This is a genomic window from Olivibacter sp. CPCC 100613, assembly GCF_036959255.1.
Taxonomy (GTDB): domain Bacteria; phylum Bacteroidota; class Bacteroidia; order Sphingobacteriales; family Sphingobacteriaceae; genus Olivibacter.
Genome location: NZ_JAWMTI010000006.1, coordinates 230,685 through 288,355 on the forward strand (window position 1 = coordinate 230,685; position 57,671 = coordinate 288,355).

The window sequence follows — 57,671 nt, forward strand, 5'->3', positions numbered from 1 at the left end:
ATATCTTGGTCATCGTCTAAAATTAGAATACGTTTTGCCATCGTGTTATTAAAAGAATAATTTAAAGATATCTATTGCCCGGACCGAATCAAGCACTTGTATCACCAAATCGTAACAAGGCTATGTCTATCCTATCACAAGTTCAGAAAGACATATTGACAAAAGAGGTCTTATTTTTTATAAGACCTCCTTTGAATACATGAACAGCTAGATTTATAGGCTATTCAAATACTTAACCACTTCCTCTCTCGTCTGGCCGGTTTTTTTCTGCAATTTTCCTACCAACTCATCTTCCTTTCCCTCCGTGTAAGTTAAATCATCATCCGTCAATTCGCCCCACTTTTGTTTAACCTTACCTTTAATCTCGTTCCACGAGCCTTTCCATTTCAAATCATCCATAATATTCCTCCTTGTTTAATTATTTTACTAGAACAACACATTATATCCAATAATGTTTCCAAAGATGTCAAACAAATCCAACAAGGAGCTGTTGATTTCGTAAGGAAAATCATCAGGTATATGATCTTCCGAACATCTACTAAAAATCAAAAAACGGGTTCCTCTACCCTTTTCATTAATTTTCTCACTTTTTACCATCTGGAAGTTTCAGTTATACAATCGACCGATCACCAAATCTTTGATTTAAGCTTCATCGTATATAAGCTTAATGTTGTTCAGCAGAAATTATCGGCGCGAATGGGCTATTTTAAAGGAAAGTATAGTCGAGTGCTGCTCGCCTCATAGGGGTTGGCCAGCCCTCTCCTTCTGCGTTTTTCTGTCCTTTCTGGTTTTATCGATGTGGATAAAAACACCGGAACGGAAAGCGTTGACGGAAGAAAGTATGGAGGGAAATATTTCCGGTATAGAGAAGCTTGAAGATCGTTTGACCACCGAGAATGCAATCATCGAAAAATTCGATAACCAAATAAACATTTTATTGGACAGTATAGAGATTACCCAAACCCAGGCCAAGCGCGAGCACATCGAAAAGCCAACTAGCTTATTACAAAAGAAACTTAAAACCATTAAGAAGTACGCGCAAGCGCCTCTATCCCAATTCAATCAAATTCCCACATTTCTAACCAATACCCCACCCCTTGATCACTTGATTGCTTCTTACAATCAACTACAAATTGACCGGGCGAAGTCCGGATCATCAACTATAAAAACTGATCTACCGTTAAGTTCAACCCTTACCCAAGTTCAATCGGCAATCTTAAAGTCGTTGGATTCCATGCTAAAAAAAGATCTTGCAACGCTTGAACACCCCATACCGCACGATTTAACAAGGAAATTAAATCGTTTATTTGCATTGCGGGAAGAAGCGACAAAACAATACGAACAGCTATTGAACAGGTATCGATCTTCTTTTGATCTATTGCCTCAACAAATTGCATCAACCGATATTACAGAAAACAAGCAACTGATCGCGTTAAAAAAAAGAGGCTTTTCATCACATCTTTGGTTTGCTTTTATTCCATCTATGATTACCTTGGTGATTGGGATCGCTATTATCTATTGCAAGAAACATCGCTTTGCACGCGTAATACGGCTAGAAGATATGGCAAACAATAACAAGACCCATCTTCACGTCTGGACGGATGCCTATTCGAAAAAATCATTATTAGTGTTGCTAAAAGCAGGTACTTCTTCTGTTGGGACGACAATCAGCATTACGACATTGGATCATTCGACCTACCGACAAGAATTACACGAAAACTTAATTGACCCCTTACTGGAGGTCGGCACCAAACTTCTGCTCATCGATCTTTCTCCTACCGAGCAAGATCTAAGTACTTATAAAGAGCATAAATTTCTACAAGACTATATACAGAATCCTTCCATACATATTGAAGAAATAATACACCGAGATAAACATTTACCGCTTGATCGCATTTTCTTCAGTCCCCTATTATCAAAAGCGGCTTACGACAATTCACCTTCTGCTTGGGATGACGCATACTGGTTATTACAACGGAGCCTGATCAGCGATCGATTTAAAATCCTTTTGAATGTGCTGAAATCCGAGCAATATTGTGTGTTGATCTTGCAACCATCCCCTATTGATCCACTATATTTTCCACTGTACTTATCATGCAATGATGTATACTTAAATATTTTCAAATACAAGATCAGCGATAGACAGTTTGCGAAAAAGATAGTCGGCCAAACTACAAGTGCCGAAAAAAAAACCATCAACATACTTGATAAATCCGCTATTTACGAACAAATAAATAACAGCAAGCATGAAAAAAACAATTAATTTAGGTCTGATTGTCTTATTATCCATCGCGACGACCTTGACTTACTCATTTACAACAAATAAGTCTATAGCGCATAATAGGTCTCTAAACAGGACGGCAAGAAAATCCTTCAACAACATTGAGTTTCGTTTTGACAGAGCAACCATTCCAACGGCCTTTGAAGTAGAGCTGAACGAATTGGTAAGCGAAGCGAAAGAAAAAGGCTACGCCATTAAACTCAGTGGACACGCTGATTCAATAGGCGAATATGTCTATAATTGGAAATTATCCAAATCGCGTGCAGATCGAGTTAAACGCTATTTGGTAAACAAAGGGGTCGATGCATCAAAAATTGCGGCCACTGAATTCGGTGATACCAAACCCATTGCGTCTAACACAACAGCTGAAGGTAGACAAAAAAATCGTCGAGTCGAGATAGAAATAGTCGATTAACCGCTTTCCGATGAAAGGCAGGTTACAGCTGAAGTGACCTGCCTTTTTATTAAATTTTGCCTGCAACCACCATCTGGTCTAAGGTAGGTGCATCTACTCCTCCTTCTTTCTCAACTGTGATGGCGAACATCTCTGCCCGCTGGATTGTTTTCATTTGCTGTACAGCATCTAGACGATCTTGGTTGAAAACCCCGGCACTCACCGGTTTTCCATCGACAATAGCCCATAACTGATATTGCTTCCCTTTCGGCAGTACCGCAAGTCTGTTCGGCAATAGGAACACTTCTTTTGTACCGGCATCCCAATAAAGAGCCGCAGCACGTTCCTCATGGCCCGGCACCCCTTGTAAATCCAATTTTCGCATACCAGGTTTCGCCACGATGGCTATACGTTGACGAAGCGTGTCTGTCTGTCCACGATACTGTGTAAGTTCAGCATTTAATGATCGCTGTTGGGTAGCCATTAATAAGAGTTCATTCTTAAGTTTATTAACTGTATAAAGATGATAAATAGCTCCTAGTATCAGCAATACAATAGCTGCTGCAGCAACGAAAACAGCACCGGAGGTTTTACGTTGAGCAGGAGCCTTCATATTTACGACCTTCGTATCCGATCCCTCGGCGGCCTGCGGCTCATTAATTCGCCCATTAATCAAACCCTCCTTTTCCAAGGCCAGCAATATACGGTCTTTGCTATCAGCCGGGGGCGCAGAAGCATTGGTCTGAGCAAACTGCTCCATGCTTTCCTGCGCTTCCAACAAAGCTTGCTTTATTTCCGGATATTGGGTGCAAAGATTCTCCAGCTCGCGCGCTTCCACCTCGCTGGCTATACCTAGCACGTACATTTCTATAATTCCGGACGATATGTAAGCCTTCGTATCCAATTTAACTTAAAATTTGTCTTAATTGCGCAAGCGCTAATCGGGCACGTGTCTTCACGGTACCCAATGGAATTGCTAATTCTTCTGCGATTTCCTCTTGCGTATATCCTTTAAAATAAGATAGCTCGATAATCACTTTATGTTCCTCTTTCAATTGCCCCAATACATTGCGCAGCCCCAGGTGATCTACGCGAACTTGCGTCTCATTTCCTGCCACATGCGTACCGGGCTCCAAACTATCGGTGCTTTGCGCTTTCTTTCTAATTCCTGATCGGAGATAATCAATTGCCGCATGACGCATGATATTAAGCATCCAGGTAAATAACCTGCCTTTGCTAACATCGTATTGATCGATATTCCGCCATATTTTAACGAATCCCTCCTGCAGCACATCAGTAGCCTCTACCCCCTCTCCGATTATCCGTTGGATAATACCAAAAAAGGCCGCTGCATAATGATCATACAGGTAACTATAAGCCTGCTGATCCTTACGTTTTAAGAGGACAATCAACTCTTCTTCTGTATAGATGGATTTCGTCGACAATGATCAATTAGGTAATAACCGTAAATATAGTTTATTTTTCCATCTTTACAACAAGTTCCATCAGCAATTGTTTTTCGTTAAAAAATCTTCAAATAATCATGAATGCCGTAGCAAATTTATTGAATTTAGTGAAGAAATGATTTTTTCGGTGTATTCTCTACGATGGTTATGAGAACATAAGGAATGTAGCCGGATAGGTGATCTGGAAAACATTTACAAATACATTTGAAATAGTACAGGCTATGAAAAATCGTTCAGAAAGAACATTTATTCATTTGAATGAGAGGTGCCACAAGGCACCTCTGCATCTACACAAACATCTCTCTCACGTTATTTATGAAGTTAAAGGTTGATCAACTTACAATAAAAAGACTAGCAATCTGTAAAACCGCTTCTTTTGAAAGTGCTTCGTCAAAGGCCTCCGTAGCCGCATTGACACTAATTTTCCCATTCACACCATTCAATGAAGTAATGTCTGCCCCCGCCTGTACTTTATTGTCCTCACCGGCATAAACCGGATCCACTTGGCTTACCCCTGTGTCATTTGCACCGGTTATCCAAGGTTTTAAATTGCTTGCTCCCCCGCCCCTTGCTCTACGCATCTGCCTGATATGTGATGCATGGCGGGCCTCTACAGAATGTATATTCAAGGCATAACGTAGGATGTCATCGTTTTCCATTAAATCACCTGCTTGACCTTTATAAGCCCTTACCCCCGTATCTTCAAAAGCGTTAGCGACGGCTAAAAAGGTGTCATAATTTGAAAACACATCCGAAAAAGTACCGCCGGCCGTAAAGTCAAATGTTGGCTTCCCAACCGCGGCCGACCCCAATGCAGTTTTAAGAAAGGCCACGTGCTGATCTTCATGTTCTTTAATAACGGTTATTGCCCCAACAGCCGTCGCATTCGGAATTAATCCGCCTGCGGCTAAACCCTTTGTGTAAAATTCGGCTTCCAGGTATTCCAGCGTTAATGCAAAATTTAGTACATCGATTATTTTCTGGGGAATCGTCTGTCCATATGCTTTTTTAAACATGCTGCCGATTGCTAGGGGTAAACTGGCGAGTGCTACTTTCGCCCCAAATGTACTTAATCCCTTAACAGCCGCCCTGCGCGGATTCAGTCTGTCATGGATATCCGCATCCACGTTTTCGATATTTTTAATTATTTCAAAAAGATTCATAATGATTGAATTAATAGGTGGGTAAATCGCGTGCGTTGATCTTCGTTTTGATAAATGGTGCAGCAGCCGTTAACACTTTCGTTGGGCTCAATGATTTTTCGAGTCCGTTCATGTCGACTACATCACTTCCTGCAAAGCTTCCATTTTGAATCAAATCGCGAATCAAGGCAGCATGTCTGGCCTCCACTGAAACGATTTTACCAGCGAGTAAAAGATATTCCCCTTTCTCAATCAACTGCCCTGCACCATTGTAAGCCGAAACGCCTAGATCTTCAAACACCTTAGCGGTAGCCAGCACTTGCTCTCTGCTTCCGAAGTTGACGGAAGAAAAATCTACTTCCAGATCGGAAATGGCATTTGCTTGCAAGGCAGCTTTGAAGAATTCACGGTGTGCTACTTCATGATCGCGAATATCCGTTAATAAGCTTTTTTCTAAGTCGGAAATTCCACTGTAGGGTGCTTCTGCAACCTTGGTATAAAATGCAGCTTCTAATTGTTCCAGTGCATAAGCATAATTCAGAATGGCGATATCTCCTTTCCCCAGATACACGCCCTCATCCATTCCCGGAGAATTGTCGTCATCTTTATTACAACCTGCCATCGCAATTGCACCAATTGCCATACTTGCGCCTGCATATTTCAAAAAGGAACGCCGCTTTAACGATGTTTGTAAGTTTTCTGTACTGTACAGACCTTCTTTTTCCTTTAAATAATGATCATTCATAAATAATTGATTTAGTATTTCCAATTGTTTAGATAGACATACGACAAGCATTCGTACTTGGATTTACGGAAGGACATTTTTTTTTGCCGGGTGATTGCTTGAATGGCAATCACCGGTTGGGATCAGAAGGTTTTCAGAGGAGAAGAACAAGGATGTGCTTCATTCGGACGCACACCTTGTATTACAAAAGTTCAGGCAACTACGTCGAACCAATCGTAAGTTGCGAGCAAAAGACGGTCAGGGAAGTCTATTTTATCAACGGTTTAATGTATCCGGGTAAAAGGCAACGATCCCGGTTGTTATATCATGGATGCCCCCCACGATTCCAATCTGGCCAGCTTCTATCATTTCTTTGAGAATTGGGCTACGCTCCATGATGGATTTAACCGACCGATTAACATTTATAGCAGCTACCTTTTCAACAAATTCGCTGTTGGTTGCATTGCGGTTTTCTTTTATCGTCTGTTCGTCGTCAACAGCCGGCCTGATTTTGGAAAGTAAAGCCGTCAGGTTTCCCATTTCCACGTGATCGCATGCTCCCTTGATCGCGCCGCATCTCGTATGCCCCAGCACAACAATTATCTTTGCCCCCGCCACTTTACATCCAAATTCCATGCTTCCTAAAATATCCTCGTTGACAACGTTACCGGCAATCCGAACACTGAAAATATCGCCTAAACCTTGGTCAAAAATCAGTTCGGCAGATGTACGACTGTCGATGCAACTTAAAATAACCGCAAAGGGGTGCTGACCATCTGATGTCTCATTTGCCTGTTGTAAAAGATTTCGATTGATTTTTAGGTTATTAACAAACCGTTTGTTTCCTTCACTCAATAAATTCAGGGCCATTTGTGGCGTTATCGACTGTTGATCTTCTTTTGTTAGCGTTCTCATTTTGAAATAGTATATTACAATCTATAAAAAAGTTAAAAAATTAAAGCACAGCATTCCCTGTAAAGGATAAAAATCATATTCTCAGCAAGGATAACCAAGGCTGTTAATGAAAATATCGGGCCAAATTTTTTTTAAAAAATGCCGCGCTTTCGGCAATACTTTGCATGGAGTTGTGTCGGAAATTCCCGCCCTGTTCCAGGTAATAATATTCCATACCCGCCAATTCCATGTCGGGTAAAATTTTGGTATAATCGATTGAACCATTGCCCAGCTCTGTATAATCTTGGGTAAGCTTATCCATGTCTTTGATGTGCCACATCACAAAACGCCCGGGTTGCATCCGAAACAATTCGCCCGGACTTAGTTTCGAAGCACGCATTACCCAATAAAGATCAATTTGCAACTTCACCAACGCAGGGTCTGTTTCGTGCATAATAATCTGATAACCATTTTCTCCTTGATGGTCGATAAACTCAAAGTTATGGTTGTGATAAGCAAAGCCTAAACCTGCTTTCTTAATCCTTTCGCCTATTCTATTGAGTTTCGGGGCCAGTTGTTTAAACTTCTCAATCGTTCGATCATTTGGATCCAACCAGGGCCAGGTAATATAAGGCTGCTTCAGTATATCCGCTCCGATAATACATTGATCCACATAAGCCATGAGTTCCGAATCCGATGCATTAAAATAGCGCGGAAAATCGTAATGGCCACTGGTGGACGTCAATCCATGGTCGTTCAGCAGACCAACAAATTCTTTTGCTTTTAGGCCGTAATAGGATACGGCTTTCGGGTCAAAACCATAGGTCTCCGTATCTTCATAACCCAAAGCAGCTACCTTTTCGATCGTCGTAAAGGGATCTTTGGCCATCGCATCGCGAATGGTGAAAAGCTGGAGGCCCATTTTATAGGCAGGTTTTGCCCGATTGGCAAAAACCTGCCCATTAAGCATAAGCGCCGAAGTAGCCATACAACTACGCGAAATGAATTGTCTTCTTGTGATCATGGCCTCACAATATCGGGATTTTCCGGCAAATCCCCTAAAGAGGATCTTCTCCCCTAGTAAAAATATTGAAAACAGTATAAGGTACGCTTTGTTAATATCGATACGAGCGAAGTCGCAATTCGCCTCCTAATTTGACGCTTACACAACTTATATCGCCTTCAATTTTTCGATAGTTTTGTTATGATCAAAGAGACACTAAATAAAAATCAATATGAAAACATTGGAATTCACGAAAGAGATTAAGGCATCGACCCAAAAAGTTTGGGATGTGCTTTGGAACAAAGACACCTATTCACAATGGACCAGCGCCTTTAATCCAGAAGGCAGTTCCACGATGCAAAGCGATTGGCAAGTGGGTGGGAAAACATTTTTTCTCGATGACAAAGGTAATGGCATGGTGAGTACAATTAAAACGAAAAACGAGCCCTATGACATCGTATTCGAACACTTGGGAGAGGTGATGGATGGCAAGGAAGATACAAGCAGTGAACGCGTAAAAAGCTGGGCCGGATCCTTAGAAGCGTACCACCTTTCTGAAAACAACGGTATTACCACACTAAAGGCCTCCGTACAGGTAGACGAAGAGTGGGCAGAGATGATGAACAATGGCTTTAAGGTGGGTCTGGAAACCGTTCGGACACTAGCAGAACAATAAATTTCCATTCACCCTTATCGACAACGGTCTTAGGTCTGATAAAAAAACCGGTTTCATTGGAAACCGGTTTTTTTATCAGACCACTCCGTTTAACCACTGCACTATTTCCCTACTTAACAACTAAACGTTTCGCTAAATATGCAACAAAGATCAATGAGATATTGCCCTTGCAGGCATTGTATATCCGTGTAAAGTTACCTAGATTTGTATTGATAGCCTTTGCAATACGATCTACCTATGATACACGCTTTCAGTGCACCGAACTTGCAACATCTTTTTTCTAAGATCATTGGTAATCCAACGCAATTTTCGTTACAACATCGTCTGTTTAATGCTTTCACTTCCATCGGTTTTGTACTGGTAGTAGGCACCTTGCTATTTAACAGCCTATCCGGCCTCTATTACTCGGCATTGATCTCCTTGGCAAGTGCCATACTTTTTGCTGCCGCTTATTATTGGTCAACTGTCAAGAACCGCTACCTACAGAGCTTTGTGATCATGGTTATTTGTCTTGATCTATTTCTGGCAATCAATTATTTCTATAATGCCGGTATGGCCGGCCCAACGCTATTTCTTTTACTGGGTGTATACCTGGCCACGATGATGCTATCTCCTAAAAATCAATATGTCTTTTGGACTATTTTTAACAATATCTTAATCATTCTTTTACTGGCAACGGAATTTAATTTTCCTGAGAGCATAAAAAGCACGTACGATAGTCGTTCCATATACTTTTTGGATAACCTGATCACGTATCTCATCGTATCACTTTTGATCGCAGCCGGTGTCATTACTTTTGTTTATCATTACACGGTTGAACGGAAAACGGTCGAAAAACAATCCAAACTACTCGGCTTGCTCAATGATGAAAAAATCCGGTTAATATCGATTCTTTCGCATGATCTTCGCGCGCCGATTTCAGGTATACAAGCCTATCTTGATCGTCTTTTTTATGAGAGCTTAACCATTGAAGAAAAAGAAACAGTAGAGCAAAACCTGTTGGATCTAACGCACCGAACACAGCAATTACTAAACAATGTATTGAATTGGTCGAAAGACTATTACCATGTAGAACAAGTGCAATTAGCCACTGTTGATCTGACCAAAAGCCTACAACTTAGTTTAGAACTCTATACGCACATTGCTCAGCTTAAGCAAATAAAATTACGTATAAACGCCACAGCTTCGTTGCCCATTATAGGTAATGAGGCCATCACACAGTTGATCTTTCGAAACCTAATTGATAACGCCATCAAATTCACCAAAGAGGGTGGAGAAATTCAATTGGAAACGCGTAGGGAAGGCAAAACGGCCCTGATTTCAGTAGCCGATAGCGGCTCCGGCGATTCGCAATGGATTGCCAAGAAGTTATCCAAGGCGCTGAGCAGCCCTTTAGACAGTGATCATATCAACAACGGCCTAGGACTCATTATGTGCAAACAATATACGGAAGCTTTGGGAGGCGCTATCAGCTGCGTTAACAATCCATTGGGTGGCGTTACCTTTTCAATCCGGTTTCCATTGGCTTAACCTTGATTAAGGCTATTAGCTTTTATAGAAAAGCCCGGTCGAGGTAACTGATCAACACACACTCCAGCAAATCATGAACGTTCCCCTTGGTCACCACCTCCTCAGCACCCTTGTTTTTCATACGGGATATCGCCTGAAGATCATCACTGGACGTGTAGCCAATGATCTTAATTCTTTCATTGTATCGCTTTATACAGGCACAGGTTTCTACCCCATCCATACGGGGCATTTTCAGATCAATGATACAAACATTCGGTAGCCTGGTACATAATTTCAATTTCGCCATGAAGTCCTGTCCATCGCATGCGTCGAACAAAAGCTTCAATCTCCTATCCTTTCGAATGAGCGTGTGTAATAGAAACCGCTGAAATTTGTCATCATCGGCAATGGCTATATAAATAGGATCGTTGACGTTAGCTTTCATGCTTATGTAATAGCTTTCAGTTATGCTCAAATACACATATTTTCATAACTCCATATAAAGTAAACTAAAAGCAAAATGAAAATTTCACAAAGTTTCCCACATATTAACATCATGTCTTGCTCATTCTTGCCATTTTGCCCGCCAATAGCCTGTAGAATCGCTGGTTGTTCCGTTTATTGAAAAATTACATATGTTTTAAATTTATTACTTATTTTGACATCAATTTCTTATTACTTGATTTATTTACTACATTCGTAAACACGAACATTTACCCATGACCAACATCAAAATATTATTGCTGATCAGAAAATACCAACGTCTTGTAGACCATGAATCCAATGCTGTGAAGGTGGCCGTTTACCGGTCTGTCCTGGAAGATCTATTGGATCTGTTGGAATGAATAGCTTGCCGCTTGTTTTTGAAGTCCCTTTTATCTTTAAATGGAAAAAATGATTTCTTCCAATTGTAAGCGTGATTTTGGGTTCATAGACGGTTGGTTGGTATCTTCGGGATTTCGATAACCGATAGCGACAGCAAACAGCACTTTGTAACCATTCAGTTGAAGTATGTTGGCATATTCCGCATTTTGAATGCCTTCCATCGGCGTACTGTCAATAGCTAAGCTTGCGCAGGCCGAAAGGAAAAATCCAAGGGACAGGTAAACCTGATGTTGCAGCCAGGATTTAATTTCCGATTCAGGTAAGGGTTTCAGAAAATTATTGTAATAATCTATATTGCCTTGGGGTAAGGTTCTGTTAATCTGTTCTTCAAACTTTTCGATGTCATCTATCGCACTGAATACAACTAAATGGCTCGCTTCGTTGATTTTCTGCTCATTGAAATAAGATACACTGGCCAATTTACGTTTCACGTCTTCATCGGAAATAAACGTAAACTTCCACGGTTGACTGTTAATCGATGAGGGGCTTAATCGCAAGATATCTTTCAGTTGTTTGATTGTCTCGTCTGAAATTTTCCCGTTCAGATTATACTTCTTTACCGTGTACCTGCTCGCTGCTAATGCTAAAAAATTCATTTTTATCTGTTTAAGTTTTATACTATACTTTTTATTGTTGCAAACATAAATATAGTATACTATATTTGCAATAACGGTCAAAATAGATAGTAACAGATGTATTGTATAGATGACAAACAATATCCTTGCAGCACAAGCCTGACAATGAGATATATAGGCGGAAAATGGAAAGCCGTCATCCTGATCCATTTAATAGAAAAAAAACGCTATAATGAATTAAGGAAAGAACTTCCAATGGTAACAGAACGAACCATCAGTCTTCAATTGAAGGAGCTGGAAGATGATGGTTTGATCGTGCGTACGGTCCATACCCGTAAACCTCCTCTAAAAGTCGAGTACGAGTTAACCGAATTCGGGAAGACACTCATTCCGCTACTCACCACGATTGCGCAGTGGGGAAAAGAAACGGCGGAAAACAATAAACGAATCCGTATCGTTCAATAAAGAAGGTCTAAATCTGAACAAAGACTAGCTGAACGCCAATTCAAACACCCATTTATTCATTCTTGCAGCTAAGAAAAACGACCTTCGACTCGATCGTTTATTCCAAAAAATCGAGAAAATATTCGTATCATTATCCTATAGGAATAGGTGTTAACGGTATTTAATTTATAAACCCTTTCTTAAATTTCCGGTATGAAACATATATGCTTTTGGTTGCTATTTTTTCTTTGCTTCCCATTCGTAAAGGCCCAATATATTCCCCTTGACAGGAAGCGCCACGCCGATAGCCTGGAACATGCCCTGAAAACCGACCCTTCCGATAGTTTAAAAGCACGGGCCGCCTACTTACTGAGTGAATATTGGGCTAAGCAGGATACCGCTAAAGCGAAACCCTATCTGGCAAAAGGGAAAGTGTTGGCCGGGAATTCTCCTTACGCGCGCGCGCTTTACCATTACTATATTGGCCAACTATATTTCAAAACGCAAGCTTTAAGAAGTGAAGAAGCCTACCTGACAGCAGATTCAATCATTGTAGCCAATAACCTGCATTACCAAAGTGCTTATGCGCTGTTAGCCGCCATTTGGTATAACTATTGTGTTTTACTGCAGCTAAAGGATGATACCGAAGGGATGGTCAATACCTTGCTCGATAAGGTCGTTGTATATACGCGAAATGCGGGGCGTTATGAGCAATTACCTGATTTGTACGCCACCATAGGTGTTATTTTTGATAATGAACAGGAATTTGAACAAGCAGCCCCTCACTTCAAGCAAGCCTTATCCATGTTAGATACCATCCCGTTGAATAAACCACAAAAAGCCTATATATTTTCTTCCGCCGTACACAACTTTCTAGCGCGTAACAAATTAACGGAAGCCAACGTATATCAAGAACGCGTAAAAGAGCTGCTGCAGCATTTCCATCATTCAGAGTACTATATGGAATACCTGCTCAATGAGGCAAACTACTTATGCAAAACCAAGCAATATAATGCCGCATTGCAGTATGTCAAGAATGGAATTGCATTGGCCAAACGTATCGCAGCCTCTCCTTACGAAACGGAACGTTTTCAGGAAATTCAGGCCGAAATACTTGCCAAACAGGGAAAGCATACCGAGGCAAAAAATCTGTTATTGACCATGAGCCAACATCCTACCACGCCCTTTGCTACAACCAGGATGTATTATTATCAACAGCTCGCTGAGCAATTTGCCAAGTTAGGTGATTTTAAACAGGCCTATTACTGGAACCAAAGGTTCACGAGCGTCAATGACAGCCTGAACAGCGCAAAGCTTAAAGAAAGAATCTTTCACCTGGAAACCAAATTCAGAACAGCAGAATCTAAGTTAGAGATCAATGCGTTAAAAGCACAACAAGCCGAGGCCGCATTACAGGCAAAGAATAGCAAACTTTTTATCTGGATATTGGGCTTAGCCTGTTTGGTGTTCATCTTATTGACCACAATATCACGCATATACTATCAATCAAAGCAACGTTTAGCAGCCCAAGAAGCATTAAAACAGCAAGAGAAATTAATCGCCTTAGAGCAGCAGCGTGAAATAGGCATTACCAAAGCCGTCTTGGAAGGTGAAGAGCGAGAGCGCACCCGTATTGCACGTGAACTACATGACGGCTTGGGAGGAACGCTGGCAAGTGTAAAAATCAATCTTTCCGCATGGGCTACCAACATGACTTTAATTCCGGAAGAAGATGCTTTTGGGCATGTTGTTAAACAGCTGGATCGCTCCATAGGAGAATTAAGACGCATTGCCCGTAATTTGATGCCCGAAGTATTATTAAAGCTCGGCTTTGAGGCAGCTTTAAATGATCTCTGTTTATTTTTCACCAATAAGGAAACACAGGTCCGTTTTCAGCCCTATGGATTGCAGGAAGACAACACGTTACAACTTCAAACTGCAATATATCGTATCGTTCAGGAGTTGTTAACCAATGCCATACGGCACGGGCATGCAAAACAGGTGCTCGTTCAATGCAGCCAGCTTGCCCACCACTTCGTCATTACGGTAGAAGACAACGGTATTGGTTTCAACCAAACCATGGCGAACGGAAAAGAGGGAATGGGCCTAACAAACATTAAAAACCGGGTTGCCTACTTTAAAGGAAAATTGGAATTGATCAGTTCTCCGGGCCAGGGAACCTCGGTACACATTGAGATGCAAGAACAGGAAAATTTAGCTGGTATACACGAAGCGAATAAATAGGCGTAAGTGATGATGATTCCAGCAATGTTGAAAAACAGTTTTCGCAAAGATTAAAGCTGAGAAAATGAAAAAGAATCAATCCAGCAAAACAGCCGAAGGAGTTGCCATTATTCGGGCCATTGAAAGTGCCAAACCCGCGGATATTCGCATTTGCTATGATCCCTTCGCCCGTATGATGGTTCCAACCCTCTCCTATTACCTGAGTAAATGGGTTATCAAGTCAGGATTATATGGGAAGTATGCACAAGGCCTGATTGAGCTTCTGGTGGTCCGTGAGCGGTATATCGATGATTTCATAAAAAAAACCTTGCAAGGGAAAACGGGTCAAGTAGTAATCCTCGGTGCAGGCTTTGATACCCGCGCTTATCGCATGCCTGAAATGGCAGGCAAACGGGTCTTCGATGTGGACCATCCTGATACCCAAAAGGTCAAACTGAAAAGACTAGCACGCCTAACAAATATCGTCCGCAAACCTGTTACTTACGTACCGATCGATTTTAACAGCCAATCGCTTGCCGACGCCTTATTTAAAAAAGGTTACGACCCGGAGACCGAAACGCTGTTCATCTGGCAGGGAGTAACCGTTTACCTGAATGAAGAATCAGTCGATCAGACCCTCGCCTTTATTTCCCGGAATGCTGCCTCCGGCAGCGCCGTCGTTTTTGATTACTTTGATAAAAAGGCCTTGCAAGACACTTCGCGTCCCGAAATTAAGATGATGCATCGCTCAGCGAAACTCACGCAGGAGAACTTTCTGTTTGGCATTGACAGCAAGCACATTGAAAATTTTATGGATGAACGTGGTTTCATCAAAATAGTAGATAGCTCGGCAGAAGCACTCTCACGCATTTATTTTACCGGAAAAAATAGCGGAAGAATCGTACTCAACGGCTTTCACATTGTTTCTGCAAAGGTGAAAGGGAGTTAGTACAAGCTAACACGGCACCGACAGTAATGCTCAGATGTATGATACTTAAAACAATACCCATCACGCCAAGTATCAATGCAACAATAGCTGCTGTTCGGCCTTTACCCTTATTGTTAGTAGCGATATTTTTTGCCCGCCATCCCGCGCCCAGACTGAGGAGAGACATCACCGCTCCCACGAGCGCTCGTGCCCGCCCTGTGGTAATTCCCTGTACGGCAGAATAATGTTCACCGGTTTCGTCCTTCACCGTGGTCATCTCCGATTGATTGTCGATTGTACCTTCTTGTGAATATACCGCTGTTATTGCTAAAAATGAAAACCCAACGATCCACCCAATCATTAGAAGGTATGAAGTAACTGTTTTCATGGTCATTTAATTGGGACCAAGGTATAATCCTTATAAATTTTTAGATTGTAAAAAAACGACATTTTTACTTTTCCTTATCCCACGGTACCCCGATCATGTGTACCCTGCGTAGCACTGCCCTCTGCAAACCAGAAGAACCGAATGTAATCGGCAAGTGTTGGAGAAGGAGGTATGACCTGACCGTTCATATCACATTTTTTAAAATTTTCTCTTCTTAACTATAGAAAACGACTTTTCAGAAATTTACTCGGATTACCAGATTGGAGATTGTCTATTATCCCAGAAACAGATAATAACTATTTCTTCTTTATAGACTTTGTAAAACATAGAACACTGCTTATGTAAGACACATTTCCGAACCTCAGTACGCTTGTCAACTATTGGAAAACTTAAGGGAGAATTGGATATGCTATTCAGAACCTTTTCTATTTAATAAAATGTTTACTTTTAAAAACATCAAACGAAATAGTCTCTCCTTTATCGAGCTGATCAAGTCCTTTTTCTATACTCTCCTGAACATGTGTTGGTAAATTAACACCTTGCTGTTGAAAAGGAACCTTCATGGCTTTCAAGAACGCTTTTACCGCCCTTAACTGTTCTTTATTTTCGGGATGAATTAACAGTGCTTCCATACACAAATTTAAATAAATTATTTTAAATACCTCCCCCTTTACTTTTCTGAAAAAATCGTAAAAAGAAATAGTAGCTAGATTCTTTTCCATAGGGCTACTGTATTTGTAAATCAAACAATTGCTATTATTTACTATCTTTGTAAAAATACTTATCCAAAATGGCTACACTGAATTCGACATTAGAAGATATCATGAAGCTTGATTACACTTCGAGAGAGATGATATTAGAGATTTTGCAAAAAAGACAAATCGAATCTAGACGTGAGTCAATGGCCAATAATGCGAAAAAGTCATTAAAAGAGTACCGCTCCGGTAAAACTCAACCCATGTCGTTGGAAGAAACTTTAAACTACCTGCGTTCTTTGTAATAATCTACATAGCTTATCTGAATCAGTATTATATTCAACAGCCATCATTTAAAAAAATATTAACGCGCTTGCTATCGGCTTTTACAAAACCGTGTTGAGAATTCTTCAGTATTTCATTTCCTGTTTTTTCATACACCAACCTTGCTTTTTGTGTATTTTTTTTGTACATCAAGCCACTGCGTTTATAAAATATTAAAAATTCACCTTTAGCATAACTTACAATTATAAACTAAAACCAACATATTATGAAACATTATCTTATACTTGGTTTTTGCCTTTTGGTTTCAAGGAATGACGAGCTTCCCGAACAGAAACAGTTCGGGAAGCTCGTTTCAGCGCCTTTTAAGCGATTATTGAGATGACTTCCACCCCTTATCGGCAGCAGTAGCCCGCTCTCCATATATACCTGTTTCTCCCATGTAATCCTTGCCCCCAAAGGTATATGTTTCCAAGCCAACCAATTCCAATTGAACCTGCGGAACCGGAAATTGAGTGGGTGTACCTCCTTGGAGTAGATCATGTCTACGCATAAAGGTAAATGGCACAAACGTACCCCCTGCCCCATCGATCTCAATGGCATATTCATAATGCAAAGCCGCCCTTAGCTGATCAGGCGACGTACTTACATCGGATAGAAATCCTTTGGCTTTTCTTGCCGCATCAACGGCATTGAGCTCTCCGGCAGCACCGTCATAATCCTTCAGCCAGAATTTGGCCTCCGAACGCAGCAAGCGCACTTCCTCAGCAAGAAAATAGGGATTTACCGCTCCGGCCACGTTAAGCGTAGACAATCTAGGGTACATCCAGCGCGATCGCATATAGTTGCTGAATAAACCCCGGCCCCGCGCTTCTAAAAGGATACCAAAATTGGTGGTATAAGTAAAATATTGATAAAATCGTTTGTCATCACTTTCAATTGGTGGCAGAATAATGCTGTTATCAACCGGATAATAATTAGGTGTACGCTGGTTTTTATCAGCCAGATAAGGAACCTTTATATCCACAGGTACATAAGAGGCCGTGCCGTAAGGTCGTTCCAACACATCTACCAACGCATTGTAGTACCCGCCAACGGTGGTTGTGATCGTAAAATCTTTCAAAAAACCGCTATCAGCGTAATTTAATACGCTATTCCAATGCTCGGCACCTAAAGATTCTGCCTCTGCCTGATCTCTGGCAACCGACGATAGTATGCGGGCGGCCATCGAATTGACCAATAAGGTAAGGTCTTCTCGAGAGATAGTAACACCCGTAAGAAAATCGAACTTCAGATTCGGCGTCTGCGCTATTAGTTGCAAGGTTTTATCGAGATGTCCTATCCCATTCGCAATCAAATCTTTGTACGAGTGTGAAAATTCCCTCACATTGAGCGACACTTCATCGACTATTAGCCCCCGATCAAAAATCACTCCGAGGTATCCCTGTGCAACCCCTTTAGCATAATATGCACCGATCAGGCAATCCGCCGTTCGATCTGCTCCCGCATCATCGTAAATGGTAATCTGTTGGTTTTCTATCAAATCGACAACCTTCGTTGCATCTAAATTGGCCTGGTAGAAGTTGGAATAAATATCCCGAACAGCGGCATTTCCACGATATGCGGCGTTATTATTCAGTCTTAACCTGGGTTCATTAGCAAAATCCCACCAAGATTGGCTCCCGTTCGTGTTGGTAGATTGATCGGCCCATATACTGAAATGGGATCCCCCTGCATTACTGGTCGATGTCTCGAATACGGTTTGCACGCTGCTTGTGGTCAGTACATAACCCAGACTTTTTATTTTTTGAACAGCTTCTTCATTCGTCAATGTCGACGGATCATCAAAGTCGATCGACTCACAAGCGGTCAACGTCAAAAAAAGGCTCACATAGTAGAATATCTTTTTCATTAGAATAATTATTTTTAATGGCAATGAAGCTTGCCTGCCTACTGCAGGCCGGCATAAATAACCGATGGTTCTTTTCTTTACAGCAATTTATGCAGGTTTCATCTTCAGATCTTTAAAAGTTCAAGGTTAATTTTCCGGAAACAACCCGATATGAAGGGTAATTAAATCCATCTTGACCAATACCATCCACATTTACCCCTTCATAATTTGTCCAAATAAATAAGTTGCGCCCTACCAGTGAGAAACTTGCATTTTGCAGAATTTTGGAGAGTCCCAGTTGTTTCGTTGGGATTTTATACGACAGCGATAGTTCTCTCAATGCCACATAAGTTGTACTTTCAATCCAATAGTCGGTTACTTGTGAAGCATTGAATACCTGCGTTGTGAAATTCAAAGGCTTACCCGCTTGTGCTGACAGTTCCGAGAATCGTGACCGATATACATAAGTTAAATATTGTGCCGTTTCATTAAACTTCTCTCCACCCTGTTGCCAATCCAGAACAGCGTACAAAGAAAATGGCCCATACGTAAACACATTACTGAATCCGACAAGAAAGTCGGGATTCGCTTCTCCTATAATCTTTGCATTGCCTGTAGCCGCGTTCACATAAAACACGGGTGATTCATTGGCCGTTCCATAAGCAGCCTTTTCTACTACGACTCCAAACTCGTTAACCATATAATCACTTATTCTTTTTGATCCGTCACCTGCGTTGGTTACAAAACCTTCACTATTCGTTTCCAATTGACCAAGGTCTGAATGGATACTATAGCCATAAATGGCGGTCGTGCTTGCCCCTACAGATTTTCTGTATCCATTCTGTGTAAACTCGGGCACATCGCCCAGGGAAGTTATCTTGCTCCTTACCCGGCTGAATGTCAATCCCGGAGTCCAGCTGAATTTCGGCCTATCCACCACTTTTCCATTCAATTCAAGTTCTATAGAATTGGATTTAACAGCGCCCAAATTATCATAAATATTAGCCGATCCGGAGATCGGAGCGAAAGCAGGAACGGAAATAAAATCATTCATACTGTTCGAAAAAGCATAATTGAACTGTACATTCAACCTGTTCCATAAAACACCATCAAATCCGATCTCCGTCTCTTCGGTAATGGCGCGTTTCAGATCGGTATTATCATTCTGTGTATACGACACGCCTCCGGCATTTGAAATAGTCACCCGACTATCTTTCGCGCCAAAAGGCGGTAGACTTCCCGCTTTACCATAGGCTATTCGTAATTTCAACTCGGTCAACGGACGCAAGGATAAATCCTCGGTCAGTCTGTACGCAGCAGAAATACGCGGGAAAAAAGCGGTCCCCACATCCCTACCGAATCGTGAACTTTGATCAAGACGACCAAGTGCATCCACAAAAAATTTATCTGCCCATCCGAATTTAGCATTGAGGAAATAACCATGATTTACGGTTTTCTCCCAAGAAGAAGAAAGGACACGTGTGCTAGGTTCCGTAACACCTAGATTTTTCACAGGTGCCGTTAAGTTACGTCCCGACCCATTAAATCCCGTTTCGGACGAAGCCTCATATACATATTTGGCCGTTAGCCCCCAATCTATCCGCCCAATGCTTCTATTATAGTTGAGTTGCACTTGCCCATTTTGCGTCCGACCTCGTAAGGTAGACAAGGCGTAGTTTCCATTATTCAACTCCACATCCGGTGTAATCGTTTGGTATCCTATTGGATAATACTCTTCCGTGTTATACTGTTTTGTTTGTAAAGACACAGCGCCCTCAGCACTGAAATATTCGTTAATGGCGTATTTCAGCTTAGCCCCCAGCAACAAATTTTCGGTGATATAATTATACTCCTGATTACTAAGCCGATAGAAAGGATTTGTCCACTGCTGTCCTGATAGTTCGCTACCCTTTGGAAGATACACATATTTTCCCTCACTATCCTTCTCCGAGAGGTTGATGTGCGGCTCCACCAGCAGCGTAGAATAAAGCAAGCCCGCTGAACGGGTAGACACGGCCTCTGAAGGCGTATCGAAATAGCCATATTGAGCCGTCAACTCTGTGCTGATTTTCGAAGAAGGGCGATAACCAACATTTAGCAACAGGTTCTGCCTTTTATCGGCGCCTACAACTGGAGATACACCCCCTCGATGTTGATTTTGTGCCGACACATACAGATTATATTTCTCGCCACTTGTTGCCAGCGATGCAGAATTGGTGTAGTAAGTCGTTTTGCCCAGCAAATTTTCAGTGTTATCGTAAAAATCTTTATAAGGATGTAAATTTACCGAATATCCATTATCCTGATAGTCAATAACACGAGCGCCGTCCACTAACAAAAACGAACCATCCGGGTTGACCTTGAAATGATGTTTGTTCGTTGTTGGAGGCAATAGCAACATATCGGAGAACCCTACTTCATTATCTACCCTGATAGTAAGCCTGCTTTTATCCCGGCCATTTTTGGTCAGCACCTGAATGATCCCTCCTTCTCCTCTTGTTCCATACAGGGCAGAAGCTGCAGCCCCTTTCACAACCTCAATCGATTCAATATCATTCGGATTCAGATCGGCCAGACTTAAACCGGTGACGAATCCATCAACAACAATCAGCGGTGCGACGTTACCCCCGACCGATTTGGCCCCCCTTAAATACACAGAAGCACCGGCATTTCCTCCGGATTGATCAACACGCAAACCAGCAACTTTACCACGCAACGAGGTGGAGGCATCTAATGCCGGTACGGTGTTAATTAACCCGCTATCCACTTTTGTCAATGCAAAAGACAACTTTTTTCGGCTCACACCTTGCGAAACACCCGTCACCACCACTTCATCCAACAGCTTGTCCAACGGCTCCAATTCAATGGTTATCGGACTGGTTGTGGCAACAAGCGTCTTAGGCTCGTAACTTAAATGGGATAGGATTAGTGTAAAAGGCAGCTTTTGGCCTGTTATGAATTGAAAATCGCCATTTTGATCCGTCTTGACGCTATGCGTCACAGCTGCCAATTGTATGGTGACACCTTCAATGGGTTCTTTGGTAACCGCATCGATTACCTGTCCGACCAGTGATGCATTAACGATCGGTTGAGGTTTTACCTGAGCAAAGCTTGATCCTACCCAAGAAAAGAGCAATAGGTAGACAGAACACTTTCGTATTCCAAAATTTTTCATAATTTCAAATTAGTTAACAGTGAATATTTACAAGTGCCAACGCCAATTGATTACTTGCATGTTTACTGAGCAAGGGGGAAAGTACCGCTTTCCCCTTGCTTTCTACTTATAGACGGAAAGCCGGCCTAAAAGTGAGTTGATAAAACGACTCACTTTTCGTAAATTGCTTTCAAGGTTGCTTCCAGCTCGTCACCCTTGATATTACGCGCAACGATAACGCCGCTTGGGTCAATCAATAAATTGCTGGGAATAAAACGTACACCATAAAGTGCCGCCGCCTCTGTATCCCAGAAAGCCAGATCAGAAGCCTGGGCCCATTCGAGTTGATCATCTTCTATTGCTTTCAGCCAATTCTCTTTTTTCTTATCCAACGAAACACCGAAAACCGAGAATCCTTTATCTCGATACTTCCGGTAAAGTGCTACAATATTGGGATTTTCTTTTCTGCAGGGTGGGCACCAGGCAGCCCAAAAATCCAACAGTACATAACCTTTTCCAAGATGATCCGAAAACCTGATCTTATCTCCGTTAGGGTCTGTTGATACAAAATCAATTGCCTTATTTCCGGGCAGTACAGCTTCCTGTTTCGCTGCCAGCTCCATCAAAATACGTACGTACTGTGTCTTGTTCAACGAAGGGGATAAAAGATTCAGATGCGCCTTTATTTCCGCGGGTGACAGATCATAAGAATAATTGCGAAACAGCACATAGGCCGATACGATCGAGCCGGGATCCTCTTCTATAAATTCCTTTGCCGTGAGGTTCCGTTGCCGCTTACGAAAGCGCTCAAATCGCTCTTGCGCCTGCGAACCCTTTACCTCATAATGGATCCGTCCCTCACTGGCATCAACCTTGATTTCGATAGGTTCACTTTCCAGAAAAACCTGCAATGGATATTCATACCCCGCCGGACGAATGCCGTAAAGTTCGGGTAATGGAACAGCCGTAGTAAACTTAAAGGCACCATTATTGACAAAGGCCGAATCGATCGTTCGAAAAACTTTATTGTCATACTGTTCCAGGTAGACCTTGCTGATTTCCGCTCCTTTGATCGTTCCTGAAATTTGAAGGGGCTTTGCGGTCTGCGCCAAACCCTGTAGGCAGACACCCACTGTTAAAACAGCGATCCATATTATTTTTCTATTCATTATTATATTCTATTAAATTTAAACCAATTCATTTTTATATATCCGAAAACATTAAGCATATAAAATTCAACCGAGAATAACTCCGGACTGAAATGTATATCAAGTAGTTCAAAACACATTGTGATGTATATATTTTAAACACCTACCGATACTGTAGCAACCTGTAGTACTTTTTACTTTATGGAAGCGCGTTTGATAATAGGTTATTCGATTATCCTCGAACATAGAGGAATGGTATCGAACAAAAAAGCAAAGATTTTCAGCTACACATTCGCTGAAATAAGTGTATAAATTTATTACCTATACACTCCACGGAAGTTTGGTTGATGGGAATATTCATCGTGTCTTCATTTATTAATTAATCAAATTTCTGATCTTGTCACTAGCGCTAATTGATGAAAGATGAGCAAATATAAAATATTTTTAAAAAAATCTACTAAACAAGTAGACTTTTTTTATTTAACGTATTATCTTTGGGAGGGCGCACTAAACATGATTTCGCCGGGATTATGGTTTGCTTTTACTTATATAAAACAACGGAACTCCCAGTGACGCTATGATTAAACCGGGCCATGTAAAATTTGGCTTGTAAATCATCAGAAGAATACAAAATGCAAGTCCGGTCAAGATGTACACTGCGGGGAGCACAGGATATCCCAAAGCTCTATACGGTCTATGAACATCCGGCTTTTTGATGCGCAATGCGTAAATCCCTGCGATTGTTAGTACGTAGAAAAACACAGCAATAAACGTAATCATATCTAACAGATCTCCGTACTTTCCGCTAAGGCAAAGAATAGATGCCATGACACTCTGGAGCCATAGTGCATAAGCGGGAACAGCATGCTTGTTCAAGTTGGCAGATTTTTTGAAAAATAAACCGTCCTGCGCCATACTATAATACACCCTTGCTCCCGAGATAATAAGGCCATTGTTACAACCGAAAGTAGATACCATAATAAGGAACGCGATAACACCCGTTCCAATACTACCAAATATGGCTTCCGCGGCAACGATTCCTACGCGATCTTTCTCGGCCCCTGCAATGTCGTTTAATGGAAGCACCGCAAGAAACATCAGATTTAAGAGTACATAGATAGAAGTGACAAGGAGAACACCGATAATCAAGCTTAACCCGATATTTTTTTTAGGATTACGGATTTCACCGGCAACGAACGTTACATTGTTCCATGCCTCATAACTCATAATGGCGCCGACCAAACCGGCTGCAAGCGCTCCACCCAATGCGGGAATATCGGGATACCATTGAATTTCGCCACTCGCTGTAATTTTTTTCAGCGTCCAAACTTCCGACCAATTTTGGTTCCATACCTGCTTATCTAAATGAATAAAGCCGAAAATTATCAATCCACCGATACTCAATACTTTCGTTGCAGTAAAAACGGTCTGCAGTATTTTTCCACCTTTGATTCCCTTGGTATTGATATAAGTCAGCAGCATAATCAATATAATAGCAGCTAATTGTGCAGAAGAAACCCGGAGGTCACCGATCTGTAGAAGAATAAGATCTTCGCTGAACTGCGGAATAAAATAAGCGAGAAATTTAAAGAAAGATACACCTACAGCGGCGATAGTTCCGGTCTGAATGACGGCAAACAGACTCCAACCGTAAACAAAAGCTATAAGTGGATTGAAAGCTTCCTTTAGATAGACATACTGCCCTCCTGCCTTAGGATACATGGCGCTCAATTCTCCATAGCTCAACGCTGCAACAAGTGTCATAATACCACCAATGAGCCACACGGCAATGAACCAGCCTGCCGAACCCGTGTTGCGGAAAATGTCGGCTCCTACAATGAAAATACCGGATCCGACCATACTACCCACCACGATCGATATCGCATCGATCAACCGGATTTCCTTCTTCAAGTGAGTTGACTTAGGTTCTTCTTTCATGCGATAGATGTTATACTAAAGGTGCATTGGTATAGGGTGTTACGGGAGTTTCCGCCGGTATCCTTCCCTGTTTTTCAGAAAGTGACACCGTGGGAAGATGCGGCAGAACCAATCTGGAGAAATAGGCTGCCTCTTCCTGCAATGGAAAACCTGAGAAAATGAAGGCCCTAAATCCCATATCAATGTATCGGTTCAGCTTATCCAGAATCTGATCCGCGCTTCCAACCAAACCACATCCACAGCCTGAAAACACTTTACCGATCGTAGTCCACAAAATATCTTCAACGTAACCATCTTCGTCGGCTTCCTCCCTCAGTTGATCCTGTTTTAATACCCCCAGCGATCGTGAATCCTCACCCCGGCTTCGGATTTCATGTGCCCGTTTATCATCTAGTTTAGAAACCAGTCTTTTAGCATAAGCGCGCGCTTCTGCCGCTGTCTCCCTAACAATAACATGAATACGCAGACCAAAATCGATTTTTCTGCCGTAGCTAGCTGCTCGATCGCTCATCTCCCGAACGGTGGCTGCAAGGCTTTCTTCCCTTTCCGGCCAAGTTAAGAAGACATCGCAATGGCGTGCACAAATGTCACGCGATCCATCCGACGTACCGCCGAAGTAGAGCAAGGGCCCACCGTTTTGTTGATAAGGTTTTGCAGGATCTGCAGGGAGATCAAGGTTATATAAATCACCTTTGAATGTAATTCGATCCTGCGTCCAGGCTTGCTTCAAAATCTCAATGTTTTCAGCACAGCGTTTGTAGCGTAGTGCCGGATCCTCCCGTAATCCAGGAAGATCTGAGTTAATAATATTAATCGCAAACCGCCCTTTTAATAAATGATCAATGTTTGCTAGCATGCGCGCCAATGTCGGTGGATGGATTTCGCCTGTACGTATGGCAGCCAGCAGTTTGATTTTTTTTGTAAGTGGGGCTATACTTGCTGCGAAAGAGATGGCCTCTTGTCCCACAGTATAGGCAGTTGGTAATAGAATATTACTGAATCCGAGCGCCTCCGCCTGCAGCGCTATTTCCTTACAGTGCACGAAGTTACTACGACGATCACCATCCAATACCCCTAAATAAGCGGTATCGCCTCCAATGATATCATCAAACCAGCCTATTTCCGCCACACGTTCTTCCGTACGAATTATCGGGTGAATATGTTGTTTTTCTGTCATGTTCAAACACTATTTAGCGTTTTTTATAAATGGATTTTCCTTCTTTTATTGTCTCCAAAATCTCCACGTCCTTAATCTTTTTTGGATCGATCTCACTGATATCAGCAGACAGAATAACCAGATCAGCCAGCTTACCGGGTTCGATCGATCCTTTGATACTTTCTTCCTGATATTGATATGCACCATTGATCGTAATGGCACGAAGTCCCTCGATGGGTGTCAAACGCTCTTCAGGTCCCACTATTTGCCCCGATCTCGTTTCACGGTTCACGGAGGTCCAAAGTAGAAATAGCTGGTCGATCGGCGTCACCGGATAATCGGTATGATTGGTCGCTATAATCCCTTTCTTTCCGGCTGTTTTAAGCGGACTAAGAAAGTTCGCTCGCTCAGCACCTAAGTTTCGGGTGTGAACATCTCCCCAAAAAAATGCATGGTTACTGAAAAATGCGGGTATAATGCCCAGGTCCTTGTAACTATCCAATTGGTCGGGCCGTACGAACTGCGAATGGATGGTTACCGGTCGGATCGCATTACTGGATTTACCTAACTTATCATTCGCATTCCTAATAGCAGTCAAGTACATATCGATAGTGGCATCCCCATTGCAGTGCACAAAGGGGCGAATATTATGCTGGAAGGTTTTTAGGATAAAAGCATCAAACTGCTCCTGTGTAATATTGGGGAATCCATTACATTCATCATGCGTACAGCCCGGTACGTCAGTCAGATAAGGCTTACTAAAATAAGCGGTTTTCCCTTGTGGCGAACCGTCAGCAATCTGCTTTGTTCCGGCCAGTTTGAGATGATTCTTTAATTCGCCAAATTTATAGGCTGGATTGTCAATTACCTGGTCTAAAATATGGGCACCCGGTAATGCCTCGATGTCTATGATCAACGCTCCGCGATCGGCCGCCGCCTTCAGTAAGGTTAATGAAGGTAGGCTGGTGTAGCCATCTTGGGCCGTGGTGATTCCGCGGCTGGCGTAATACAGTTGTTGCTCACGCAACTCTGCCAATTGCTGTTCCAATGAAGCCTTCGGTTTAGCAGGAATTTTAAGTAGTCCTTTGGCGCTTTCCTGAAGCAGCCCCGTTGGTTCTTGGCTTCCTTTTTTTCGCTCAATTGCGCCACCCGCCGGATCGGCTGTTTCCGATGTGATACCGGAAATTTTTAGTGCCGCTGAGTTTGCAACCCCCATATGCCCATTAATATTGGTTATATAGACCGGTGTATTGGGAAAAACACGATCGAGATCTTCTTTGGTTGGGTGCCGTTTTTCCTCCAACTGATCCTGATCATAGCCAAACCCCTGAATCCACTCGCCTTCTTTTAGCCCCTTATCGCGTTGAAATTGTTGAATGGCACTGACCAGATCGGCGATATTTCTTACACTGCCCATTGGAGGTGATCCCAAGTTTACGGCTTGCCCACGGAAAAGGCCCATGAAATGACTATGTCCGTCAATAAATCCCGGGACAACCGTCTTTTGCTGCAGATCAACCACTTCGCTACCCGTTCTCTTTTGTTTTAGTATTTCTTCTGTTGTTCCAACCGCTAAGATCTTACCATCCTGTACAGCCAGCGCCTCCGCAACTTGATTCGAGGCATCCACTGTGATAATTCGCCCGTTAACGTAGAGCGTTTGAGCCGCTAACGGAGCCGCTAACGGAAAAAAGGAGATCGCTGCCGCCGCTATCGATTTTTTTATTTTCATATCAGTTTATTTAGAGTTCTAATGCATTTTTCTTTCCCATTATCGGGGTGCCAGCTTATTGTATGCCAACTCACTGCTGGGTATCGGCCATACATAGTTAACGGCGTCTGGAGAAATTTCGGGAGCGGTACCGGCATTACCCTGTTTGGCCGGCAATGGCAATCCTTTTCGAAATAATTCCCAACTTCTGAAGCCCTCACCAAGGAATTCGATCCGCTTTTCCGTGTAAATTGTTTCGACAAGCTCCTGCGAGCCTACAACACCGCTATTAAAATTATACCCGGGATCAGATCGATGCCTGATTGCATACAGCAATTCCCGTGCTCTGCTCAGGTCACCCGTCTGCGCGAGCGCCTCGGCATAATTAAGCAGCACCTCAGCATACCGAATCAACGGGATATAATCCAGATAAGGAGCGCTGTTATGGGGAAATTTATTAAGCAGCTTTTGATTGTTGGCATTGGTTACCAACAACTGCTTACGGCGATCTGTGGAAGAAGGATCAGCAAATACTTCATGTGATGCAATTCCTTTTTCATTAAGATATAAAACCGGCGAAAGGTAATTGTAGGCCAGTGCAGCCTGTTGGCCCGGCGCCTCCGAAGCAATTACAAATGGGATCGAAAAAATAGCTTCCGACCCTATGTAGGAGCCTCCGAAGACTTGTGTCACGTCCCCTTCCAACTGGTGCACTATATTGTTTGCACTATATTGATAAGGAGAAAAATCCGGCACCAGCTTGGCTGCCTCAGCGATGAGCTTACCCCAATCCGACAGGGTAAGATATACACGGGTTTTCAGTGCAATAGCGGAAGCCTTGTGGGCTCGCGAAATATTAAGTAAAGCTGAAGAGTACCCGGTTGGCAAGCCCTCTTCCGCCGCATCCAGATCCTGCAGTATCTGATCATACACCTGCTGTACCGTACTAAATGCCAAATCATTATTGCCCCCCGATACCTCAGCGTTCAATCGTAAAGGAAGTGCCAGGCTTTGCGGATCTTGGTTATACGGCTTTGCATAGGTCTGAACCAAACTGAAATAGGTAAAAGCCCGAACAAACTTCGCTTCTGCGGTATACGCTATTTTTAACTCCTCACTTAGAAAAGTCTGACTTTCCAAGCGTTCCAAAAGAATATTGGCCGAATTGATCGTTCGATAAGCAGCCGTCCAGACAGCATTTACAAAATCTCCCGAAGCAGAGATACTTTGGTTCCATACATTGGCGCCAGTTGAATTGTTACCATCGTTCTGACTAAATTCATCGCCTCTTTGTTCATTAAATACAAGGTGCCGTCCTCCAAAATAGGAGGCATTGCTGAGTTGCCCGTACAGGCCATTCACCTGCGCTAGCATTTTTTCAGGCGTACTATAGGCATCTACTTCGGAGATACTGGTTACCGGCGCGAGTTCCAGGGATTTTTTCTGGCAAGCAAGCAGCAAGAACAAGAGGCCAAAAAGAAACAAGAAGGGGCGAAAAAGCCTATTTTTAATTATTAATAATGTCATCATAATCTTCCGCTGATTTAAAAGCCTACATTAATTCCTGCCGTAAACACGCGCGCATTGACCGGCACATTCTGATCCTTTCCTGAATTAATAGAATTCCCATTAATGGATATCTCAGGGTCAGAACCACTGTAACCGGTTACGGTAAAGAGGTTCGTAGCTTGCGCATAAATCCGTAGCGACGACAGGTAGTTTCGTAGGGAGGATTTTCCCAAAGGTATTCGGTAACCGATCATCAGATTTTTTAGTTTGGCAAAGCTGCCATCCTCTACATTGGATGATATTGTTGTGGAAAATCCGTTTGAAAAGCTGTCACCCCAAACCAATTTGGGAACGTCTGTCACTTGGCCGGGTTCTGTCCAGCGATCTTTTATAAACACACCATTGTTGAAATAGCGTTGATCGGAGATGGTAGCCTTGGTACCATTGTGCAGCTTGTTTCCGCCCGAGAAAATGATCCCGATGCTGAGATCGAAATTTTTATAAGAAAAGTTATTGTTCAGACCGCCGTAATATGTCGGCAATGAATTCCCCAAAATACGGCCATCTGCGTAGTTGTCAATACGCGGAGCAACGCTTCCATCCAAGTAACTGAAGCTCTTATTGATAGCATCGTACTGTACCTTTTCGTCATTCCGATTAATGAAAACTCGGTTTCCGTTTTGAGGGTTTACCCCATCAGTTGGAACGGCAAAGATAGAACCAGCCGAATAACCTACCCTTGTTACATTTTGGATACCGAACGTGCTCAGTGAAGTTGGGTAAATATCACCTCCATCTCCAAGTGAAGTCACCCTATTTTTTAACGTGGAAATATTAAAATCCACATTCCATTTAAACGCTTCTTTCTGTATCAGTGCCGCGTTGATAGCAAATTCGAACCCTTGGTTGTACAGGCTTCCCACGTTGGCTGTGATCGCGTTACCTGGAATACCTTGTGATGAAGCCTGCGGTGCGCTGAGAATCAATCCATCGATGTCGTTCTTGTAATAATCTACTGACAAGTTTAAACGATGATTCAGCAAGGCTATTTCCAAGCCTATATCCAATTTCTTGCTGGATTCCCATTGCAGATTACGATTACCCGCCTGCGAAAAATTAAGCGACGGGAAGCCGGCATAGGTACCGGCATCGTAAATGGAGAGCGCAGCATAATCATTCAAACTGCTGTTTCCCACAACACCGTAGCTACCCCTAACCTTCAGCGCGTTTATAGTGCTAACAACAGCAGATTGCTTAAAGAACTCTTCTTCAGAGATGTTCCAGCCCACCGATCCTCCTCCAAAGTTTCCCCATTTGTTTCCCTTAGCCAGAGCGGACAGGCCGTCGCGGCGTAAGTTTACACTTAGCAGGTATTTGCCGGCATAGTCATAGTTTATATTCGTAAAGTAGGATAGAATCGCATGTTCGCTCTGTATATTATTAGCCGGTGTGATATTGGTCCAGCCGCCTTGGTAGCTTGTAAAAAACGGATCAGACATACCGCTTCTTGTCGCGCCCCATCCGTCAACGGAGGTTTTTATAATTTCATGTCCTAATAAAACGCTGAGATGGTGCTCCTCACCGAAATTCGTTGCATAAGAAAGTGTATTGGTCCAACTAGCTCTTTGATACTTCGTTGTACCGTTAGTAGCAGATCCTTTAGTTACAAAGCCATCGCCACTGAGTGGATTTCGAAAGCTGGTATTCTCCACCTGCAGATGGTTAAGTCCATAAAGCGTTTTCAATTTCAGGTTTTCCAATAGCGATAATTCAGCAAACACGCTTCCAACGAAAGAATTGCTTTCAGATCGATTCTTGTCGAGATCAAGAATCGTTTGTAAGTTGTATGCGTTGAACACGCCCAGCGAAGGGTTGTTAGGTCCATAGCCGATGTTACCGTTTGCTGCATTAATATTATAAGAACCGTCTTCAAGGTATACCGGTACATTGGGGGGAAGAATATAGGTAAGTCGTCCCAATGGCTGAAGGCCGATGTATTGGGTATTTACACTCGTACCTGTAGAAGCGGCAACCGAATTGGGACCAATAGCGCCTGTATTTGGCCCACTGTTCACCGAATTGTTATAAGTAGCATTCACTCCGACTGTCAAAAGCTTATTAAGCTCGTGTTCCAGATTAAGTCGTACACCTTTCTGGGTGAAGTTATTTGTTCGGATAATACCGTTCTGATCGGTAAAATTGGTAGCAAGGTAATAATTGGTAGCTGAAGTGGCGCCCGAAATACCGAAGTTATGATTATGCGAAACCCCCGTGTGATAAGCCACATCATACCAGTCTGTTTCGATGTTTTTCCCATTCTTATCCTGACCGAGGACAAAACCTTCCGACAGACCGGCATTAGTTCTCGCTTCGTTTTTAATCGCCACATAATCTGCGGCATTAAGCAGCTCGGGCAAGTTGAAAGGCCGGCTGAAACTTACCCATCCATCGTAGGTTGCCTTTGCATTACCGGGCTTACCTTTTTTGGTCGTAATGACGACCACACCGTTGGCTGCGCGCGAACCGTAAATAGCAGTTGCGGAAGCATCTTTGAGTACATCCACCGTCTCAATATCGGAAGGATTTATTCCAGCCAATGGGTTGTTGCCCACATCACCGCCTGCCGATCCCGTAAACACGGTTACACCGTCCACAATAATAAGCGGGTACACAGAGGACGTGATCGAGTTTATACCTCTTATTCTAAAGACCGGAGTTGCATTCAGTGCCCCGCTAGGTTGAACGATATTTACGCCTGCAGCCTGACCACCAAGGAGTTGGTCGAATGATTGAGCAGGCCGGTTTTCCAATGCAGTGGCCTTTACCTGAGAGGCAGAACCGGTATAAAGCTGTTTGCTTTGCGACGAATAGCCTGTTATTACCACGTCACTTAGCTGATTGAGCAGCGGTTCCAGTACAATTTCAATAGGTAGTTCAGAAACAATGACGATCTTTGGTTTATAACCGATATAGTTGACCACGAGTGTTGCCGGAAGTTTCTGTCCGGTCACAAAATTGAAATTCCCTTCCTCATCTGTCGTTACACGATGCGTTACCCCTTCAAGTTGTACCGATGCACCGGGTAAAGCCGTCCGGCTTATCGAATCGATGACCTTTCCATAGATAGTTGCATTGACAATTGGCTTGGTCTGAATTTGGCCGTAGGATGGAGCGAAGAAAAAAAGAATAAGAACCGGAAAAGCAAATTTCCAGCCTTTTGCAAGTTTTTGCATATATTTACCGTAAGTTGATTAATAACTGAATGGGCGTCCAACGCCAATTGATGGCCCATTTATTAATTGCTATAAAGGAAGTGCGATTTGCACTTCCTTTTGTTGTTTCTCAACAACAACATCGCTTGTAAACGGAATATGATATGCAGTTAAACCGAAGCCGGAGCAACTGCGTTCCCCGGCCTGAAGATGTTCGTACATTTGTTTTCATCAGATTCTTAAAGTTAGTTGACAAACAAATATAACGAGATTTTTCATATAAACTACTAAATCTATAGATTTTATCACTGATATTAAATTACATGATTTTGAGGTTATTTTTCAATTAATAACGCAACAAGGATCTCTACGTATATACTTTCTTGAAGGCTTATACTATCATAGTTAAGATTTTCTAATGAATTACAAGCTAGAAACCCCTATCACTCAAAGGGTCCATTTACATTAATCTTTATCGCGTCGCGGGATTTTCCGGGCATGACTTTTCGTATACCTTTTTGCGGAAGTGGGCGGCCGCTTTCTCTATCGTACCAGTCTGGGGTTAGATTATCCGGCAAATCATCGCCGGTCTCCTTTTGCCATTGCTTCAAGATGCTCCGTAAATGATCAATCTGTTGTACGTAATTTTTGTCCGCGATAAGATTTGATTGCTGCAAAGGGTCCTTCCGATTGTCGTAAAACTCCTCACGTGGTCGTGGTCGAAGGAACATATCCGCTTGATAAGCATTTAGCTCCTTGCGGTTGGCTCGTAACACGGCTGCTGAAGCACTATTGAACACATCTAATGGCCCCCCATTATCCAAATAAGATCGCTCGTTCACTATATAGAGAAAGTCTTTAGTGCGAACAGCACGCTCATATGCCTCGTAATCATGCCAGTTGTGCTCTGTAAAAATATACGTTCTAAAGTCCTCATCAGGATGATTCAGCAAAGAAGAAAAACTACGTCCTTGAAAACTCGTTACAGGCCCCACTCCGGCCAGTTCCAATAAAGTCGGTGCAATATCAATACTACTTACCAGCGCATCTGCAGAACATCCTTTATGCGCTATACCATGAGGCCAACTAATCAAAAAAGGCTCCAGCGTACCTCTATCCAGAAGGCGTGTTTTACTTCCGGGAAAAGCGCGTCCGTTATCCGCCATAAAAATCACGATGGTATTATCTAGTATCCCTTGCTCTTTTAATTCTTGTCTGATTTCGCCAACATATGCATCGAGTCTCGATATTTCGTTATAATACAACGCAAGGTCTTCCCTCGTTTTTTTGGTATCAAGCAGGGTTGGCGGAACACGAACCTCCTCTGGTCTGTAAACCTTTTCAAATGCAGCATCTGCAGACCATGTACGATGCGCATCATAAGCCGCCAGCCAAAACATAAAGGGTTTATTCTTCGGTCTATTGCGCAATAATTCTAGCCACTGTTCCTCACCTCCCTCGCCGTTTTGAACGCGGTCCACTAACAAAGTATCATAAGCCCTTGCCGTATTTTTGCCTTCATGCCATTTTCCGGCAAGTGCCGTGTAATATCCTACATGCCGTAATAGCTCAGGGAAGTAAATCAGATCTGCAGGTAACTCCGTACTCAACTCAGCCGCTCCGGTGTTATGTGGGTAACGACTCGTCAAAATACTACTTCTACTTGGACTGCAGGAACTCGATGTGACATACATATGTGTAAACCGTAAACCCTCATTTGCAATTGCATCGATATGAGGCGTTTTTATATGGCTATTCCCATAACAACCGATATCCTCCTGACTAATATCGTCAGCAATGATAAAAATGATATTTGGCTTTTCCGGAGGTGTTTGGCACTTGCCGATACAGACAAAAATGCTTAAGAGGGCGCTAACCAAGATGATTTTTTTCATAAATGTTTATTTTTCAATTAAAAACTCGACCAAGGCCATGTGATTTTCGAATTATCTAAATTCTTGCATAGAAACTGTAGGAAATCCGATTAACTCTTTAAAGAAACAGAACGAGGAATAACCAATAAGCGTCAGTAACCTGGATTTTGCGCATACAATCCTTCCTTCACCGACAGCTCCTCGGCGGGCAGGGGATAGATCAATGCATTGGCGTCGATGGTCTGTATATTTGACAGATCATCCGTTACTTTCCAATTATTGATGGTCTCCACCGCCTTACCAAAACGGATCAGATCGTTCCAACGTAGCCCCTCGCCTACGAATTCTCTCCGGCGTTCCTCTAATAAAATATCTTCATCGAGAGCCGTAAGCGCCGGTACACCGGCTCGGATACGAACCTGATTTACTAATTCCAGTGCTTCCTGTGCAGTTCCTCCAGTTCCATGTAAAATACATTCGGCCTTCATCAGTAAAACATCGGTGTAGCGCAGCACAATAAAATTAATAGGCCAATCTCTGCCGTTCAGTCCTCTTTTATCGATATCTATATACTTTTGTATAAAGGGGCTTTTATAACTTAATCGAATAGAAAACTCTTCGCGCGCATCTTGGCTATCAGCTCCACCATGCTGATAGGCCTGGCGAAGACCATTAGACACCTGAAAGCTACTCGACCCATAGCCGTTTCCATAAGCGTTGGAAAGTTTCTGATCTGTCCAGAAAGCAACAGGTGCCAGATGGCTGGGAAAGGAGGCGCCGTTTGTACTGCTCATAAATTGCACATCAAAAATCACCTCCTTATTGTTTTCGTTTTCATAATTGAAGATATCAGCATACGTTTCCAGCAAGCTAAACTGATCCGAGGCAATTACGTCATTAAATAAAGCAAGTGCTTTATCATATTCATTGCTATCCAAACCAGGGCCCAAAATACCGTAGGAAGCTCCCGAACGGGTCAGATAAACCAGCCCCAACAAGGCCTTTGCCGCATTGGATGTCACCCTCCCTAGATTGGAGGCATCATAACTTGTGGGCAGGTTTTCACCGGCAAAGGTGAGATCCTCTATAATCAATGGATAAACCGCTTCCGGATTACTACGCGGAACCGTTGTCACTTCCTCGGCCGATAACGGTTCGCTAATCAGCGGCACCGGACCAAACAAACGAATAAGCTGAAAATAGTAAAAGGCCCTCAGGAAGCGGGTCTCCCCTTCTAGCCGCGAACGCAATGCGACGTCCGTAATGACATCCCCCTTCGTTTTTAATGCGTCCAGCGTGCTGTTTGCGTTGAATATTCCATTAAAGTTATCACGCCATGCGTTTAATACAAATCCCGTAGTAGTTATCGACGGCAAAAAATCATTTACACCCTGCCAATCACGATTGCCATCATGAATAGCGTTGATATTATCGCTACGCATTTCTCCTAACCATAACACCTGGCTCGGATAAGATGTCAGCTTACTGTACACACCGTTTACTGCTTGCAAAAAATCGTTGGTATTACTATAAAAGCTCGATTCGGTAAGATCAGAGATCGGTTGTTGATCCAATTGTTTATCACAGGACGTCAGCAGCAAAGAGAAAAAAAAGATTACAGCAAGCTTAAACCGGTCCATAACTCGTTTATTCAATGTTTTCATGAAATTTGTATTAAAATGTAATATTTATACCCAACGACGCCGTTTTACTCAACGGCATCGCTCCATAATCAGCCGCCAACGGATAGCTACCGTTCCCGCTTACATTGGTATTTTGCGCTTCCGGATTGACGCCGCCGGTATATTTATCATGGCCGAAAAAATTTTGAAGAGAAGCATATATTCTTGCACTGCTGAATACACCCTTTTTTACCAAGGCATTCAGCTTATAACCCAAGGTGATATTTTGTATTCGCCAAAAATCACTCGAATAAATCCAATCTGAAGTTACTGCAGGAACGGTATAATTAGCACCGAATTTCCCTCTCGGGGCTTCGTAATTCGGACTATCTGCGGTCCAACGATCTCTCCAGATACCCAGCACATTTGCAGTGGTAGAGCCCGAAAAATCCAGTGCCCTACCCAAAAAGGACATGATAGCGCCACCTTGTTGGCCATAGATCTGCACACTCAGGTCAAAATTTTTATAGCTGATGGTATTGGTAATACTCCATGTGTACTTAGGTGTTGGCTGCCCTCCCACTTGGCGATCGTCCGCATTGATCACACCATCGCCATTCGCATCCACATATTTTGGATCACCTGCTGTTTGGTTTCTCACTTTGGCAACATTGGGATTATCAATATCGGCCTGTGTTAAAATACCATCGGTTTTGGTGATGTAATAACTGAACATAAGCAGGCCAGGTTGTAGGATAAAAGGCGGATTACTACCGCTATAAGCGGAAGCGATATAAATCGGTGAACCGTCTTGGTTCAGCGACAGTACTTTATTGCTGTTAAAAGCGATATTAGCACTGGTCGACCAGGTAAACGCACCTTTGACTATGTTGACGGAATTGATGCCGATTTCCAACCCTTTATTCTGCACTTCTCCTATATTCTGCAAGCTACTGCTAAATCCACTGGCTCCTAGCACGGGCAAATTCAGCAGGAGATCCTTATTTCGCTTTTGATAAACATCTACGACCAGCGAGAGTCTTCCCCCCCAAAGGGATGCGTCCAAACCAGCATCATAGGTATTAGCGGTTTCCCATTTCAATGCAGCATTGGCCAAACCCGCCAATACCTGCCCACTGGCAGCAATAGGCGTATTGCCTCCGAAATTATAAGCTGATTGCGTGAATACCGGTATCGCATTGTAGTTTCCTATATTATTATTTCCCGATTTTCCATAACTGAACCGAAGTTTCAAATCACTGATCACCGACGAGGATTTCAGGAAATCTTCTTCCGAAATACGCCATCCTACAGAAGCAGATGGAAATGCTCCCCATTGGCTTTGTGATCCGAATTTCGAAGAGGCGTCGCGGCGAATCGATGCCGACAAGAGGTACTTTCCTTCATAATCATATTGAACGCGACCGAAATAAGAAAACAGTGTATTCGTATTTTCTGTTGTATTTCCATTTACCGTAACCCCTGTGTTATTAGGTATGGCGTTATTGATGGTCTCGATGATATTGTTTGCGTATCCTCCTGCCGTGCTCAACCCGAAATTATCATTGTGTACCCAGTTATATGAAATACCTGCCAGCACATTCAGGTTATGGACATTGTTGAAAGTATGTATATAATTCAAGGTATTTTCATTGACAAAGTTTTGACGACGGAAGCCATTGTAAGAGCCACTGGCATTTTTCCCGGGATTGCTGATCCGATCTGCCGCCCCACCCACAGCTACATAATCAGAAACATAAGCCTTAGTCGTCTGGTTAATGTCATCATAATTTACTGTCGTTTTAGCCTTTAGATTTGGCAAAATCTCATATTCGGCATAGATGGAAGACAGGATACGGGTGCGCTTGGTGAGTCCGATCGTATTGTTTAATACCGCAACCGGACTCGCTAAACGAGCTGTAGCCCACCCATAGTTTGAATAAGGCCCAGCATTGGTTTCCAATCCCGCATCAGCCTCAACCACCGGCGTCAAAGTTGCCGCGTTCATGAGAACATTATCCTTTCCTTCTGCCCCCGGATTATTGGTTTCGCTGTAGGACGGGTTCAAATTCAGCCCAAATCTCCATTTATTTTTAGCCCGTGCCTCTAAGTTGGCCCTCGCTCCAAAATTCCGAAAGCTACTATTCAGTAGATTCCCTTTTTGATTCAAGTAATTCCCCGAAACAAAATAATTGAGATGATCCGTTCCACCGCTAGCTGATAAATCGTAATTTTGATATAGCCCTGTCCGGTAGATCTCCTCCTGCCAATCCACCAAACGAAGTCCTGGATAGCCAGTCTGCAACCATCGATCATCCGGCATGTAAGTCACGTTGTATTCACCTTCCCCCAAACCGAGAATTGCCCGACGTTCGTCATTTGTCTGATTAGCCGTCCTTCCTGTTCCGGAGCGCACCCAGTTGGTATTAGCCACCTCCGTGGCCATTTCAATCCACTCTTCGGGAGAAAGCACATCTAACTTTTTCGCAACGTTGCTAAAACCTGTATTAGCGTTCAATGTAATTTTTGCCTGCCCGTTCTTTCCTCTTTTGGTTGTGATCAAAACAACGCCATTAGCGGCCCTTGAACCGTATATGGCTCCTGCCGCCGCGTCTTTTAAGACCTGAACGCTTTCAATGTCGTTAGGTGAAATACTATTAAGCGGATTAACACCGAAACCTCCTGCCGCATTCTGACTGGAAACGTCCAGCGGAAATCCGTCAATTACATATAAAGGTTCATTCCCTGCATTAACAGAGCCGGCCCCTCTGACCAGAATGCTTAATCCGGATCCGGGCATTCCCGTTTGCTGCCTTACCTGAACACCGGGCATTTGACCGATCAATGCTTCTTCTACCCGAGCAATAGGCCTTTCCTGAACTGTTTTAGCGTCAAACGATGAAATCGCCCCTAAAACCGATGCCTTTTTCTGCTCACCATAACCCACTACCACGACTTCATTCAGCGCAGCCATGTCTTCTGTCAAGATAACTCGTAATATAGACCGCTCCTGAACAGCCACCTCCAACGTGGTGTACCCTACTCCGGAAAACAGTAAAGTAGCATTCGCAGCAACGGGTATCGTAAATTTACCTTCCGCGTCGGTGCTGGTGGCCTCTCGACCACTTTTGACTTTTATACTGATGGAAGGAAGCGGTTCACCATGTACAGAAACAACGGTACCTTGTACCGGTCGATGTTGCGCAAATAGTACCGATGAGTAGAAAATTAAGATTCCTTGTAATATGAATCCTAAAAATAATTGTTTAATACACATTTATTTGAAATTTAAGACGTATTCAAGCCAGGTAAGACTCCGGCAATTTATTTATTAAGTAAATGAAATATTTGGGGATAGTTTAACCGACAGATTTACCATTAAAATTGTGCAATTTCACTCTGTCTTCCTTCTACCAACGGATATCTCTTTTCTACTTTTTTCAACAATACCCGAATAGCATCACCATATTGGTTCGTTCCGATCAAAGCAACTTTCCCGGGCTCAGGCAGTTCATACCGCAAAATCATACGTTCTGATTGATGATTCTTATTCTTATTCTGCAATTTCAGCACCTTTCTAACGGTATCTGCTTCATAAAAGAAATAACTTCTGTTTCCGGCCATCCCCCCTACTTCCCATCGGGTTACCCCCAAATCTCTATTCCGGCTACTCTTAAATAATTCATCTGAATCCTGCGTATCTACCTGATTGAGCTCCTTATTTGTCTTATCACCTTTTACACGCAGCGGTGAATAACCGATCATCCGATCAACCAAAGCAGTACGTTTTGTTTTAAAACTTAGCGTAGACCATTCTTCAAAAATTACGTCCTGCCAGCGTAGGGAGTCATCCGGATTATAGGCAATCGGCTCGCCATTCTTTTCAAATAAAGTCACCTCATAGTAGCCTTTAAGTCCTGCAATCCCCGGCGTACTTGGCAAATTATAATTGTTCCCATAAAAAAAACCATAGCCCCAGAAGGAAGCGGCCAATGGCACAAATATGAAAATAGAACCCCATTTTAACGTTAATCGCAGGCCTTTTTGCCAACCTTTAGAAAAAGCCGGATAGTAACGCTGAAGTAACACGTCTTCTTCCTTTACCAAAAGTTTCCATATTCTTGGCAAATCATTCCAGGCAACAAAGACACCCAAAATAGTAAAATAAGCGGCAGGCACTGCAACGCCTGCATCAAATGCATGATTAGCCAATACAATATTAAAACAAACAACAGCCGCCAATGCACCGCCCAACGAAGCCGTTTTTCGATAAAGCAATAAAAGTCCGGGTATAATTTCTGCAAAGCCCAAGAAAACCGTATACCAAAATGATACGCCCACATGCGACCAGTAAAGCTTCTTCTCCGCCATGTCAATAAAAGGTGTATTGAGCATACCAACTGTGGGGTATACCATCTGCATAGGAAAAGCCTTTTTTAATCCCCATCCTACCATACCAAAGGCCAAACGGTAACGAACGATCACGCTGACCCAGTAATATAATTTATCGTATACCTTAGATTTTTTATCAAAAAAAGTCCATACGAAACCGATCACTATAGATACCAAAAACAGAAGTACCAGATTCACATAATTCAATATACCGAACACTCCCTCCTCCGATTCTATCAGCACCAACTGCGGAGGCCAGAAAGCGACCACACTCTGGAAGTCGTGATACGTGAGTTTATCCAATTTTAAGTTAAAAAGATGAGCGTAAAAATTATAATAAGAAGGAATGCATAACAGAAACAGGTAAACACCTACGATCCGGAAGATCGTTTTTTGCGCGAAGGTCCAATTTTGCGCTAGCGCGGGTTGCATCTCACGGCTATTTTCGTGATGAGGTGTCACATCATGTACTGGTACATTCGGCTTCGGCTCTTTATCTATATTTAAATTAGCCATTTTTTTCAGTATTAAATGTTTACAAATATTATAACCTAGCGGCTTTCCGCCTGCCTTCAAAAAGCATATAAGGCTTATTTATTCTTTGAAGCGCTACTTTAATGGAGTCATTTGAAGCATTGACTCCAGTCAACACCAGTGTCGAATCATTCGGTTGTAAATACGTCAGCGATAACTTTTCCTTTCGATGATGCCTATTTTTGTTCTGTAGATGCAGTTTATGGTTGACAGCATCTATATCATAATGATAATAATGGCGCCCACTAAAGCCCGCCAGCTCATAATTTCTATCGATGTCCTTTTCTTGCCATTCATCTGCCGATGTTCTATCGATCTGAACCGGCTTATTTACCTTAATACTCAACGTAGACCATTTTTCGAAGATCACATCCTGCCACCTGGTTGAATCCTGTGCGGCGTAAGGCAGCGTATCCCTATTGATAATAAAACTATTTACTTTATAGAAGCCCGCAGCTCCGGGCAACCCAGCTTGTTGAGGTAGTTTATACGATCCAAATCCACTAGACCAACTGCTGTAAGCGGTATAGGCAAATAATACCACTAAAACGCCCACAACCAGTTTGGCTGCCATACGCAATCGTACGAGCGTTTTATCTCCGTAATCAGGCACCCGAGTATTAGCCTTCGCCAGTTTCTCCTTTATTAATAAATTGTACAAACGTGGTACATCCTGTGCAAAAAGAAAAACCGAAAAAATGACGAGCAAAGTGCTAAATGAAAGTTCACCTATATCATAAAAACCATTTGCAGCCGCAACGTTACCCAAAAAACCAATCACCAAGCCGGCACCCCAAGTCACCGTTTTGCGATTAAGAATAAGCAACGCCGCGAAGATCTCCACAAAGCCCAGAAAGGAGACGTATATCGGGGATATACCAGTCGTTTGGAAATAGATTTTCCATGCATAAAAATCACCGTAATTGGTAAACAGATTGCTCAAAGAAGGATAGGGTATCTGCTGCACAAAAAGTTTGTAAAAGCCATATGACAGCAAGGCAATCGCCAGTCGATATCTTACTAAAAGCCATAACCAGTAATATAACACTGTATATTCTTCTCTCTTCCTGTCTAGCATCGCCCAGATGGTACCACCTATCAGCGCTACACCAATACCTAACAGCCAATTAGCATAAGATGCAATGCCCAATACCGGAACACCTTCTTCATCAATTAAAGGGAAGAAGGCTGGCTGGTATCTTGCCAACGACAATAAATGGTAGAACTGCAGGTTGGTCCAATCGATCGAAAACAGTTGGCGATAAAATTTCCAGTCTATCGGCACGATAAAAAAGAGCAGGAAAATAAATAGAAACCGAAACAGATTACGTTTCCATAGTTTCCAGATATTCACAGCTTCCTTAGCCGTTTCCCCTTTAAATTTTAATATGCTCATAACATTTGCGTTAATTATTCATTAATAGTTCGGGTTTTGCGTCAATCCGCCCAAAATCACTTCATCTATCGGAATAGGAAAAAGATTCAAATGTGGTTGAATACTCAGATTGGGTTTCAGTTCTTCAATCTTTTCCTTTAGCTTCCCGGTTCTGGTAAGATCAAAATACCGGTGCGCCTCCCAAAGAAATTCCAAACGTCGTTCTTCCAATATGATTTCTAAAAGCGCATCCTCACCGGCAGCCGTCGTTGCAGGCAAATTTGCCCTGCTACGCACCGCATTAATATCCGCAATTGCCTCATCCAACGCTCCGTTATGCACCCGTGCTTCGGCTCTTATCAGGTATTGCTCAGCCAAGCGCAGCACATAAGAAGGGTCCGTAGCTGGGCTTCGATAATATAAAGCGCCTGCAAATTGTTTAGTCCCGCTCTGTGTGGCACTATCCAGCAAGGCCACCCGTGCGCCACCTGTAAACGGATTCCGGAGTGCATTTATCACGGGATCGCCCGGTCGATAACGGTATTCCCCACCGCTGGAAAGCAGGCTCATGCGGGTCCTCAAACCACTGGGATTCTGCGCAGAATAAGCCAACTCAAAAATGGATTCAGTGGTTTGCACCACACCGTTTAGAAACCAGGCGGAAAAAGGCCGGGTAAGTTGATATTGGCTCGATAAATCCAGGATTTTGCCGGCGTACTCTTCAGCTTCACGCCAGCGCTGATTATATAAGAAAAATCTCGCTTTCAACGCCCAAACAGTATATTTCGTTGCACGGATCCGGTTTACCGTCTCGGGAAGTAAATTTTCTGCACGATTCAGTTCTTCCAGTACAAAAGCATAGGTATCCGCTAATGAACTCCGTTCTATTCCTAAATCTTCATCCACATCGGTGGTAGGAACCTGCTTAATAGGGACCCCTCCCCACCCTCTTGCCAGATCAAAGTATGCCAAAGCACGTATAAAATGAGCTTCCCCCAGCACCTGATTACGTTCTTCATCAGACAGGTTAACATCCTGAATAGTTGGAGCTGCCTGAATAATATTATTAGCGATATTGATCGTATTATAAATACCTAACCAAACATTGCCAAAGTCGCCCACATCCGCACGAAAATTCAGGTTAGAAAGATTATCGGCAACATTGTAGATGACATCGCCACCCGGCACAAAACCCAGGTTAACATATCCCTCCCCATAATAGCTATTATCTCCCAATGCTCTGTAAGCACCCCTTATCGCTGTTTGCAGTGATGCGGCATTCGTTATTGCCAATTTCTCGTCGATCGCTTCCTTCGGCTCCACTTCTAAAAAGCCCTTACAGGAAGCAAACACAGCACCTATCAGGAAGGTGCGGAGCAGGAGTTTGAGTCCTGAATAACGACATATGTAGTTCTTTTCCATGTCCTCTTTATAATGAATTATAAGGTTAAATCAATTCCAAACTGTAGGGTTCTCGGTGTCGGCGGAGAGGCAAAATCATAGCCTTGAATATTTTGGTTTTCGCCCCGTTCTATCCTGGTCTCCGGGTCAGCGCCGGTATAGCCGGTAAAAGTCAACAAATTGGTAGCCGTTGCATATAACCGCAACCGTTCTATCTTCCATTTGCCACTCAGTGTTTTCGGCAAGGTATATCCCAGACTCAGGTTACGCAATCGGACAAAAGAAGCATCTTCAAAAAAACGGCTGACCTCTTGCTTGTCATAGTTTCGCAGCGCCAAGCGTGGCACATCTGTTATATCACCCGGTTGTTGCCAGCGGTCGAGCTGACTGGCAAATATGACACGGTTTGCATCCAAACGCCCCCCTTGCTCCCCCAACATACGGTTATGGTTCCAGAGATGATTACCAAAAGAGTAGGTGAAGAGGAAATTCAAATCAAAACCTTTATAGGAAAAGTTGTTGGTCAGTCCGCCAAAAAAATTGGGCCAGGCGTCTCCGACAACTTTACGATCCGATGCGGTAATCTGACCATCCTGATTCACATCTTCCAATATCAGGTCGCCCGTTTGCGGATCTACACCGAGCGAATTGTAAAGCCAATACGAATACAAAGGTACTCCTTGTTCTATGCGAAGAAATTGACGGTCTTCAAAAGACATTGGGTTGGGTAATACCTCGATTTTATTTTTGTTCTGAGCGATATTAAAAGCAGTACTCCAACTAAAATTCTCGTTTTGAACATTAAAGGAGGTTACCGAAAATTCAAATCCTTTGTTACTGATCTCGCCAAAATTAGACAGGTAAGAACTAAAGCCGGAATAATTCGGTACAGACACCTCTAACAACGCATCTGTTGTGTATTTATCGTAATAATTCGCTTCAATAGCAATACGGTTTTGAAGAAACCCTAAGTCTATCCCAATATTGAACTGACTGGTTTTTTCCCACCGCAGATCGGGATTTGCCAATTGCAGCGGTGCTATTCCCGGTAATTCGGACGTGCCGGTATCCGGATAACCTGCACCTGCCGTCCATAAGCCCCTATAAGCAAAATCGTTGATGCCATTTTGATTACCCGCGACTCCATAATTGACACGTAGTTTTAGATTGCTCCATACAGGATTGTCTTTCAAAAATGCCTCTTCACTGATTTTCCAAGCACCTCCAATCGCAGGGAAATAACCCCATCGGTTATCCGGACTGAATTTGGAAGAACCGTCTGCACGAATGGTTGCTTCCAATAAATACCTGTTTTTGTAACTATATTCCAATCGCGAGAAGAAAGACAACAATGTATTTTCACCCCAAGTTTCACTGGCAGTTTGGTTAGCGGCCGCTGAAATAAGTTTGAAGGAGTCATTTGGAAAATTGGTACCGCGAGAAGTATTATTGGACAATTTACTACGCTGAATATGCGTTCCTACGAGTATCCCTACGTTATGTGCATTGTTAAAACTTTTCGTATACCGCAACGTTTGCTCGTTTATCCAAAAATCAGATTGCGTTAAGCTATTTGTGGCTTCTCCGTTATTTGCAATTCCACGCAAGAGTTGCGTGTTCCAGTATTCTTTTTCTTCATAAAGATTATAATCCAAACTGAAACTGCTTCTGAACTTAAGGTTAGGCAGAAAATCAATTTCTGCATAAATCGATCCGATATAATGATTACCATAAGCTTTATTATCACTTTCCGTAACAAGGGAATGGATATTATCAAAGTTCACCCAACGCAACGGTTTTCCTTCGTCGTCAAAAATGGGCAAGTAGGTTGGAATGTCTATGGAAGCCTGATACAAGGCCCCTGTGCCACCGCTCCCTACTGCACGGCCAATCTGTCGGTAAGACCGCGTAAGTGTATTGCTTGTACCAACCCTAACCTTATCAGAGATTTTCTGATCGATATTCACTTTAAAACTGCCCCTATTAAATGCCATGGTTTTCCAGATTCCCTCCTGACCGGCAAAACCACCTCCAATGTAGTAGCTCGTATTTTTACTTCCGCCCCGAATGGAAAGGTTATAATTTTGATATCGCGCAGTACGGTTCAGGATAGCTTGCCTATCATAAGTTGGCTGGTTTTCGGGTAGGCCGCGGCCATCCACTGTAAATACCGGCGCCAAGCCTTCATTTGCGCGATATTCTTCCACCAACATCGCGTGTTCCGGGCCACTTGTCAGCTCCCATTTTTTCGGTGCCCATCCAACACCCTGAGAAACGTCTAGATCTATCTTCGGCTTTTCATCAAAATTGCCTCGCTTGGTTGTGATAATAATAACACCATTTGCACCTCGTGAGCCATATATAGCAATCGCTGCGGCGTCTTTTAACACCTCAATCGTTTCAATATCGTTGGGATTTATATCCGCCATCGGAGAGATTGACCGGTCGGCTGCAATATTTTGCAAAGAAGTATTATTCACAAAAACTCCATCAATGATATACAAAGGATCATTGCTTGAATTAATAGAGGTAGCGCCCCTGACCCTAATAAACGTATTGGATCCTGGAATACCCGTTCCACCATTGATCTGAACGCCCGCTACATTCCCTTGAAGTTGTGTATCAAAGCTCGCTTCCGGTATCCGCTTAATTGCTGACGGATCTACCTTTGCCACCGAACCAACCAAATCTGCCTTCCGCTGCTCTCCATAACCTACCACCACTACATCTTCCAACTGATTGAGACTTGGTGTAAGTTCAATGGTAACCGGCGATCCATTAACGGCCAAGGTTTTACTGATATAACCAAGGTAAGAAACCATAATGTTATAAGGAAAAATCTGCCCGGTTACGAGCTGAAAGTTCCCGTCACCGTCGGTTTGCGTTTGGTTCGTAACCGCCTCTATTTTCACCAATGCTCCGGGCAAAGGTTCTTTATTGTTTGCGTCTATTACTCTTCCGGATAATTTAGAATTGATTAACGCTTTTTGCTGCGCCACAGTCCCTTTTGCGGCAAGGAGCAGAACCAGTAAAACCATACACCAAAATACCGGTATAGGCTTATAAACAGTTAAACGGCCTTTCAGCCGGTAAGATTCATATAATAACTGATACATGACTGAATTTGACATAACGGTTCTACTTCCACCATCTTAATGGCAAAAAACACCTTAAAAATTTGACTATTTTAGATTAATTATGCTGGTGGTAACCAGGCAGCACTAAGAAGAAAAACTCAGCGGATGCTAAAAGCAACAACACGCTCGGTAAAGATGCACTTTAAATAGGTTATAACTTAGCGCATGGGCATCACAAACGGATGCATGGAATATCTTACCTAAATTCAGTAATTGGAATGTTTTTTTCATTGCATATGGGCATTAGTTTGTTGACGACGCAAACATACTAGAAAAAAAAATTAATCTACTAATTTAATAGACTATCAAAACTCAACCCATTTCAAACACAAGTATCTCATTACAAGATATTTAATAAATATAAAATAGATGTAACAGCCTATTAAACATGTAATATTTATTCCTAAATAAGGTATTAAATATGCCTTTTTCAGTTAATTGTTGTCATCCCCCATTCATGCAACGAAAAAAACTACTAAATTTGTAGTCTTAAATAAAAACATGATGTTTATTATCCGGAAACAGCGCCTTATTTACTGGAATTTCTACCATTTTCTAAATGATGTTTGTACAATATTTATTACTGCTGATCATAGATTCTTGTAAAATTTAAAGTCATCCCGTTTAAACAAATCTTATCATGAACTACGTCCTCCTTTTTACAATTGTATTTTTGACATCTTTTAACTGCAATCGATCTTTTGCCCAACAAAAAAAGTTTAATGTCGTATTTGTCCTGGCAGATGATCTGGGCTATGGTGACCTTGGCATTTATGGGCAAAAATGGATACAGACACCGAATTTAGATACCTTGGCTAGTGAGGGGATGTTGTTTACAGACTTCTATGCCGGTGCACCTGTATGTTCTCCTTCAAGAAGTGTTCTGTTAACCGGTTTACATACCGGCCACACCACCATCCGCGGAAATGCAACCATCAAAGGTGGCAAGGCCGGAAGAAAAGGCGCACAAACCGTACACCGTGCAAACTTAAATCAACAGGATCTTACTATTGGGAATATAATGCAACAAGCAGGCTATCAAACTGCGTTAATAGGCAAGTGGCATCTGGATGGGTACGATACTTCAGCCACCCCTTTACATCGGGGTTTTAATCAGTTTAGTGGTTGGCTTATCAGTTATCCTGAAACTTACGCCAGTACTTACTGGCCGGAAAAACGCTATGTCAATGGAACGGTTGTAGCCATTCCTCAAAACCAGCAAGATAAAAAAGGATATTACGAAACCAATCTTTGTACCGATGAAGCTCTTGCCTTTCTTAATGAGCAAAAGGGAAGCACAAAACCGTTCTTCCTGATGGTAAACTACAACAACCCACACTCTCCTTTAGCCGTACCGAACACACAAAAATATGACAATAAAAACTGGTCTCATGATTTAAAGACTTATGCATCCATGGTCGACATATTGGATCAATCGGTAGGTAGGATAAAGAAACAGTTGATAGCAAACGGTCTGGATAAAAACACCCTCTTGATATTTTGTTCCGATAATGGCCCCCGATCAGAGCACACAGATCAACTAAGCGCCGTAGCCGATTTCTTTGACTCTAACGGTCCACTCACCGGCTATAAACGCGACCTGTATGAGGGAGGTATTCGTGTACCTTTTATTGCATGGGCACCCGGCTATGTAAAGGCAGGCTCGATAAATAAGGTTCCCGCTTATTTTGCAGACATCCTACCAACTTTGGCAGCTATTGCGCAATCAACGGCCGAATATAAAACTGACGGGCAGTCGCTCCTTTCGGAGATAAGAGGAACAGGGAAGCTGACTGATCGTTTCCTTTATTGGGAGTTCTTTGAAAAAGGGTTTGAGCAGGCCGCACGGTACGGACAATGGAAAGCCATTAAAAAAGATAACAAAATTGCCTTATATGATCTAAACCGGGATATAGCCGAGCAGCGAGATGAAGCAGCAAATCATCCCGAGCTGGTCAATCAGTTTCAGCATTTTCTGGATACATGCAGAACAGCTTCTCCTTATTGGCCAACGGAGACGGAATTTTAAATACCTCCCCCTTTGCTTTTCTGAAAAAATCGCAAAAAAATAGTAGGGCTAGATCCACCCCATGTGATTTCACCACTCGCAACGCACAACCGGCAACGCACAACTCTACTCAACTACTTAACCACTCAACTATTAGCGATTCAACCGCAACCCGTTCATGAACCATACAGCAACAGATATTAGGGCTTTCTGGAAATAAAACTTATACCCACAGGGTTCGATATTTGTACCAATGGTTAATCGTTTAAAAAAAAACAACATGAGCAAGACTATTTTAATTACAGGAGCAGCAAGCGGTTTCGGAAAAATTGCAGCGTTTGAACTGGCAAAAAAGGGCCATAAAGTGATTGCTACTACACAGATATATCCGCAGATGAGCGATTTGATAAGGGAGGCGAAAGAGCAAGGAATAGATGTTGTAGTTGACAAACTCGATGTGACTAACACGCGTGATATTGACTATATCCACAAAAAGTACGACATCGATATTTTAATCAGTAATGCAGGCATCATGGAAGGTGGGCCGATTGCAGAACAGCCTATGGAGCTTATCCGTTCTATGTTTGAAGTAAACGTCTTTGGCGGCCTGCAGTTAGCACAAGGGTTCATAAAAAAATTTATTGACCAAAAAAAATCAGGTAAAATCGTATTTACTACTTCTATGGGTGGCTTATGGACGGTTCCTTATGTTGCCGCTTATTGTGCCTCAAAACATGCAATGGAATCAATTGCGGAAGGTTTAAAAACAGAATTAGCAGCGTTCAATATCAAAATAGCGACCTGTAATCCCGGAGTTTTCGGTACCGGATTTAACGACCGGGGTGTTGATAGTATATTTCGCTGGTACAATCCCACAATTAATTTTACACCTCCATCTGTGTTCGAAGACACGGCAGAATCTTTGGCAAACCAATTGGATCCACAATCCATGGCAGATTGCATTGTAGATGTAGCATTAGATGAGAATTCCAATTTCAGAAATGTGCATCCGAAAGAAACCGAAGACTTCGTAAAACAGCTACAGGTAGACGCCTGGACAGCAAAAAGCTAAGGGGAACAAGATGATGAATATTACTTACAGTGAAGCCATGAAGGCTCTAGAAGCTGCAAAAGAAAAAGCCACGCAATTAACTATTCCCGTAAGCCTTGCGATCGTGGATGCGGGCGGTCACCTGGTTTCCTTTGCCCGATTGGACAGTGTTTACGGTGTAATTGACTTTGCCATAAAAAAAGCGAGAACAGCGGTTATGTTCGGCTTGGACAGTGATGCTATGGGTACAATCGTTACCGGTGCCGGCGGCCATGGGTATGGAATGCTCAACTCCAACAACGGATTATTGACTGTAGCAGGTGGCGTTGCCCTAAAAAACAAAGACGGTGTACTTATCGGCGCTATCGCCTCTTCAGGTGGCACACCCGAGCAGGATAAGGAAATTGCACTAGCAGGTGCAAAAGCCATCTTATAAAATTTCAGATATTTGCTTTATGGATGATGTTATTGAAGTACTGTTTGATAAATTAGTGTATTCCTGCTATTTTGAAAAGCAAAGAGCACATGAGCAATTTATAGGTGAGCACTTTTTGGGTTTCCAGATTTGTGGAGAGACACACACGCAGTATGCCGGTGGTAGTAAGGAGATGAGCGCCAATATGGTGGTGCTGGCTAAACGAAACCAGTTGATCCGGACAACCAAATACCCATCCAAGGAAGGCGAATATCAATTTGTTTCTATCATTCTCGATCAAGCCGCATTAAAGCAGTATGCGCTGGAACATAAAATTGTCATTGATAAGCCTTGTACAGACGCGAAGGTGATTTTCTTTGAACCGGATATTTTTTTCAAAAGTTTCTTCCTTTCGTTGATTCCCTATATTGATAAGGCAAAGAAGGCGACGCCGAAACTAGCGGATCTCAAAATCCGGGAGGCCATTGAATTGTTGTTGCAAAGTAACCCGGATTTTAAATATCTATTGTTTGACTTTACCGAGCCGTATAAGATCGACCTGGAAGAGTTTATGCATCAGAACTATATGTTCAATGTACCCATCGCGTCTTTTGCAAAATTAACCGCACGTAGCCTTTCAGCATTTAAGCGGGATTTTGAGAAGATATTTAAAACATCGCCGAGGCAATGGTTGCGCAATAGACGCTTAGACGAAGCATACTATTTAATCAAGCATAAGAAGAAAAAGCCCACCGACATCTATCTGGAGTTGGGATTTGAAAACCTGTCACATTTTTATTCCTCGTTCAAACATAAATTCGGCATGACCACTTCAGAAATTTAACCAATAAGTCAAAGGATATAGCACTTGCTACACCTGGGCAGCAAGTCTATAACACAACATTCTATCGCTTCAGATAAAGCACGGGCACTGCATAAATGCAGAAAATTCCGTTGCATTATTTCTGTTTAGCAAAAAAACTCCAGATATAATCATTGATATCAAGTTCTTTGGATGTCAGCCCTATAGGTAATCCTATATTAAAGTCATCGGCACCTGGCCAGGTATGCCCACCATTCTCAATAGAAATCAGCACAACGGATTTTTTACCGAAAGAGGATTCCAGAATCTCGACTATTGTACTGTCACTTGCAATCTCATCGATTTTTGTGGCATTCTCGTTCGTAAACGTATTCTCTTTCCAGTAATTGTAGGAATTAAGTGCGGAGTAGTAGTGACCATCTTTCCCGTCATAATTTACCACCTTATCGGCCGTACCATGAACCATGAGTACACCAACTTCCTTTCTGTTGTTATTATGATAATAAGCAATCGAATCAGGCAAGGAGGCGCCTACACTTGCAACAGCCAAAAACCGATGGGATAATTCGGCAGCGATTCGATGGCAGAAAAAACCTCCCCGTGACAGGCCAGTTGCAAAAACCCTATTGCCATCTATTTTGTAATCCTTTTCGATTTGGTGTAATAGAATTTCCGTAAAACCGATATCATCTGTACCGTTTTTGTAAGACATTCCAAAACCGACGTTCCAATCTTCATTGATCCCCTTTGGGTAAACTACGATAAACCCATATTTATCGGCAGTTTGGTTAAATCGTGTATAAAGCATCTGTTCAGCAGGCGTCATCCCTCCTCCATGAAAATTAAAAACTACCGGATAACGTTTTTCAGCATCGTATCCTTTCGGAATATATACAATGTACTTTCTTTTGATCCCATCGTGCTGAATTGATTTCGTTTGAGCAAAAATTGAAATGCATACGAACAGAAGAATAATAGTTAATAGGTTTCTCATGTTTTTTAATGATTGATATTAGTGAAAATCTTTTCTGTTTTGGATAATAGTTCTTTGTTTTTTTCGCTGATTTTCTTATCACCAATGGGTTTTAAAACCTTCCAAACAACCACTATAAGGATCAGCAGCGAAGACAAGGCCATCAAAAAATATTCAGGTGAATGAAGAAGGTCATTTAAAAAGTGAAAAAATAAAGAAATCATAAAAAGGCTTGTACAAGCACAAGTTATAAGCACCTGCTTGCCTGCTCTTTTGCTTTCATTAATGCTTAAGTTTTTGATGAAATCAAGATTGCTCAACAAATATTCTTTTTTTTGTCTGGTAATGTGCTTCCATGAATTGCTGAATAAATAAATGGATGTAAAAAGAAGAATGAATTCAGAAATACTTTTATAGATGTTATTCAAGTTGTCTGTATATATTACATACCCAATAACCACTAGCGAAAACAAGATTACCAATATGTACCATACCAAAATCCGGTTTCTCTTTTGCTTTCTCAAATGGGCAATCTCATCCTGTACTTCAGTAAAATCCGGAACTAAGTCCCTATCTACAGAAAGCCATGTATTTTTTAGCTGTTCAAAACTATCATTCATACTTTTTCATTTTTATTGACAAAACTTCTTTTATCCTATGGATCCGAACCCTTACATTGGCATGGCTGAGTCCCACAATTCCGGCTATTTTATCCTGATTAACATCTTCAAGGTAGAGGCCGATAATAATACGGTCCAGTTCTGCAAGTTCATTGATACACTGCCTTAATTTTTGGTAGCGCCCCTCCTCTATAGCTGTTTCTTTGTATTCAATCTTCGAAAAATCGAAATCAGGAACCCGTTCGTTTCTTCTTTCATTAGCTAACTGCCGCAAACACTTGTTGGTAGCAATCCGATATATCCAGCCCGGAATATTTTCCGTGTTTTTTATGGATCCCAAATATTCAAACACGACAATAAAGGTTTCTTGTGTTATATCTTTGGCTTTATCAATATCATTAAAGTACCCAAGACAGACCCTGAATATTTTTGGAGAATACGTTTTGTATATACTTTCGAAATCCATGTACTGTCTTAATACATATGTTGAGGAAATGTTACATGCTTTCTAAAAAAAATCGTAAAACTTCCGTAAATACAATGGCAGTATCCCAGTAAATACCTCTTAGCATAAGCGCAAAAATCAACATGAGGGGTACAGCTTTAAACAGCCTCAGGGTTTTGCCCCTTCCATTTTTAAGGTGGTGCAACTAAATATTGAATTCAAGACACGGGTGGCAGCCTGAATAATGAAAGCAAGGTGTCTTTCACCTTATATCAATTATCGTCAGATGTAATTTTCCTTTTATGCTGTGCGCCCCATTGAGCTAAAGCAGTAATGATATCTTTTAATGACTGACTGTATTCGGTGGGTACATATTCCACAACAACCGGCGTTTGATCGGCATATACATTTCTTTCAACTAAAAGATTTACTTCCAGTTTTTTCAATTCGCTTGACAGCATTTTTGCGGAAATACCCTTTAAAGTACGCTGTATATCGTTGAACCTGGTATGTCCCCCTAAAATTGCAATCATCACCCTTATTGTCCACCTGCCGCCGAGAACATATAAAGCATCTTCGGTTGATGACAAACGATTCTTGCACTGTATCTGTGAATATTCCAATTTATTTACCGCCATTCCCTTTTTTTCTTTTAGCAACTAACCCAAAAGTTACTACTTACTTTAATGTAACTACTATAATTTGGTTAGCTAATATAGCTAATTTTGCAATACCCTGTTTTAAGAGAGGTAAAGAAATGAAAAAAATATTGCACATAATTTCAAGTCCGAAAAAAGCTAATTCCGCAAGTAGAATGCTGGGAAAAAAAGTGGCTGAAAAATTAAAGGAAAAATTTCAGCATGTGGAAATTAAGGAATACGATCTCAATACAATTCCGCATTTAAACGAATCCCATATAAATGCCTTCTTTACATCTACTGAAAACCGAACAGATGAGCAGCAACGTGAAATAGCCACTTCTGATCGGGCCATCACTGATCTCACCGCAGCTGATATTTTAATAGTTGAAGCACCGATGTATAACTGGAATATCCCTTCAACATTGAAAGCGTACTTTGATCAGATCGCCAGGCCCGGGCTCACATTCCGTTATACCGGAAAAGGAGCTTTACCGGAAGGATTACTGAAAGACAAAACTGCTTATATAGTGACTTCATCCGGTGGAATATATACGGACGGCGAATTGAAGGCCTTCGATTTTACGACCAATTATGTTCGGTTTTTCCTTGAGCTTATGGGAATTGAAGTTGCCAATGTTTTCAGAGCAGACGCCCAGGCAATACTGGGACCGGAAGATGCTATACGGAAAGGAATTGAAAGTATTGTTATAGAATAAACAATCTATGAACACAAAACTCAAAAAAATACAAAAAGGGATTATTAAAACTTAAAGGACAAAAATATGATTTTAGTTACGGGAGCAACGGGCCGGTTCGGCTCAAAAGCGGTTGAGCATTTATTGAAAAATGGAGTACATCCTTCGGAAATTTCCATTTTGGTCAGAGATGCAGCTGCAGCAGGTCACTTAAAAGAACGGGGTGTTCAGGTAAGAGAAGGTGATTATGCCGATCATACGTCTATGGTAAAAGCCTTTCAAGATGTGGAGAGATTGTTATTGGTTTCCAGCAATGATAGAGGGGCCATTGAAAACCGTACGCAGCATCACAAAAATGCAATCAGGGCTGCTAAGGAAGCAGGCGTAAAACATCTTGTATATACTTCCTTTGTAAGAAAACCAGGGTTTGAAGGTTCGTCCATAAGCGGCTTTCAAAATTCGCATGTTGAGTCCGAGCAGTATTTAAAGGAAAGTGGCATGGAATACACGATACTTCAGAACGGTATTTATGCTGAAATGATTCCGGTATTTATCGGAGATAAAGTCGCTGAAAACGGAACAATCGTGTTTCCTGCAGAGGAAGGAAAAGCAGGCTGGGCGCTTCGGGAAGAGTTAGCGGAAGCCGCTGCCAACGTTTTAACTACCGACGGGCATAACGGTAAAACTTATACACTGACCCATACCGAATCGGTTGGTTTTAAAACCATAGCCGGGGAAATTTCCGCAGTATTGGGCCGGGATATCCATTATAAATCTCCCGAAATGGGTGAATTTAAAACAATGCTGGAAAATGCCGGCGTTCCGCAGCTATATATTGGCATGTTTGCCATGTGGGCCGCAGCGCTGGCAGAGCACAGCCTGGATAAAAATGATGAAGCATTGACCATGTTATTGGGCAGAAAGCCAACATCCGTCCGTGAATTTGTAGAACAGATTTACAGCTGACCTGCTCTCTATCGAAACCTTGAAGAAAAGTGTTGTCAGATTTTGACAGCACTTATAAGGTAGTAAATGATTTCTCTCATGATATCAGATAGTCAGTTATTTCATTTTTCTTTACAACGGCACCAATAATGCACTGATCCACATAAGCCATCAACGGCATTGAGCTCTCCAGCAACATTATCATAATCCTTCAGCCAGAATTTGGCCTCCGAACGTAGCAAGCGAATTGGTGGCAGAATAACGCTATTATACTTCTAAAGCCAGAAACTTATAAGGAACAGAAAAGTCCAGCAGGCTAATAATTTCACCTTCTTTTGCGTAAGCTATTGACCTCGCAAGGGATGAATTTTCAACTACAGATTGATACCCTTTGGGAGTTCGGTTGCGAAGAGATAGTGCTAAATGTAATTTTAGGCTTTCCAGTAGTGCCCGAAGCTTCACCAAGATTCCAGGTTGCACCGTCGGATTCTCATTATAATTCTTTAGTACAAAAAAAAGTCCACTATATTAGTATATTTTTTGCCGCAAAAAAGTATTCAATAAATCAATTAAAAAGCTGCCAACGTAAATACTACAGGTGCAATTAAACCTTCATTAAGCATTAGATGACACATTGAATGTGCATTATTTATTTCCAGATAGGCAAAAAATATGTCTCTTTTAAAGGCAGATGAACACATTATACATATTAAGGATCGATGCAATTTGTAGATCAATCTTTCTTGTCATATGCATACAGATCATGCGCGCATGATCTGTATGAAATATGTTTTGTCAAATTTGCTGCGAAAAGACGGTAGCGGCTTCTTTATCCTGGTACTGGTCAATTAACTTTTTCAACTTACCTTTTAATTCGTCAACCGTGGCTCGGTACGCTTTATCCTCATAAATATTATGAAGTTCTTGTGGGTCTTTTTCCAGGTCATATAACTCCCAAGCGTTTTGCCCTTTGTAAAAGCGAACCAGTTTGTAACGTTCTGTGGTAAGTCCAAAGTGGGGGGAAACATGATGAGGTTGTGGAAATTCATAATAATGATAGTAGCTCGCCTCGCGAGTTTTCACGTTCTTTCCATTGGCCTGCAATACAGGCAGAAAAGATTGCCCCTGAATATCTTTTGGAACCGCCACACCTGCAATTTCAAGCAAAGTAGGTGCCCAATCGATATTCAACACATGCTGATCAATCCTCGTTCCCGGTTTCACTATGCCTGGATAACGGATAACAAAGGGAGTTTTTAATGATTCCTGATAGATAAACCGTTTATCAAACCAGCCGTGCTCACCCAGATAAAAGCCCTGATCCGACCCGTAAATAACAATGGTATTTTCTGCCAGACCTTTCTCATCCAAATAGGCCAATAGTTTTCCTATATTTCGATCCAATGCATTCGCGGTGGAGAGATAATCTTTTATATAACGTTGGTATTTCCATTCGGCAAGGGCCTTTCCACTTAGTTTTTTCGCGTCAAATTCCTTCGAGATCTTATTATAATAAGTACTGAATTTTTTTAGCTGCTCGTCTGTTAGTCGACGGTAAACCCCTCTGCGCAAGTATTCATCAATTTGCTGTTCCTGCTCAGAAGTCAATTTTTCATTGCCAAAGAATTTTTGTTTGATCTCTTCTTTCTGCTTTTGCAGATCTTTTTCATTTAATTCGTAGTCTATGTGTACTTTCAAATCTTCCTTTAAACGCATTGTCTTTTCAACGGTCATATCCTGATCGGCCGCTGCTTTTCTTCCTACATAGTTATCATAAAAGGTTTCAGGTAGAGGAAAATTAATACTATCATAAGCCCCCAAGTCTTCCAGATCCGGTAGCCATTCCCGGTGCGTTGCCTTCTCTCCCACCACAAGGAAAAATGGTTTATCCGTATCCCGCCCGTCCAACCAGTCAGTTGCCAAATCTGTGATAATATTAGTCACATATCCTTCTATCCGTGTAGTATCATTCGCTTGGTTAATAAAATCAGGGTTGTAATAATGTCCTTGTCCGGGCAGAATATTCCAATAATCAAAGGCGTCACCGGGCAATGTTCCCAAATGCCATTTCCCAACCCAAGCGGTTTGGTAGTCGGCCTGTTTTAGTAAACGACTAAACAGTTGTTGCTCTACGTTGAATTTTCCTTCATTGGCGAAATAACCATTTTCATGGCTGTATTTACCCGTCAGTAGATTCGCTCTACTGGGCCCACAGATAGAATTTGTCACCAAGAAATTATTAAAGATAGCACCTTCCCTTGCAATGCGGTCGATGTTAGGTGTATGGGCATATTTACTACCATACGCACCGATCGCTTGGTAAGCGTGATCGTCCGAAAAAATGAATATAATATTTGGCTTTTTTGGTCTATCATCCGATTTTTTCGCGTGTTGATTACAACTAACCAAAGCGATCCCGAAGGCTAGCAAACAGAGATTAATTTTATTTACCATAATTTTATTTGTTATTGAATTGTACATTCTAAATCGTT

48 protein-coding genes (2 of these 48 cut by a window edge) are annotated in these 57,671 nt (G+C 42.2%); 15 read left to right on the forward strand and 33 right to left on the reverse strand.

Going from position 1 to position 57,671, the window contains the following annotated elements; genetic code table 11:
• Both RYH73_RS19105 and RYH73_RS19110 read right to left on the reverse strand, forming a co-directional pair.
• Positions 1 to 41, reverse strand: partial view of a response regulator gene (locus tag RYH73_RS19105; RefSeq protein WP_335315074.1) — the start only. 337 nt of this gene lie to the left of the window's left edge; only the first 41 of its 378 coding nucleotides appear in the window; it begins with the start codon at positions 39 to 41; the stop codon falls past the left edge of the window.
• A gap of 172 nt (positions 42 to 213) precedes the next feature.
• Positions 214 to 399, reverse strand: coding sequence for a CsbD family protein (locus RYH73_RS19110; RefSeq protein WP_335315075.1), 186 nt, complete (start codon positions 397 to 399; stop codon positions 214 to 216).
• Between the two features lie 268 nt (positions 400 to 667).
• Between RYH73_RS19110 and RYH73_RS19115 the strand changes: the two genes are divergently transcribed.
• Positions 668 to 2,263, forward strand: a complete 1,596-nt coding sequence (locus RYH73_RS19115) for a hypothetical protein (RefSeq protein WP_335315076.1) — start codon at positions 668 to 670, stop codon at positions 2,261 to 2,263.
• Complete coding sequence (locus RYH73_RS19120; RefSeq protein ID WP_335315077.1) at positions 2,247 to 2,696, forward strand: OmpA family protein; 450 nt, start codon at positions 2,247 to 2,249, stop codon at positions 2,694 to 2,696. Before RYH73_RS19115 ends, RYH73_RS19120 begins: the two co-directional genes overlap by 17 nt.
• Before the next feature lie 49 nt (positions 2,697 to 2,745).
• Here the strand turns inward: RYH73_RS19120 and RYH73_RS19125 are convergent, their stop codons facing one another.
• The 6 genes from RYH73_RS19125 to RYH73_RS19150 form a co-directional block, all read right to left on the reverse strand.
• Positions 2,746 to 3,579 carry an anti-sigma factor gene (locus tag RYH73_RS19125; protein ID WP_335315078.1) on the reverse strand — a complete coding sequence of 278 codons (834 nt, stop codon included), beginning with the start codon at positions 3,577 to 3,579 and terminating at the stop codon, positions 2,746 to 2,748.
• A gap of 1 nt (position 3,580) precedes the next feature.
• A complete protein-coding gene (locus RYH73_RS19130; RefSeq protein ID WP_335315079.1) occupies positions 3,581 to 4,120 on the reverse strand; it encodes an RNA polymerase sigma factor in 540 nt (179 codons plus the stop codon).
• 353 nt (positions 4,121 to 4,473) lie between these two features.
• On the reverse strand, positions 4,474 to 5,304 hold the full coding sequence (locus RYH73_RS19135; RefSeq protein WP_335315080.1) for a ferritin-like domain-containing protein: 831 nt from the start codon (positions 5,302 to 5,304) through the stop codon (positions 4,474 to 4,476).
• Between the two features lie 10 nt (positions 5,305 to 5,314).
• Positions 5,315 to 6,028, reverse strand: coding sequence for a ferritin-like domain-containing protein (locus RYH73_RS19140; RefSeq protein WP_335315081.1), 714 nt, complete (start codon positions 6,026 to 6,028; stop codon positions 5,315 to 5,317).
• Between the two features lie 255 nt (positions 6,029 to 6,283).
• Positions 6,284 to 6,922: a carbonic anhydrase family protein gene (locus tag RYH73_RS19145; protein WP_335315082.1), complete on the reverse strand. Its 639-nt coding sequence runs from the start codon at positions 6,920 to 6,922 to the stop codon at positions 6,284 to 6,286.
• A gap of 103 nt (positions 6,923 to 7,025) precedes the next feature.
• On the reverse strand, positions 7,026 to 7,925 hold the full coding sequence (locus RYH73_RS19150; protein ID WP_335315083.1) for a sugar phosphate isomerase/epimerase family protein: 900 nt from the start codon (positions 7,923 to 7,925) through the stop codon (positions 7,026 to 7,028).
• A 211-nt stretch (positions 7,926 to 8,136) separates the two neighbouring features.
• On the opposite strand from RYH73_RS19150, the gene RYH73_RS19155 reads away from it, so the two are divergent.
• Positions 8,137 to 8,580, forward strand: a complete 444-nt coding sequence (locus RYH73_RS19155; RefSeq protein WP_335315084.1) for an SRPBCC family protein — start codon at positions 8,137 to 8,139, stop codon at positions 8,578 to 8,580.
• Positions 8,581 to 8,817: 237 nt separating this feature from the next.
• Positions 8,818 to 10,110 (forward strand): sensor histidine kinase, encoded by a 1,293-nt coding sequence (locus tag RYH73_RS19160; protein WP_335315085.1) that lies wholly within the window; start codon positions 8,818 to 8,820, stop codon positions 10,108 to 10,110.
• 22 nt (positions 10,111 to 10,132) lie between these two features.
• Here RYH73_RS19160 and RYH73_RS19165 read toward each other — a convergent pair whose 3' ends face one another.
• On the reverse strand, positions 10,133 to 10,534 hold the full coding sequence (locus RYH73_RS19165; RefSeq protein WP_335315086.1) for a response regulator: 402 nt from the start codon (positions 10,532 to 10,534) through the stop codon (positions 10,133 to 10,135).
• A gap of 274 nt (positions 10,535 to 10,808) precedes the next feature.
• Between RYH73_RS19165 and RYH73_RS19170 the strand changes: the two genes are divergently transcribed.
• Positions 10,809 to 10,934, forward strand: coding sequence for a hypothetical protein (locus tag RYH73_RS19170; RefSeq protein ID WP_335315087.1), 126 nt, complete (start codon positions 10,809 to 10,811; stop codon positions 10,932 to 10,934).
• Positions 10,935 to 10,970: 36 nt separating this feature from the next.
• Here the strand turns inward: RYH73_RS19170 and RYH73_RS19175 are convergent, their stop codons facing one another.
• Positions 10,971 to 11,570, reverse strand: a complete 600-nt coding sequence (locus tag RYH73_RS19175; protein WP_335315088.1) for an NAD(P)H-dependent oxidoreductase — start codon at positions 11,568 to 11,570, stop codon at positions 10,971 to 10,973.
• Between the two features lie 144 nt (positions 11,571 to 11,714).
• Here RYH73_RS19175 and RYH73_RS19180 point away from each other — a divergent pair, with 144 nt between their 5' ends.
• The 3 genes from RYH73_RS19180 to RYH73_RS19190 all read left to right on the forward strand — a co-directional run bounded on the left by RYH73_RS19180 (position 11,715) and on the right by RYH73_RS19190 (position 15,165).
• On the forward strand, positions 11,715 to 12,014 hold the full coding sequence (locus tag RYH73_RS19180) for a winged helix-turn-helix transcriptional regulator (RefSeq protein ID WP_335315089.1): 300 nt from the start codon (positions 11,715 to 11,717) through the stop codon (positions 12,012 to 12,014).
• Between the two features lie 192 nt (positions 12,015 to 12,206).
• A complete protein-coding gene (locus RYH73_RS19185; protein ID WP_335315090.1) occupies positions 12,207 to 14,237 on the forward strand; it encodes a tetratricopeptide repeat-containing sensor histidine kinase in 2,031 nt (676 codons plus the stop codon).
• 64 nt (positions 14,238 to 14,301) lie between these two features.
• A complete protein-coding gene (locus tag RYH73_RS19190; RefSeq protein ID WP_335315091.1) occupies positions 14,302 to 15,165 on the forward strand; it encodes an SAM-dependent methyltransferase in 864 nt (287 codons plus the stop codon).
• Here the strand turns inward: RYH73_RS19190 and RYH73_RS19195 are convergent.
• Together RYH73_RS19195 and RYH73_RS19200 are read right to left on the reverse strand one after the other, a co-directional pair.
• A complete protein-coding gene (locus RYH73_RS19195; RefSeq protein WP_335315092.1) occupies positions 15,122 to 15,532 on the reverse strand; it encodes a DUF6223 family protein in 411 nt (136 codons plus the stop codon). The genes RYH73_RS19190 and RYH73_RS19195 overlap by 44 nt on opposite strands.
• Positions 15,533 to 15,957: 425 nt before the next feature.
• Entirely contained in the window at positions 15,958 to 16,254 is a 297-nt protein-coding gene (locus RYH73_RS19200) for a DUF2683 family protein (RefSeq protein ID WP_335315093.1), read from the reverse strand.
• A 68-nt stretch (positions 16,255 to 16,322) separates the two neighbouring features.
• Here RYH73_RS19200 and RYH73_RS19205 point away from each other — a divergent pair, with 68 nt between their 5' ends.
• Positions 16,323 to 16,532 (forward strand): hypothetical protein, encoded by a 210-nt coding sequence (locus tag RYH73_RS19205; RefSeq protein WP_335315094.1) that lies wholly within the window; start codon positions 16,323 to 16,325, stop codon positions 16,530 to 16,532.
• Positions 16,533 to 16,882: 350 nt separating this feature from the next.
• On the opposite strand, the gene RYH73_RS19210 is transcribed toward RYH73_RS19205, so the two are convergent.
• The 15 genes from RYH73_RS19210 to RYH73_RS19280 all read right to left on the reverse strand — a co-directional run bounded on the left by RYH73_RS19210 (position 16,883) and on the right by RYH73_RS19280 (position 46,557).
• On the reverse strand, positions 16,883 to 18,421 hold the full coding sequence (locus tag RYH73_RS19210; protein WP_335315095.1) for a hypothetical protein: 1,539 nt from the start codon (positions 18,419 to 18,421) through the stop codon (positions 16,883 to 16,885).
• 112 nt (positions 18,422 to 18,533) lie between these two features.
• Complete coding sequence (locus RYH73_RS19215; protein ID WP_335315096.1) at positions 18,534 to 21,575, reverse strand: SusC/RagA family TonB-linked outer membrane protein; 3,042 nt, start codon at positions 21,573 to 21,575, stop codon at positions 18,534 to 18,536.
• 149 nt (positions 21,576 to 21,724) lie between these two features.
• Positions 21,725 to 22,723, reverse strand: a complete 999-nt coding sequence (locus RYH73_RS19220; protein WP_335315097.1) for a TlpA disulfide reductase family protein — start codon at positions 22,721 to 22,723, stop codon at positions 21,725 to 21,727.
• A 507-nt stretch (positions 22,724 to 23,230) separates the two neighbouring features.
• Positions 23,231 to 24,640, reverse strand: coding sequence for an APC family permease (locus tag RYH73_RS19225; RefSeq protein ID WP_335315098.1), 1,410 nt, complete (start codon positions 24,638 to 24,640; stop codon positions 23,231 to 23,233).
• Between the two features lie 10 nt (positions 24,641 to 24,650).
• Complete coding sequence (locus RYH73_RS19230) at positions 24,651 to 25,817, reverse strand: LLM class flavin-dependent oxidoreductase (protein ID WP_335315099.1); 1,167 nt, start codon at positions 25,815 to 25,817, stop codon at positions 24,651 to 24,653.
• 13 nt (positions 25,818 to 25,830) lie between these two features.
• A complete protein-coding gene (locus RYH73_RS19235; protein WP_335315100.1) occupies positions 25,831 to 27,528 on the reverse strand; it encodes an amidohydrolase in 1,698 nt (565 codons plus the stop codon).
• 39 nt (positions 27,529 to 27,567) lie between these two features.
• Complete coding sequence (locus tag RYH73_RS19240; RefSeq protein WP_335315101.1) at positions 27,568 to 29,037, reverse strand: RagB/SusD family nutrient uptake outer membrane protein; 1,470 nt, start codon at positions 29,035 to 29,037, stop codon at positions 27,568 to 27,570.
• 14 nt (positions 29,038 to 29,051) lie between these two features.
• The gene (locus RYH73_RS19245; RefSeq protein ID WP_335315102.1) at positions 29,052 to 32,249 is read right to left on the reverse strand and encodes a SusC/RagA family TonB-linked outer membrane protein; all 3,198 of its coding nucleotides are present in this window, start codon (positions 32,247 to 32,249) and stop codon (positions 29,052 to 29,054) included.
• Between the two features lie 422 nt (positions 32,250 to 32,671).
• Complete coding sequence (locus tag RYH73_RS19250; RefSeq protein ID WP_335315103.1) at positions 32,672 to 34,123, reverse strand: sulfatase family protein; 1,452 nt, start codon at positions 34,121 to 34,123, stop codon at positions 32,672 to 32,674.
• A gap of 131 nt (positions 34,124 to 34,254) precedes the next feature.
• Positions 34,255 to 35,766, reverse strand: coding sequence for a RagB/SusD family nutrient uptake outer membrane protein (locus tag RYH73_RS19255; RefSeq protein WP_335315104.1), 1,512 nt, complete (start codon positions 35,764 to 35,766; stop codon positions 34,255 to 34,257).
• Positions 35,767 to 35,776: 10 nt separating this feature from the next.
• Positions 35,777 to 39,001, reverse strand: coding sequence for a SusC/RagA family TonB-linked outer membrane protein (locus RYH73_RS19260; RefSeq protein ID WP_335315105.1), 3,225 nt, complete (start codon positions 38,999 to 39,001; stop codon positions 35,777 to 35,779).
• A gap of 101 nt (positions 39,002 to 39,102) precedes the next feature.
• On the reverse strand, positions 39,103 to 40,632 hold the full coding sequence (locus RYH73_RS19265; protein WP_335315106.1) for a hypothetical protein: 1,530 nt from the start codon (positions 40,630 to 40,632) through the stop codon (positions 39,103 to 39,105).
• Positions 40,633 to 40,660: 28 nt separating this feature from the next.
• On the reverse strand, positions 40,661 to 42,046 hold the full coding sequence (locus RYH73_RS19270; RefSeq protein ID WP_335315107.1) for a DoxX family protein: 1,386 nt from the start codon (positions 42,044 to 42,046) through the stop codon (positions 40,661 to 40,663).
• Between the two features lie 21 nt (positions 42,047 to 42,067).
• Positions 42,068 to 43,447, reverse strand: a complete 1,380-nt coding sequence (locus RYH73_RS19275; RefSeq protein ID WP_335315108.1) for a RagB/SusD family nutrient uptake outer membrane protein — start codon at positions 43,445 to 43,447, stop codon at positions 42,068 to 42,070.
• Between the two features lie 17 nt (positions 43,448 to 43,464).
• Entirely contained in the window at positions 43,465 to 46,557 is a 3,093-nt protein-coding gene (locus RYH73_RS19280; protein ID WP_335315109.1) for a SusC/RagA family TonB-linked outer membrane protein, read from the reverse strand.
• 646 nt (positions 46,558 to 47,203) lie between these two features.
• On the opposite strand from RYH73_RS19280, the gene RYH73_RS19285 reads away from it, so the two are divergent.
• From RYH73_RS19285 to RYH73_RS19300, 4 genes are all read left to right on the forward strand, one after another.
• Positions 47,204 to 48,592, forward strand: coding sequence for an arylsulfatase (locus tag RYH73_RS19285; protein WP_335315110.1), 1,389 nt, complete (start codon positions 47,204 to 47,206; stop codon positions 48,590 to 48,592).
• A 259-nt stretch (positions 48,593 to 48,851) separates the two neighbouring features.
• The gene (locus RYH73_RS19290) at positions 48,852 to 49,643 is read left to right on the forward strand and encodes an SDR family oxidoreductase (protein ID WP_335315111.1); all 792 of its coding nucleotides are present in this window, start codon (positions 48,852 to 48,854) and stop codon (positions 49,641 to 49,643) included.
• Positions 49,644 to 49,653: 10 nt separating this feature from the next.
• Positions 49,654 to 50,058, forward strand: a complete 405-nt coding sequence (locus RYH73_RS19295; RefSeq protein WP_335315112.1) for a GlcG/HbpS family heme-binding protein — start codon at positions 49,654 to 49,656, stop codon at positions 50,056 to 50,058.
• 19 nt (positions 50,059 to 50,077) lie between these two features.
• Positions 50,078 to 50,881 carry a helix-turn-helix domain-containing protein gene (locus RYH73_RS19300; RefSeq protein ID WP_335315113.1) on the forward strand — a complete coding sequence of 268 codons (804 nt, stop codon included), beginning with the start codon at positions 50,078 to 50,080 and terminating at the stop codon, positions 50,879 to 50,881.
• A gap of 115 nt (positions 50,882 to 50,996) precedes the next feature.
• Here the strand turns inward: RYH73_RS19300 and RYH73_RS19305 are convergent, their stop codons facing one another.
• From RYH73_RS19305 to RYH73_RS19320, 4 genes are all read right to left on the reverse strand, one after another.
• Positions 50,997 to 51,854, reverse strand: a complete 858-nt coding sequence (locus tag RYH73_RS19305; protein ID WP_335315114.1) for an alpha/beta hydrolase family esterase — start codon at positions 51,852 to 51,854, stop codon at positions 50,997 to 50,999.
• Between the two features lie 5 nt (positions 51,855 to 51,859).
• Positions 51,860 to 52,453 (reverse strand): hypothetical protein, encoded by a 594-nt coding sequence (locus tag RYH73_RS19310; protein ID WP_335315115.1) that lies wholly within the window; start codon positions 52,451 to 52,453, stop codon positions 51,860 to 51,862.
• Entirely contained in the window at positions 52,446 to 52,919 is a 474-nt protein-coding gene (locus RYH73_RS19315; protein WP_335315116.1) for an RNA polymerase sigma factor, read from the reverse strand. The genes RYH73_RS19310 and RYH73_RS19315 overlap by 8 nt, the downstream gene beginning before the upstream one ends.
• Positions 52,920 to 53,170: 251 nt before the next feature.
• On the reverse strand, positions 53,171 to 53,536 hold the full coding sequence (locus tag RYH73_RS19320) for a winged helix-turn-helix transcriptional regulator (RefSeq protein WP_335315117.1): 366 nt from the start codon (positions 53,534 to 53,536) through the stop codon (positions 53,171 to 53,173).
• Between the two features lie 119 nt (positions 53,537 to 53,655).
• Here RYH73_RS19320 and RYH73_RS19325 point away from each other — a divergent pair, with 119 nt between their 5' ends.
• The gene (locus RYH73_RS19325; protein ID WP_335315118.1) at positions 53,656 to 54,255 is read left to right on the forward strand and encodes an FMN-dependent NADH-azoreductase; all 600 of its coding nucleotides are present in this window, start codon (positions 53,656 to 53,658) and stop codon (positions 54,253 to 54,255) included.
• 66 nt (positions 54,256 to 54,321) lie between these two features.
• Positions 54,322 to 55,200, forward strand: a complete 879-nt coding sequence (locus tag RYH73_RS19330) for an SDR family oxidoreductase (protein WP_335315119.1) — start codon at positions 54,322 to 54,324, stop codon at positions 55,198 to 55,200.
• Positions 55,201 to 55,974: 774 nt separating this feature from the next.
• Here the strand turns inward: RYH73_RS19330 and RYH73_RS19335 are convergent.
• Positions 55,975 to 57,633 carry a sulfatase family protein gene (locus RYH73_RS19335; protein WP_335315120.1) on the reverse strand — a complete coding sequence of 553 codons (1,659 nt, stop codon included), beginning with the start codon at positions 57,631 to 57,633 and terminating at the stop codon, positions 55,975 to 55,977.
• Between the two features lie 36 nt (positions 57,634 to 57,669).
• Positions 57,670 to 57,671, reverse strand: partial view of a RagB/SusD family nutrient uptake outer membrane protein gene (locus RYH73_RS19340; RefSeq protein WP_335315121.1) — a 2-nt sliver only. 1,465 nt of this gene lie beyond the right edge of the window; only 2 of the gene's 1,467 nt are visible here; the start codon falls outside the window, past its right edge; the stop codon is cut by the window's right edge — 2 of its three bases fall inside, at positions 57,670 to 57,671.

What these genes read in the sequence shown, in the direction of transcription:
- RYH73_RS19230 (WP_335315099.1), bottom strand. Translation starts at nt 25,817, where the DNA reads ATGACAGAAAAACAACATATTCACCCGATAATTCGTACGGAAGAACGT.
- RYH73_RS19210 (WP_335315095.1), bottom strand. Translation starts at nt 18,421, where the DNA reads ATGAAAAAGATATTCTACTATGTGAGCCTTTTTTTGACGTTGACCGCT.
- RYH73_RS19220 (WP_335315097.1), bottom strand. Translation starts at nt 22,723, where the DNA reads ATGAATAGAAAAATAATATGGATCGCTGTTTTAACAGTGGGTGTCTGC.
- RYH73_RS19240 (WP_335315101.1), bottom strand. Translation starts at nt 29,037, where the DNA reads ATGATGACATTATTAATAATTAAAAATAGGCTTTTTCGCCCCTTCTTG.
- RYH73_RS19195 (WP_335315092.1), bottom strand. Translation starts at nt 15,532, where the DNA reads ATGAAAACAGTTACTTCATACCTTCTAATGATTGGGTGGATCGTTGGG.
- RYH73_RS19305 (WP_335315114.1), bottom strand. Translation starts at nt 51,854, where the DNA reads ATGAGAAACCTATTAACTATTATTCTTCTGTTCGTATGCATTTCAATT.
- RYH73_RS19300 (WP_335315113.1), top strand. Translation starts at nt 50,078, where the DNA reads ATGGATGATGTTATTGAAGTACTGTTTGATAAATTAGTGTATTCCTGC.
- RYH73_RS19265 (WP_335315106.1), bottom strand. Translation starts at nt 40,632, where the DNA reads ATGGCTAATTTAAATATAGATAAAGAGCCGAAGCCGAATGTACCAGTA.
- RYH73_RS19190 (WP_335315091.1), top strand. Translation starts at nt 14,302, where the DNA reads ATGAAAAAGAATCAATCCAGCAAAACAGCCGAAGGAGTTGCCATTATT.
- RYH73_RS19275 (WP_335315108.1), bottom strand. Translation starts at nt 43,447, where the DNA reads ATGGAAAAGAACTACATATGTCGTTATTCAGGACTCAAACTCCTGCTC.
- RYH73_RS19260 (WP_335315105.1), bottom strand. Translation starts at nt 39,001, where the DNA reads ATGTGTATTAAACAATTATTTTTAGGATTCATATTACAAGGAATCTTA.
- RYH73_RS19185 (WP_335315090.1), top strand. Translation starts at nt 12,207, where the DNA reads ATGAAACATATATGCTTTTGGTTGCTATTTTTTCTTTGCTTCCCATTC.
- RYH73_RS19280 (WP_335315109.1), bottom strand. Translation starts at nt 46,557, where the DNA reads ATGTCAAATTCAGTCATGTATCAGTTATTATATGAATCTTACCGGCTG.
- RYH73_RS19320 (WP_335315117.1), bottom strand. Translation starts at nt 53,536, where the DNA reads ATGGCGGTAAATAAATTGGAATATTCACAGATACAGTGCAAGAATCGT.
- RYH73_RS19330 (WP_335315119.1), top strand. Translation starts at nt 54,322, where the DNA reads ATGATTTTAGTTACGGGAGCAACGGGCCGGTTCGGCTCAAAAGCGGTT.
- RYH73_RS19200 (WP_335315093.1), bottom strand. Translation starts at nt 16,254, where the DNA reads ATGGAAAAGAATCTAGCTACTATTTCTTTTTACGATTTTTTCAGAAAA.
- RYH73_RS19295 (WP_335315112.1), top strand. Translation starts at nt 49,654, where the DNA reads ATGATGAATATTACTTACAGTGAAGCCATGAAGGCTCTAGAAGCTGCA.
- RYH73_RS19115 (WP_335315076.1), top strand. Translation starts at nt 668, where the DNA reads ATGTTGTTCAGCAGAAATTATCGGCGCGAATGGGCTATTTTAAAGGAA.
- RYH73_RS19180 (WP_335315089.1), top strand. Translation starts at nt 11,715, where the DNA reads ATGAGATATATAGGCGGAAAATGGAAAGCCGTCATCCTGATCCATTTA.
- RYH73_RS19120 (WP_335315077.1), top strand. Translation starts at nt 2,247, where the DNA reads ATGAAAAAAACAATTAATTTAGGTCTGATTGTCTTATTATCCATCGCG.
- RYH73_RS19160 (WP_335315085.1), top strand. Translation starts at nt 8,818, where the DNA reads ATGATACACGCTTTCAGTGCACCGAACTTGCAACATCTTTTTTCTAAG.
- RYH73_RS19235 (WP_335315100.1), bottom strand. Translation starts at nt 27,528, where the DNA reads ATGAAAATAAAAAAATCGATAGCGGCGGCAGCGATCTCCTTTTTTCCG.
- RYH73_RS19215 (WP_335315096.1), bottom strand. Translation starts at nt 21,575, where the DNA reads ATGAAAAATTTTGGAATACGAAAGTGTTCTGTCTACCTATTGCTCTTT.
- RYH73_RS19155 (WP_335315084.1), top strand. Translation starts at nt 8,137, where the DNA reads ATGAAAACATTGGAATTCACGAAAGAGATTAAGGCATCGACCCAAAAA.
- RYH73_RS19270 (WP_335315107.1), bottom strand. Translation starts at nt 42,046, where the DNA reads ATGAGCATATTAAAATTTAAAGGGGAAACGGCTAAGGAAGCTGTGAAT.
- RYH73_RS19150 (WP_335315083.1), bottom strand. Translation starts at nt 7,925, where the DNA reads ATGATCACAAGAAGACAATTCATTTCGCGTAGTTGTATGGCTACTTCG.
- RYH73_RS19175 (WP_335315088.1), bottom strand. Translation starts at nt 11,570, where the DNA reads ATGAATTTTTTAGCATTAGCAGCGAGCAGGTACACGGTAAAGAAGTAT.
- RYH73_RS19225 (WP_335315098.1), bottom strand. Translation starts at nt 24,640, where the DNA reads ATGAAAGAAGAACCTAAGTCAACTCACTTGAAGAAGGAAATCCGGTTG.
- RYH73_RS19335 (WP_335315120.1), bottom strand. Translation starts at nt 57,633, where the DNA reads ATGGTAAATAAAATTAATCTCTGTTTGCTAGCCTTCGGGATCGCTTTG.
- RYH73_RS19165 (WP_335315086.1), bottom strand. Translation starts at nt 10,534, where the DNA reads ATGAAAGCTAACGTCAACGATCCTATTTATATAGCCATTGCCGATGAT.
- RYH73_RS19250 (WP_335315103.1), bottom strand. Translation starts at nt 34,123, where the DNA reads ATGAAAAAAATCATCTTGGTTAGCGCCCTCTTAAGCATTTTTGTCTGT.
- RYH73_RS19310 (WP_335315115.1), bottom strand. Translation starts at nt 52,453, where the DNA reads ATGAATGATAGTTTTGAACAGCTAAAAAATACATGGCTTTCTGTAGAT.
- RYH73_RS19170 (WP_335315087.1), top strand. Translation starts at nt 10,809, where the DNA reads ATGACCAACATCAAAATATTATTGCTGATCAGAAAATACCAACGTCTT.
- RYH73_RS19290 (WP_335315111.1), top strand. Translation starts at nt 48,852, where the DNA reads ATGAGCAAGACTATTTTAATTACAGGAGCAGCAAGCGGTTTCGGAAAA.
- RYH73_RS19245 (WP_335315102.1), bottom strand. Translation starts at nt 32,249, where the DNA reads ATGCAAAAACTTGCAAAAGGCTGGAAATTTGCTTTTCCGGTTCTTATT.
- RYH73_RS19325 (WP_335315118.1), top strand. Translation starts at nt 53,656, where the DNA reads ATGAAAAAAATATTGCACATAATTTCAAGTCCGAAAAAAGCTAATTCC.
- RYH73_RS19140 (WP_335315081.1), bottom strand. Translation starts at nt 6,028, where the DNA reads ATGAATGATCATTATTTAAAGGAAAAAGAAGGTCTGTACAGTACAGAA.
- RYH73_RS19285 (WP_335315110.1), top strand. Translation starts at nt 47,204, where the DNA reads ATGAACTACGTCCTCCTTTTTACAATTGTATTTTTGACATCTTTTAAC.
- RYH73_RS19110 (WP_335315075.1), bottom strand. Translation starts at nt 399, where the DNA reads ATGGATGATTTGAAATGGAAAGGCTCGTGGAACGAGATTAAAGGTAAG.
- RYH73_RS19205 (WP_335315094.1), top strand. Translation starts at nt 16,323, where the DNA reads ATGGCTACACTGAATTCGACATTAGAAGATATCATGAAGCTTGATTAC.
- RYH73_RS19135 (WP_335315080.1), bottom strand. Translation starts at nt 5,304, where the DNA reads ATGAATCTTTTTGAAATAATTAAAAATATCGAAAACGTGGATGCGGAT.
- RYH73_RS19255 (WP_335315104.1), bottom strand. Translation starts at nt 35,766, where the DNA reads ATGAAAACATTGAATAAACGAGTTATGGACCGGTTTAAGCTTGCTGTA.
- RYH73_RS19315 (WP_335315116.1), bottom strand. Translation starts at nt 52,919, where the DNA reads ATGGATTTCGAAAGTATATACAAAACGTATTCTCCAAAAATATTCAGG.
- RYH73_RS19145 (WP_335315082.1), bottom strand. Translation starts at nt 6,922, where the DNA reads ATGAGAACGCTAACAAAAGAAGATCAACAGTCGATAACGCCACAAATG.